We start from the raw sequence: 57,671 nt of genomic DNA, 5'->3' as shown, positions 1-57,671 counted from the left end.
CATGCAACCTCATATATCCAGTTTTCAAAGAACACTTCATGCTCTTATGGTAACATGCGTTCGGTCAATTAGCACGTCTAAAGACGTACTTGACCGAAAGCCAATTCATCTCCACCTTACCGCTGGGATTTCACCCTTCACACGCTTGAAGATGGAGACTTCTTGGCTAAAAACGTTAAAAAGTTGTAGTGCGACTCTGGAAGCTAACAAATTAGGAACTTCAAATAATTAATTGTACATCAAGGACTCCGCCTATAACCCCTATGAATTGTCTGTAAATTTCGAATAATTCATGTTGTAATAGATGCCAAAGATATATATGTAGTATTAACACCTATTTTTGTTGTAATAATATCTCATAGTGAACCATCCATTTTACCGATTTTTTAGAATAAAGAATACAAACTCTTTTCCCCATACAAAATTCGCAAAACTCAATGCAGTTCCCTATAGGTAAGGAAGGAGGTAGAAATATTGACCAATCATGATAGATGGTTTATTCAAATTCGAAAAGGCCTCGCTGAACTCGCTGTTATGATTCTAATGAAAGACAGTGCTGTGTATGGATACCAACTTACGAAAGCATTAAAAACCAATCCCATGTTTGAGCTTTCGGATGGGTCTATTTATCCACTTTTAAAAAGATTAGAAGCTAACCAACTAGTAGATACGTATTGGGATAACCCAGATACGGGCTTACGCAGAAAGTACTATCAACTATCTAAAAAAGGCGCGCAAGTTTTATCGGAACGATTAAACTTGTTTCAAGAATCGATGGATTTGTTATGGAAATTACAGAAGGAGGTTACGAATGATGAAGATCAAAAGCACTGATACTTATTTAAGAAAATTAGAAGAAGAGCTGATAGAATTACCGAAAGAGGAACGAAAAGCTATCGTAGCTGAAATTGAGGATCATTTCTCCAATGCCATCATGGAAGAAACAATGCAAGGTAATAGCAAAGAAGATGCCGAGCGCCTTGTACTTCAAACTTTCCATTCTCCTGATGTTTTAGCTGAATCCTATGTAACGCCTTCTAGCACGAGCAATTTCGATCAACTTACTATATCTGTTTTTATTATTGGCTTATGGAGTGCGGCAAGTGGGACTTTACTTGCACAATTACTAGATATTTATGATCTTGGCAGGTTAACTGCAGGTATGCTTGGGGTAGCTATTTCTATTATTCATCTATTCTGTAAAAAAGAGTGGCGAAAATTAGAAGTGCAAACATTACGTGCTTTCAAGTATGTCATCCCTTTCGTTTTGTTCCCTGCCTCCCTTTTCTTATTTTGGCTTCAAGGGGAGATTAACGTCTATACAATCACCTATTTAATTAGTTTTTGGATATTTATTGGACTATGTTATAGCTTATTTCAATGGTTTTATAAACGGGTGATGAGTTAATTGTTTCATGAAAAGCTGGTTATAAGGTAGCATACTGTAATCATTGGAAGATAGCAAAATATGAATGGAGGGAAGAAAGAGCAAACGCATTACGTTTAGTATTTTTTAGTATGCCTCATTTAACTACGATGTCATCCTATAGACCTAACGTGAATTCAAGTCAAAAAACTATCCCATAAACCTTTTGGATCTATGGGATAAAGTAGTAAACTTCTTTAATTCTTCTCTAGCTTTTCCAATCGCTTCTCTATACTCTCTGTTTTTTGCAACTGCGTAACCATACGCTTAATTAACTGAATTTCCGCTTGAGCTGTCATAATATGATCTTGTGCATGGATCATGAAAAAGCTTGGTGTCGCACTTTCACTTTGCCCTTGAATCAATTCCGTTTGATATTTATGTCCTTGAACAAATTCTTCATGCGCTTCTTCCAGTTTCTTTTCTGCTTCCGTAAAATCATATTCTTCTGCCGCATCTAATGCTTCATAAGCTGCACCGCGGGCATTGCCGCCGTGCAGTATGAGCTGCATCATAATCTCTTCTCCGTTCATTTCTAACACTCCTCTTAGTTGCCTACTGCTGCTGGTTCTTCCTCTTTTTCCTGCATAGTTAATTGTTTTTCATATTTCTTAAAGAATGGATAATAAATCACCGTAGCAATAATGGCGTTCATAATTTGCACTAATCCCGCTAACCATGAACCACCTGTGGCAATAAATCCGCCAAGGAAAATAGGTACTGTAAATGGTGGTTGAATAATAACCGGTGGCAAGATGCCAGTTGCAAATAAAATGTAGTTCACAGTAACAATAATTGCTGGTCCTAAAACAAATGGGATGATTAAAATTGGGTTCAACACGATTGGCACTCCAAAAATAACTGGCTCGTTAATATTAAACAGCGATGGGATAATAGCTGTTTTCCCTACTTGTTTTAATTGCGCTGAAGTTGAGAACAGCATAAAAATAACCAGTCCGAGCGTAGCACCAGACCCCCCAATATGTGTAAACATATGGAAGAATGGCTCTGTAACGATACCAGATGCTTCTGTACCTGCTTTCACAGCATCCGCATTCTCCGCTAGCTGCGTCATCCAAAATGGATACGCAACAGAAGAAACAACGTTCATCCCATGAATACCAATGGACCATAAAATAAGCATTAAAAGTATCATACCAAGTGCTGCCCAATACGAATTCGATGCACTAACTAATGGACTGAATAAATCCAGTACTAATTGCGGTAGTGTTACTTCATAATTCGCCCAAACGATCCAAGCGATAATCCAAACGAGCGGTAAAATAATCATAAATGGAATTAGTGCTCGGAATGTTCGCATCACATATGGCGGTACTCCCGCTGGCATTTCAAACGTAAAGCCTTTCTTAATTAAAAATCGCATGAGTTCTGTCGTAACAATCCCTAAAATGATGGCAACGAATAATCCTTGTCCACCTAAATAATTTAAAATATCGCCAAAAGGAACTTTCGTAATGTCCGTTACAGGAAAAGCAGTCATGAAAAAGGCCAACATAGAAAGTATCCCTGCCATCACCGCATCCATATCATGTCTCGTTGCTAAACTATAGCCAATACCAAATGATACCGTTAAAGCCATTAAACCAAATGTTAAATTAAATGGAAATAACAGTTCGGCTTGAATCGGTGACACTGCTCTTTCCCATGCTTGAATAGGTCCCCAATCGATAGCTGATGGTGGATTGGCAATAATTAAGAAAATAGCTCCTGTTATAATAACCGGTAAAGCAAAAATAACAAAAGCATCACGAATTGCTTGTAAATATTTGTTTTGCGCGATTTTACCTAAAGGTTCCATTAAATGATTTTCTAACCATTCAATCATTGTTCACGCCTCCTATTTATTCATCAATTTTAAAACTTGATCCAATACTTTATCGCCATCCATTAATGCGAAGGCACGTTGATCCACTAGGTCAACTGGGATGTCATATTGCTCTGCTGTTTTGGTCACTTCTTTCCTCAAATGGCGAACTTGTGGTTCGAGTAAAGCTACATTATAATTACTCGCTTTTTGCTTAAATTCACCTGTCCCTCCTGCGTCAACCGTTACAGACAGACCTCGATTCTCTGCTGCCTCTTGCACTTTTTTCGCTAATTGACTGGAAGTTGCTCCCCAACTACATAAAATAATTAATTTGATTTCTTGATTGTTTTCCATTTTCCATTTCTCCCATCTATTATTTCGTTTTGTTTTTCGCATGACTTAAAATGTTCTTCGCCATGCTATCCACTCTTTTATAGTGGCGCATAAGCCAATAAGAAAACCATGAAGCTAAACAAATGACGATTGAAAAAGCGATACCAAATCCTAAAATGAGATTTGCAGATTCTTGATTCGTCCATAGTGCATATATGCCGTACCCAACCCATATTGCTGTAAATAAAACGGCATACATCGTTAAAAACTTCTTCACTATCCTCCCTCCTCTCTGATTTGTGTCCTCTCACTTTCTATATATGCAAAAATCATGCCAACACAAACAAACCCTTTCAAATCAAGGGTTTCAGTCATTTTAAAAAATGTGTGCAAGATTTCTGCACACATTAACGCGACAATTTTTGTAATGCATTGCGAATCGGTTCATAAATTGGGAGATGGTATTTTGCTTCTAACTTGGTAAACAGTGGCTCCCAAATTTCCTTTTCTCCTTCTGCTACTGTAAACTGCCGATCAATTGGTACAGAAGCAAGCAACTGCTCCATATTATTTTGCAATTTTGCACCTACTAAACGATCCATTAAGCTACCAAGATGCATCCACATCCCTAACTTCCTATTTACATCCCAATGATAGTAGGTTGCAATAGGTTCCATATAATCATTTAAAATTGCTACTAATGATTGCGGATTAATAAATGTGACAATTTCCGCAAGCCCTTTAGACACAAGTGGAAAGACTTCATTCTGCTTTATTTCTCCTTCTCGTAATTTCGGAGATTTTCGCGTCACTTCTAATAATTTAGTCATTCTCGCAATGCCTTCTTCTTGTAAAAGCTCCCAAGCAGGAATATAAGGCACTCCTTCTATCGTAACAGGAACTGTTCCAATAATAGCGACAATATCATAATGTTGTTTTAACTCCTCCAACATGGAGGCATCTTTTGTAGTCGGATCAATGCGCACAGAACGAATGAGAACATCCTCATCTACTTCTGCTAATTGATCCTCAATCCACGATTCTAGTAATTGCGCAGCCCCTTCTCCTGTAAAACAAACGGTAGTAATCATACGCTTTTTTTCTACTGGGGAATAATTTGTTTTCTCTTTCACAAAAATAGTCATTGCTTTTTTCGTAGCTTGATACATTTCTTCTAAACGCACATTGGAAATAAGTGACTTTCTCCCCGCTTCTAGTACCATTGGTAAATTAACACTCGATAAGGTTTTTACTTCCACATCCAAATCATGCTTTATCGCATCTCCCATCGTTATTAAAGAGCCAATATCTACAAGTAAGAGCGCACCTTTTATATGTGTCATCGTACTTATCTTTTGCTTTACCTGCTGGTATATTTCTGTAGCTGAAACATGTAATGGCATATCAATCGCTTGAATGACTTCATTTCCTAATAACGTATTTGTCACTTCGGCCATGGAAGAAGCAGTAGCTTCCCCGTGTGTAACTAAAATAACCGCGATCGATTGCTCAGCGTGAAGCACATTGCTTTCGTTAGCCGTTAAAAAGTGAGCCAATAAGGCAATTTCTTCTTCTGGTAATGCTAATCCTATCGTTGTATGTAAATGGGTAGCTAACTGTTGCGCCGCTTCTCGGTATACTGGGTTAGGGTGCACAACAATGGGGAGTTCTTCCCTTGCTTCATGTTGATGGTTGCGATAATTTTGTAAATGCAAACCAATCACGTACAATTGATTATTATTAAACTGGACAGGCAAATCAGATAGTCGATTTTTAGCATCTAATAAAGCATGAAACAAATCCTCATCAATTAATTGTTGCCACCCTTGCTGCACAAAGTCAGGCTGACGATATTTCTTTGATAAATCAGCAATATATTTTTGAATGGTTGTATGAATTGATTGATGATCCGCTTGTTTAGCTATTTTTTGATAAATATTAGGGAGATGCTCACTAATCGCTTTTTCCCTTTCAATGGTAGAAGTTACTTCCCGTTGTTCTAAAGAAGAAGAGCTACCGAAGCTGGCAATATTATCTGGTAAATCTGCTATTTGAATTGTTACTTTTTCCTTCTGTTTATTTAAGTAACGTAAATAAGCGTGTGCACAAGCAATTTGAATGTCACTTTTTAATTGACCTATATTTCCCGGACAAGGATATAAGAGCAGCGCTTCACGGCTTTGATCTGTTATAGCTAAACTCGTATCCATTTTGTTCGCTTCTTGGCGCAAGAAATAATTAACAAGCTCTTCTCTTTCCTCCCAAGTTCTCTCTTTTAACGACGGTAATGTCAATTTAATCGAAAACCGCCGAACTAAAGCAGGAAGTAATGCCTTATGCGGATCTTCGGTGGTCGCTCCGATAATCGTAATCGTAGCATACCGATCTTTCGTCGCTTCTCCTAGCACACGATAAACACCTTTATCCATTAAATAAAACAACATCTCTTGACCAGAAGGAGGCAAGCGGTGAATTTCATCTAAAAAAAGGATACCTCCATCAGCTTTCTCTACAAGACCAGTTCGATCTTCATTCGCGCCCGTGAATGCGCCTTCTTTCACCCCGAAAATTTGTCCTACTAATAACTCTGCGTTTTGTGCGTAATCTGCACAGTTAAATGTTACAAATGGGACATCCCCTTGATCGCTCATCCGTTTTCTAGCTAATTTGCATAAAGTTTCTGCAAGATACGTTTTCCCCGTACCTGTTTCCCCCGTAAGTAAAATCGGGATATTTCGCGAAGGATATAATAAAGCTGCCATCCCTTGTTCTAAAATAGGACGCAAACTTTTGCCAATACCATCTGCATCGTTTAAGCCTGTCTCTTCCGCGTGCATATTTGCGATATATTTCACTGGTTTTCCTGGTACTTTTACGGCATCCTTTTGCTTTACTAACTCATTTAAGTAGCGACTCGCCGTAGAACGATCAATATGCAAAAGTCCGCTGACATCTTTCGCTGTTACTCCTTCCCGTTTGCCTGATTCTGTACGTAGCACCGCTTTTACTTCGTTTATTTTACTCATTATCGAAACCTCATTTACATTTATCTTTACACTCTTTTATTGTAACAGCTTACACAAATAATTACATAGATATCCTTTGCCCTTAGAAGCTGTAAGGCATTTTACAGTAGCCAAGAAACAAAATTCACAATGAATGCATGAAAACGTACTGCTATGAATTAAAATAAGTTACAAAATAGAAAACATGTGAGTTTTTTCGCAATAGATGACTCCACTCCTTAGAAAACGTTGTCTATTTTTAGACAACGAACCCCTTGGTCTTTCAACATTAAAAAATGTAGAAGGAGGCATGACTATTTATCAAAAATCAAATGTGACCGCTGCGGAAAAGGAGACAAGTATAAGAATCCTTTCTGTAGTTATCCTGTGGTGATTTAATCTATTGGAACGGAGCGTTTATCATGTACTAGATGCATGATAAACGAGGCTGCACGACTTGAAAAATGAGACTCATTAGCTTTTAAAAAATTACTACTAGGACATTTTAGGTAGTAATCATACTATTGATATTGCTATAATAATTGGGTGATAAGGAATCGTTTTTATAAATAATTTTGTCATATTTTCAGATGTTTTGACAACCTTTGTGGAAAGTATTGCAATTTAACAAATAAATGAGCATACTTATTTTTGTGTGTTTCCGACATAACACCTAAAAATTTTCAAATTAGAAAGGAAGATTTGTAACCATGAAAGTGATTGACCCAGATCCATCTAGATTGGCTGCAAGTATTCATGACAAAAAGCAAGAAATGATTACACTAGGTTTAAAGTACGGCTTAACTGATCGAAGAACTGTAAAATGCAGTCAACAGCTTGACAAGCTATTAAACTTACACAATAGTTTAAGACCTTTTTATGTAGCTAGCTTTACATTTCTTTATTTTCTAGCTTAATGCATACAATGAATGAATAATCACTCATTGTATTGGCGAAGTTATCTATGAATGGATGATTCCATTAATTGTGAAACAAAAAGGTGTCACTATTGTTTCTTTACCCTATATAGATGAGGCAGATAAACATTACTTCTTCTTTAAAAATCACATGTATCATTTACCATCGTTTATCTGCCTTAACCGTTTTTAGAATCTTCCCACACTAAAACAGACTCTACTGTTAACACAGTAAAGCCTGCTCTCAATTATTCTCCTAACACCGTTTTCGCAATATTTTTATCTAATGCTTCAAAGTCATCATATGAAATGGTTTCATACAGTTCTTTTCTCGTTTGCATATCTGTAACACCATTTTTTTGTGTACCTTCTTCTTTAATTAGCTTGAAGATTCGTTCATATGCTTTAGCTGCTACACGTAAAGAAGTTACTGGATAAATCACCATTTTAAAGCCCATACGTTGAAATTCTTCAGCAGTGATATAAGGTGTTTTTCCAAATTCAGTCATATTTGCTAAAAGTGGTGCATTGACTTTCTGCGCAAACACTTGGAACTCTTCATCCGTTTGTAACGCTTCGGGAAAAATCGCTTCTGCTCCAGCGGCTACGTATGCATTCGCTCGTTCAATGGCAGCGTCTAACCCTTCATTAGCTCGAGCATCGGTCCGAGCAACGACTACTAGCGAAGGAGCTACTTTTTTAATTGCTTGTATCTTTTGTTCCATCTCTTCTTTTGTGACAAGCTGTTTCCCGTTCAAATGACCGCATTTCTTTGGTAGCTGCTGATCTTCTATTTGCACTGCAGCAACATTCGCTTCAAACATCTCCTGAGCTGTCCGAGCTACATTTAACACACCGCCAAAACCAGTGTCAATATCTACTAAAGCTGGTAAGTTCGTAGCCCGAACTAAGTCTCTAGCCCTTTCAGCTACTTCCGTTGATGTTACCATTCCTAAATCTGGTAAGCCTTTACTAGCCGTATACGCTCCCCCAGATAGATACAGCGCATGGAAACCTGTTTGTTTAGCAACGAGCGCTGCCATCGCATCATGGGCTCCAGGAATTTGTAAAATCTCCTCTGCGTACATGAGCGCTTTGAATTGTTCTGCTAACTCTTTTTGTGTTTTCGGTTCATCGACAATCCATGCCATCTTTTGATGTCCTCCTCGTTACTTCGCAAATAATTCCATAAATTCGTTTACATCCATCTCCGCTAACTTACCATAATCATAACTAACAGATTCAATTTCCTGCAACTGTTTGCTAGCAAATTGTGTCGCCAAATTAGCTGCGTACTTGTCTAGTATCTTTGGAATTGCTTCTTCTCTGCGAAAACGATGCCCTAATGGATATTCACGTTCAATTGCTGCTGTTTGCGTACCATCTTTGAAATGAACTTGAACGGCATTTGCAATGGAACGTTTATTTGGATCTAAATAATCCTCTGTGTATGCTTTATTTTCTGTAACAACCATTTTATCACGCAACATATCCACTCTTGGATCAGCAGCAACATCATCCTCATAATCTTCTGCCACAATATTTCCTTTTAATAAACCGATAGCTGTTATATATTGCAAACAGTGATCACGGTCAGCTGGATTATACAACGGTCCTTTTTTATCAATAATGCGAATTGCTGACTCATGGGTAGAAATCGTAATGTGATCAATTTCATCTAAGCGTTCCTTTATCTCAGGATGAAGCTCAATCGCCGCTTCTGCTGCTGTTTGGGCATGGAATTCAGCAGGATAAGATACTTTAAAAAGTACATTTTCCATGACATAACTATCTAAAGGCTGTTTTAATACAAGCTCTTGTTTATTAAATAACACATCTTGAAAGCCCCAACCTGGAGCACTTAACGCCGTTGCGTAACCCATTTCCCCTTTTAAAGCCATTAACGCTAATCGGACAGCTCGGCTCGTTGCATCACCAGCAGCCCAAGACTTACGAGAGCCCGTATTCGGTGCATGACGATACGTACGTAAACTAGAATTATCAATCCAAGCATTGGATAATGCATGAATAATCTCTTCTTTCGTACCACCAAGCATTTTCGTTACGACAGCGGTAGAGGCGATTTTCACAAATAAAACATGATCAAGTCCGACACGATTCAAGCTGTTCTCTAAAGCAAGAATTCCTTGAATTTCATGTGCCTTAATTGTCATTTCTAATACATCTTTCACCTTAAGCGGCTCTTTTCCGTTCGCTATATTCTGGCGGCTAATAAAATCAGCCACTGCTAAAATAGCTCCAAGATTATCAGATGGATGCCCCCACTCTGCAGCAAGCCATGTATCATTATAATCGAGCCAACGAATCATCGCACCAATATTAAACGCTCCTTGCACAGGGTCTAATGTATGGGAAGTGCCAGGAACGCGCACGCCATTTGGTACTACTGTCCCGGGTACAATCGGCCCAAGATGTTTCGTACATTCTGGGTAATTAAGAGCTAATATCCCACAACCTAATGTATCGATTAACACATAATGTGCGGTAGAAAAAGCTTCTTCACTAGTAACTTCTTTATTTAACACATAATCTGCTATGTCTTCTAATAGTTGATCTGTCTTTCTTTCATCTTTCACTTGTACCATGCATGATCGCTCCTTCAATCTAGATTAATAACTTTCTCCAATGTAATGAACACGCGGACGGAATATGCGATTGTTGTTATGCTGTTCTATGACGTGTGCAGCTAATCCCGCTGTACGTGCGCTAAAGAAAATCGGCGTATAAAGACCGATTGGAATGCCAAGCATCCAATATACAGGTGCTGCATAATAATCGAGATTAGGATATAAACCTTTTTCCTCTCGCATTACTTTTTCTCCAGCTTCACACATTTCTAATAATGTGTAGTCTCCTTTTTTCTCACATAGTTGCTTTAAAGCGTCTTTCAACACTAACGCTCTTGGATCCATCTTCTTCATGTACACTCTGTGCCCAAAACCCATTACTTTTTCTTTATTGGCAAGCTTTCTTTGAATTAATTCTTCAAAAGCAGCGGCAGTTTTCACTTCATTTAGCATATACATTACCGCTTCATTCGCACCACCATGTAAATTTCCTTTTAAGGAGGCAACTCCCCCTGTCAAGGCTCCATAAAGGTCGGAATTTGTCGAAGCGATAACTCTAGCAGTAAATGTTGAATTTGGCATTTCGTGCTCACTATAAAGTAGTAATGTACGATCAAATATTTCCGCTTCAAACGCTGTTGGTTTCTCCCCTGTAATCATGTATAAAAAATTTGCACTGTACGAAAGTGTTGGATCCGGTTTGACAACCTCTTGCCCATGAATGAGACGAAAGCTATTTACCGTAATAGCTGGCAACTTGCCTAATAGCTCATACGCTCTACTTTTATTCGCTTCTAAAGAACGATTATCTATATCTCCATCATATCCAGAAAGCGCTGACAATCCTGTCCGCAATCCATCCATCGGGTGTGTTTGCTTTGGCAATAGAGATAAAATTTGCATCACTTGATCTGGTATATCGTAATTAGAGGTTAACTTCTTTTCAAGAGCCGTTTTTTCAGAGGCAGTTGGTAAGTTACCATCTAACAAAAGATGCACAACATCAATATAGTCATTATTTTGCGACAAATCGATTAATTCATGCCCGCGAATAATGATTTTTTCTTGTTCTGTGTCAAGAAATGATATAGCCGTCTCTGCTGCAATAACGCCATCTAAACCAGGAACAAACTGCTGCTTCGTACTCATAAACATCCTCCTCTAGGTTTTTCGATAATTTCCTTTATTTTCTCTATTTATATTATAGAATTGAATTGAAGATTAGGAAAATATATAATATTAATTACTAGACATAAAATTTTTCAATATCAGAATGCAAGAAAACGGGGTGTTTTTTATGAGAACGGAAGATTGGGAAATGTTAGCGGAATTATATCGGACGGAAAATATTACACAAGCTGCGCAACGGCTGTTTCTATCTCAACCGACGTTAACGTCTCGTATAAAAAAAATGGAAATGTATTATGATGTCCAGCTTATCATACGTAAACAGAGGGGCATTACGTTTACACCAGAAGGAGAACAATTGGCTCTCCACGCACAAAAAATGTTATATGAACAAAGAAGGATTGAAGAGCAGCTTCATAATATGAAAGATCAGTTTGCTGGCACGATTCGAGTCGGCGTATCAAATTTTTTCGCATTGAATAAAATGCCGAAATTGTTACGCTTATTTAAGCAAAATTACCCAGATGTGGAATTTCAAGTAGTCACAGGGTGGAGTAGCGAAATGCACCGCCTTATTTTAAATCATGATGTACATATTGGTTTCATCAAAGGGGATTATATTTGGAATGAAAATAAACATTTACTATATGAAGAAGAGATTTGTATTGCTTCTCCGTGGGATTTCCAATGGGAGGATCTTCCTCAATTACCTCGGATTGATTACCATACAGATGAGAAAATGAGGAGTATTGTCGATCAATGGTGGTATAGCACCTATAAACAAAATCCAAATATAAATATTCAAGTCAATCAAGTGGAAACATGTAAAGAAATGGTCATTCATGGACTTGGTTATGCCGTTATAGCCAATCTTGTCGTTCGTCCACACACCGATTTATTCATTAGACCCATTCATTTACCGTCGGGTGAATCCGTGACCAGAAAAACTTGGATGTACTATCATGAAGAAACGTTAAAGCTCAACATTGTAAAAGCATTCGTCCAGTTTATTGAAACGCTTGATGTAAAAGCATTATAGAAACTAAAAACACAAAGAACATGATGTAAAATGATAACGTGTGAAAACTTTAAAAACATCTTAGATACAAAGCGGATTTTGCGTGCAAAACCCAACACAGCGATGAGACACTATATAAGCCCTAAAAATTCTGTACTTTTTTATAGTGTGAAATAAAAAGTAATCTACTTCCTACTTGACCGGCAGGGCGGATTACTTTTTTGTGTTGGAATTGGTTAATCGTTACAAATGATCGTGTCTCTTTCATAGAATACGATATTAAAGCCTTTACATATACAGAGCACGTTTGATAGTATACTTGTATACAAGTATACTATCAAACGCGTATAAGGAGGATGAAAATGAATGCGCTTTATCCAGAGCAATGGTTACATAACTTGTCAACAGGAGAGAAAATAGCTGCCGAAGTTCGCATGCAAATTATTTCCAAAACAATTGGAAGCGATACCATAATATCCGAAAATAAGCTTGCTAAACAATATGATACGAGCCGGTCCCCTGTACGAGAAGCTCTAAAAATTCTCGCTTCTGAAGGCTTCATCCAACTTGAAAAGATGGGGACTGTAATCTTAGACTTTTCAGACAAAGATATTGAAGAGCTTTATGATATAAGAAAAATAATGGAACAATTTGTGCTTGAACGCATCATTCAGTTAGATACGGATGCTCTCGAACAACAGTTAATTAAAATTATCGACATGATGTCTATTGCAGTTAAATTTAAAGATGCTGAGAGTTTAACTGTTCAAGATTTGGATTTCCATGAAACAATCATTCGATCTATCAATCATAAGAGAATATTACTCATGTGGTCAAAAATGCGTCCAACTATGGAAAGCTTTATTTTATTGTCAATGAGACGAAGGTTTAAAGACGCCCCAAAGGATGCTGATAGAATTGTGCAAAATCATAAACTCATGCTGAAATCGATTCAAGATAAGGATAAAGTTTCTATTTCCAAAGCAGTTGAAAACAATTTTAACACGCACCATATGCTTGAAAAAGAAAGAAAACATCATCATTAATCTCCTGCAAACTTGAAGATACCTATACTAAACTAGAAAGAAGGAGAAATCTATGCCATTATTTATTGTCGCTTTAGGAATTATCGTACTACTGATACTGATTATGAAATGGAATATACATACCTTTATCTCTTTAATTATCGTTGCTTTTTTGATTGCCTTATCTCTAGGAATGCCTCTTAAAAACATTGTTGCATCTATTGAAAGCGGGATGGGAGGAACGCTAGGAAGTATCGCATTTGTCTTTGGATTAGGCGCCATACTTGGTAAGTTAATAGCCAATGCAGGAGGTGCCCAACGGATTGCTATTACACTGATTGAAAAATTTGGCGAAAAACAAATTCAATGGGCAGTCGTCATTGCTTCTTTCATTCTTGGTATAGCATTATTTTTTGAAGTAGGATTAGTATTACTTATTCCGATTGTGTATCAAATTGCCAAGCAAACAAAGGTTTCTTTCTTATCCCTTGGTCTACCAATGGTGGCAGCATTGTCTGTCACACATGGTTTTTTACCACCACATCCGGGGCCAACCGTCATTGCACAAGAATATAATGCAAATATAGGCATGGTTTTACTTTATGGAATCATTGTTGCTATACCAACTACATTCATTTCCGGACCGTTTTTTGCTAGATTTGCAAAAAAATGGGCTCCTACTGCTTTTGATAAATTAGAAAGCGGTAGCCTAGCAGAAATTGGAGAAGCGAAGCAATTTAAATTAGAAGAAACACCAGGGTTTGGTATTAGCGCATTTACAGCTTTATTTCCAGTTTTATTAATGATGTTATCTACCATAATCTCTTTATTCCAAGGCGATAAATCAGGTTTTATATTTAATTTTTTCACAATGGTTGGTTCACCGACGACCGTGATGCTTTTGTCTGTCTTATTAGCCATCTATACGATGGGATTAGCACGTAATATTCCCATGAAAGAGCTAATGAGCGCTGCAGAAAGTTCTATACGCTCTATTGCGATGATGCTATTAATTATTGGCGCAGGTGGAGCTTTAAAACAAGTTTTAATTGATGGTGGCGTTGGGGATTATGTTGCTATTTTATTTGACGGTAGTTCCATCTCGCCGATTATTTTAGCTTGGTTAATTGCAGCAGTCTTAAGAATTGCTCAGGGGTCAGCTACCGTCGCTGCATTAACGACAGCAGGGCTAGTTATTCCTTTAATGGCAGGGTCAGATGTTAATTTGGCACTAATGGTATTAGCTACAGGAGCTGGTAGTCTTATCGCATCCCATGTCAATGATACTGGCTTTTGGATTATTAAAGAGTCCTTTGGTTTAACAATAAAAGAAACATTTTTAACGTGGACGATGTTAGAAACAGTTATTTCTGTAAGTGGTCTTGCTTTTATCTTACTATTAAACATTTTCGTGTAATAGTTTATTGTTAACGCTTTATAAATTGAAAAACTACGGTCATCGCGTCTTGATAGCGATAAAACGCCTTCATCTACTTATACTTACCCATCATGTAAATGAAGCGATCTCTTAGGTGGACAATATCGTCTTTTTCAACCAGAATAAAAGTGGAAGTTCTCTAAATTAAAGGAGGGAGTTGGATTGCACATCTTAATTGGTGAAAATAGGTTGGAGTTAACCATTGGAGATATAACGAAAGAAAAAACAGAGGCAATCGTTAATGCAGCAAATGGCTCGCTGATGGGTGGCGGTGGTGTTGATGGAGCAATTCATCAAGCAGCAGGACCAGAATTATTGCAAGCTTGTCGTACAATCCGTAAACAACAGCTAAAAGGCGAGCCTTTAGGAACTGGAGAAGCTGTCATAACTGCTGGGTATCATTTACCTGCAAGCTATGTAATCCATACGGTAGGACCCATTTGGGATGACCATCATCCAAACCAAGACAAGCAGTTAGCAAGCTGCTACCTGCATGCACTTAAACTTGCTCAAGAACATCATCTATCAAGCATTGCATTTCCATCTATTTCTACTGGTGTATATCGTTTTCCTATTAAATTAGCAGCAGAAATAGCTATAAGAACAGTTACGAACTATTTGCAGACAGCAACATTTGGTCAAGTTAAAATCGTGCTCTTTTCCGAAGCTGACTTTCGTGTTTATCAATCTGCTTTGAAACATATAACCGATTCCCTTTAGCAATTCGAGCAAAAGTTAAGGATGAACAAAGGTGCAAGCGCCGTTTAGTAACGTAGCGAGTGGAACGAATTAACGGAGATAATGAAATCCTGCCACTAAAACAGAGGTATGCCGACATCGAGTTGAAGCCCGTTTTTAGTCGGCCTTCCTCTTTTTACGAACGAACCGATGATAACCTAGCTTAAGGCGATTTCGTGATTCCACCTAGTTGCTGGGCGATGGAGCCGGACGTGACTTTTTTCTAATTTTTCTAAACACCAAATAGTCTTTTCCCCCATTCTTTGAGTTTTGGGATAAAACCCTCTAAAATTATTTACTCTCCTTCCTTTTCTCTATGCCTCATCCATTATAGAAACAAAGTTTTATAATCTATATGCTCCAGCCATTATTTTCTGTATAAGAAAATTTGCTTTTGGCATGATAAGAGAAAAAGTGCAATGAATGGAGCATGTAAACATGACAAACCAACCTAAAACATGGAGTATTATTAGCATTGCCTCCATACCGCTTGTAATGACACTAGGAAACTCAATGCTTATCCCTGTACTACCAATTTTTGAAAAAGAAGTAGGGATTACCTCCTTTCAATCAAGTATGGTCATAACAAGCTACTCGATAGCTGCCATTTTTCTTATTCCAGTAGCAGGCTATTTATCGGATCGCTACAGTAGAAAAATCGTTATTTTAATCAGTTTAATTTTCGCTTTTATTGGTGGTTTAATTGCCGGTTTTGCCTCGTGGAAACTAACAGAACCTTTCACATGGATTATTATTGGTCGTATTCTCCAAGGCATAGGAGCAGCCGGGGCCTTCCCTATTGTACTGCCTTTAGTAGGAGATTTATTTAAAGGCGATGATGAGAAAACAAGCGCTTGCTTAGGTATTGTTGAAACATCGAACACGCTCGGAAAAGTACTAAGCCCTATACTCGGCGCACTATTTGCCGCTTTTTTATGGTATATACCTTTTTTCTCTATTTCTGTTTTTAGTATTATTTCTACTGTGCTCATTTATTTTTTTATCAAAGTACCAAAACAAGCAGACGAAGTAGAACCTCTGCGAAAATTTATCCAGAGAACAAAAAACACCTTTAAAACAGAAGGTAAATGGCTATATACCGTGTTTTTAATTGGAATTCATTTCATGCTTATCCTATTCGGTGTTTTGTTTTTTCTCTCTGATATCTTCGAAAAACAGCATCAACTATTTGGAGTGACAAAAGGGTTTGTATTAGCTATTCCGTTGTTTGGACTTTGCCTCGCATCGTTTATTACTGGGCGGAAAATAAAGGGGGACTTAGCGACGATGAAACGTGTGTTATTAGTTAGTTTGCCTATTGTCGCAGTAACTGTCGTGTTCATTGGCTTTTCAAGTAATAACTTGTATCTATTGTTAAGCGTTTCTTCCATTTTAGGAATTGCTATTGGCGCTGTACTGCCTACATTAGACGCACTGATTACCCAAGGAATTGATAAAGAAGAGCGAGGAACGATTACGGCCTTCTATAGTTCTTCACGTTTTATCGGTGTCGCTTTAGGTCCCCCAGTTATATCTTTAGCAATGCGCCACTATATTCATTTCAGTTATATAACCATGGGGATCGTTAGTTTTTTGTTGGTTTTTTTTGTATGGTTTTTTATACGTGGAGAAGAAGCTATTATTGCAGAAAGCGGATAAAAAGAATCTTTAATCAGTTGGAGATAATTGGGAGTCTTGATTAAAAGAGACGCTTCTCCCTCCCCCATACATATTTTTTTCCTATAAACAAATAATAAAAACAGCTTAAATGATAAGGAGTATTCTATGACAGTTAAAGAGGGTTTAGAACAATCAGATGCAGCAGCAGAAAAATTAATTGAAATTAATCGAATAATTACAGATGCCGTGTTCCAAGCTTTTCTATTCTCATGGCAGTGGTGGTTAGGCATTATTTTATTTGTCGTTCCCTGGATACTTTGGGTTATATTTAGAACGAAACATAGTACAGGACGTTTGTTAGGTTGCGCCTTTCTAACCATTGCGCTATCTTTACTAATTGATTTAGTCTCATTATCTTACGGATTATGGTCTTATCCTATGAAATTTTCACCTATCTCACCGATTCTTTTTCTCCCTTATCATTTAGCTTTAGCTCCTGTTGCTGTTATGTTTGTGTTGCAAATCAAACCAAAAGCAAATGCCCTTATAAAAGGGAGTATTTTTGCAGCTATTGCGGCTTTTGGTGGAATGAACCTTTTCAACGCATTAGAATTTTACAATCCAAAAAACTGGTCCACATTTTATGACTTTTTTATCTTTCTATTTTTATTTTTTGCCTCTTATTGGTTATTCCATATTCAAGGCTACGAAAAAATTGCTGCAAGAAAACATACGTAGACTCTTTTAATTTTTCTTGTTACGTAAAGGATAGTACACGCTCAAGGTATACATATGCTGTTCTTTCATTACCAGCGGATTTTCTATAGTTACAAAAGAGGATGCCACCGTTTTACTTATACGATAAACCGTGAAATAGGAACAAAGGCTCGGGGCGCCCGTTTTGCAACGTAGCGAGTGGAACGAAGCAACGAAAGTTTTAGGGATCATGCTCCTGCAACAGAAGTATGCCGGGTAGGGCGGCAAGACCGTCTTTAGTCGGCCTTCCTATTTAGAACGAACTGATGATGACTTAGCTTAGGGCAATGGAGTGAAGTCGCCTAGTTGCTGGGCGCTGGAGCCGGGCGTGGCTAAATAACTTAGTTCATTTATCTACAGCTGCAAATTTTAATATTTCCATAAATTTGCTAGACCATGAAAAAAGGAAAGGCAAAAAATCACCTTTCCTCTCTTTATGAAAACCATTTCTTTTTATTGTTTGGATAGTAATTCGCTTTGTTTCACTTCAAGACGTCTACGGTGCAAAATAGGCTCGGTGTATCCATTAGGCTGTTCTTTTCCTTTAAATATAAGGTCACAAGCTGCTTGAAAGGCAATCGAACGATCGAAATCTTGAGCCATCGGATGATAATTTTTATCGCCTTCGTTTTGCTTATCCACCATTTTTGCCATTCTTTTTAAGGAATCCATCATTTGTTCTTCTGTGCAAACACCATGATACAACCAATTAGTTAACATTTGGCTGGAAATTCGTAACGTTGCTCGATCCTCCATTAAACCAATATGATGAATATCAGGAACTTTCGAGCATCCTACGCCTTGGTCTACCCAACGAACGACATAGCCAAGCAATGTTTGACAGCTATTATCTAACTCATTTTGTATTTCCTCATGCGACCAATTTGGTTGCTTAGCAATTGGCACTTGCAACATATCAGTCTGATAACTTTGCTTCTCTTTGGCAAGCTGATCTTGAACTGCTTTTACGTCCACTTCATGATAATGCAATGCATGTAATGTCGCTGCTGTTGGCGACGGTACCCAAGCCGTGTTCCCACCTGCTGTAAGGTGACTAATTTTTTGTTTAAGCATATCAGCCATTAAATCTGGCATCGCCCACATTCCTTTACCAATTTGCGCCTTCCCTCGTAACCCTGCTTGCAGCCCTGTTTGCACATTATTTTTTTCGTATGCCTGTAACCAAGCCGATGGCTTCATTTCCCCTTTACGAATCATTGGACCGGCTTCCATAGATGTATGAATTTCATCACCTGTTCGATCTAAAAATCCCGTATTAATAAATACGACGCGTTCTTTTACTTGATAAATACAGTTTTTTAAATTTAATGATGTTCTTCGTTCTTCATCCATAACCCCGATTTTAATCGTATATCGCTCTAAATCTAACATATCTTCAATTCGATGAAACAATTCATTCGCAAATGCAACTTCTTTTGAGCCATGCATTTTTGGTTTTACAATATAAATTGAACCTGCTGGTGAATTTCGATAACGCCCGCTTCCTAATAAATCGTGTTTTGCCATAAGTGAAGTGAACACGCCATCCATGATCCCCTCGGGGATTTCTTCTCCGTTTTTCGTGAGAATCACATTCGTTGTCATTAAGTGCCCTACATTTCGCACAAACATCAGCACTCGTCCAGACAATGTAATCGCTTCTCCATTTGGACCTTTATACGTACGATCCGCATGCAACGTTCTGGTGATTTCTTTTTCATTTTTGGTGAATGTGGCGGATAAGTTACCTTTATTTAATCCTAACCAATTTCGGTAAACAAGCGTTTTATCTTCTGCATCCACAGCAGCTACAGAATCCTCACAGTCCATAATTGTCGTTGTCGCTGCTTCTAATACAATATCTTTCACCCCAGCAACATCTGTTTTACCTATTGGATGCGACGGATCTATTTGTACTTCAACGTGTAAGCCGTTATGAACGAAAAGAATAGCTGTTGGCGATGCTACATCACCTTGATAACCAACAAACTGCGCCGTATGTTTTAATGCCGTTGTTGCACTATTTTCTAAGCTAATATGCAAATTCCCTTCCCTTACAAAATACCGAGTCACTTCTGCATGAGACCCTGTTTGCAGTGGAAAATGATCGTTTAAAAACTTTTTCCCAAATTCGATTACCCGTTGACCGCGAATGGGATTATACGACGCCCCCTTTTCCGCGCCATCTTCTTCAGAGATCACATCTGAACCGTACAATGCGTCGTAAAGCGACCCCCATCTCGCATTGGCAGCATTTAGCGCATAACGTTCATTATCAATAGGGACAACTAATTGCGGCCCTGCTTGCTTTGTAATCGTATCATCCACATTTTCGGTTGTAATCGTAAAATCATCCACTTCTGGCTCTAGATAGCCAATCTCCTTTAAAAATGACGTATACGCTTCTTGATCTTCAAAATCATTTGTTTGAAGCCAGTCATTTATTCTTTGTTGCATTTTCTCTCTTTCAACCAATAATGCTTTGTTCTTAGGTGTCAAATCGGTAACGAGTTCATCAAAATCTTGCCAAAACTTCTCTTGATTCAATCCCGTATCTGGTAATGCTTCCTTGTTAACAAATTCATAAAGTTCTGTAGCAATTTGCAGATTTCCTTTCGTTATATACGCTGTCAATGTTATCCCCCTCTGTAATGCTTTATTTACTCTATTGTAATGTTAAAAATCATAAAATTGAAATATCCGTTTTGCATAAGTGTTATTCCTTTTAGCTATTGATTTTAGTATAATAATGAAAAACAGGAATTTAACAAACGGAAGGTCGGATTATATGGACATTCGTCAAGTTGAGTATTTCATTGCTGTAGCCAATAAACAAAATTTCACCAAAGCTGCCTCCGCGCTTCACATCTCCCAGCCTTCCTTAAGTAAAGCAATTAAAAATTTAGAAAATCAGCTCGGTGTTACTTTATTTTATCGAGGTGGAAAAAAGATTGAACTGACAGATGCGGGCGCTGCGTTTTTAGGGAACGCCAAACAATTTATCGAAGCTTATGAAAATCTAACAACGGAAATGTATGACGTGGTGCAATTAAAAAAAGGACAAATAAAAATTGGCATCCCTCCCATTATTGGCGCTACTTTTTTTTCTAAATTAATTAGTCAATACAAAGCAGCGCACCCCTCCTTTCATATTGAACTAAACGAAGTGGGTAGTAATTTAATTCAACATGGGGTAAAAGAAGGAGAGTTAGATGTTGGCCTCATTTGTAATCTACCAGTAGAAAAACACCACTTTTCTACCATAAACCTGTTAAAAGACCCTTTAATGGTCGTTGTCCAAAACAATCACCCTCTTGCTTCTAAAAAATCTGTTGCATTGCCAGATTTACAGGATGAACCATTTATTTTATATCAGCAAGATTTCTCTTTACATGACCGGATTATAGAAGCCTGCCAACAATACGATTTTATGCCAAATGCCGTCTGTAAAAGTTCGCAGCGAGACTTCATGATCGAAATGGTGGAAGCAAACTTAGGCATCGCTCTTTTCCCTAGTAAAATTTGTAAACAACTGCTCCATCACGATGTTCAAGCTATTCCTTTCAAACAACCAAGGCTTCATCTGGAGTTGGCACTTATTTGGAAAAAAGATAAATATTTGCCGTATGCCGTACGTGAGTTTGTCACTATGGCAAAAGATTTCACAAATTAAGTTCATTTAGAAAAACTTGGCTTACTGCCAATCCATTTAGAGGTAGACTTAGTTTTTCTTATACTATAATCAATAGTAATTCTATGCTTTCCTATAGTGGAACAAAGGCGTAAGTGCCCATTTAGCAACGTAGCGACCGGAAAGCATCAACGGTGATAAAGGTATCATACCACTAAAACAAGGGTATGCCGACGTCGAGCGGCAAGCCCTTGTTTAGTCTGCCTTCATTCTTCTTAGCCAAGAACCAATGATGACTTATCATAGGGTAATTCGTGCTGGATTTGCTTAAACTGTAGCAACTCGTGGATAATTGTGAACTTCAGCAACTTTTCATGAAATTCAAGCAATTTTTAATAAACTTCAGCAACTTTTCATGAAATTCAAGCAATTTTTAATAAACTCCAGCAACTTTTCAACTTGTCCAACGAATAACCTACTTTTTGTCGTCATAGCCTAGTTGTAGTGAGTATCCATCATAAAGGGAGGCTGAAAAATGAACGCACAAACACCATCATTTACAAGTGCTTTTGACCCTTACGTATACCAAACTTTACAGTCAATAACAGGTGCCACGCTCATTGTACAAACAACACAAGGAACAGTGACAGGTAGCTTAAAAACAGTAATGCCTGACCATATCGTTTTAGAATCGGGCGGATCTTCATTCTATATTCGTATTCAACAGATTGTTTGGGTGATTCCGAAAAGCTAAAGAAGGAGGCTTATCATGTTTAAACGTGAAAACCGCATGTTAATTGAACTGCCTGTTCCTGAACACGGCGACCCTAATGCTGCAGCAGCGGTTCAAGAATTATTAGGTGGGAAATTTGGCGAAATGTCTACATTAAATAATTATATGTTTCAATCGTTCAATTTCCGCCAAAAAGATAAGCTTAAACCATTTTACGATCTTGTAGCAAGTATAACAGCTGAAGAATTCGGCCATGTCGAACTTGTTACGAACACAATTAATCTCCTCTCAAAAGGAAACACCTTTTACACTGGAAACCCAGATGTCACCCCGTTACGCGAAGGAAAAGACAGCCGCAATACGTATCAATTTATCGCCACTGCTCAAACAGCACTTGTAGGTGACTCCATGGGTCGAGCATGGACAGGAGATAATGTCTTTAGTAGCGGCAATCTTGTCTTAGATTTACTACACAATTTCTTTCTTGAAGTCGGCGCTCGTACACATAAAATGCGCGTTTACGAAATGACAGAACATGAAACAGCACGAGAAATGATTGGTTACTTATTAGTTCGTGGAGGTACACATGTGCTAGCCTATGCGAAAGCCTTAGAAATCGCAACAGGGGTTGACGTTAAAAAGCTTATCCCAATTCCTGATTTATCGAACACGAAGTTTGATCATGCTCGAAAATTTGAAGAACAAGGGTTAGCAAATGTTTTATACACGTGGAATGATGTGGGAGATTATAACGATATCCGACAAATTTGGAAAGGAGACAATCCAGAGAATGGAGAGAAGCTAATCGTCAAGGAAGGAATACCAAAAGGAGGCCCTATCCCTAATTTAGAAGATCTTCCTGAACAATTTGCACCTGGCATTGATAAAGATGATTATCAAAAAATTGCTAAACGGTTAATGGAAAACATGTAAGTATGATGAACTCCGTAGTGTTTACGGAGTTCATCATACAATATTTATGTAGAACTTACATCTATTTCATGCGAGCATGAGCGGATTTCAAGCGCGGGGCTTGCGGAATTACGACGAGCATGAGCGGATTTCAGTGCGAGAGAGCGTAATTGTGACGAACATGAGCGATTTCAACGCGGGGCGAGCGGAATTACGATGAACATGAGCGATTTCAACGCGGGGCGTGCGGAATTACGACGAACATGAGCGATTTCAACGCGGAGCGTGCGGATTTGCGACGAGCATGAGCGGTTTCAAGCACGGGGCGTGCGGATTTGCGACGAACATGAGCGATTTCTGCGCGGGAGAGAGCGGATTGTGACGAGCATGAGCGATTTTATGCGCGGGGCGTGCGGAATTACGACGAGCAGGAGCGATTTCAACGCAGGAGAGAGCGGATTGTGACGAGCATGAGCGCATTCCGGACAGGAGCGTGCGTATTTCATGCGAACATGAGCGATTTCCAGCGCGGGAGAGAGCGTAATTGCGACGAGCATAACCTTTTTATTTTTATTCTACGAGCAAATACATTGGCTACGCAAGTTCATTCCTCCAATTATACATCTTTCATAATCTTTTGGTGAATGATTACCACGATGAGAACCTTCCGCAAAAACTATATTATTCTGGCTACGTTTCGAGCACAAAAAAGATTCACCACAGTTGGAAGAAGCCGAACCCTTAAATTGTGGAGACAAAATCCCCTTGACTTTTATGGAACTTCATTGTATTCTAAAATTCAATCTTTTAAAATTTAATAAAAATTTTCTTATCCAGAGAGGTGGAGGGACTGGCCCTTTGATACCTCGGCAACAGACCGCATGCGGTACTGTGCCAATTCCAGAAGCATAGCGCTTGAAGATAAGAAGAAGATCCTTTTCAACATATTAGGAAACCTCTTCTTATTTCAAGGAGAGGTTTTTTGCATCCTCTCCTTGTAACCATTTTTAAGGAGATGATAAAGTGTTACAACAAACACGTGAAACTAGCATGGTGCAACTAGGAAACCGAAGTGATCTTCGTACTGGAGCAGTTAATCCACCTATTTATTTATCAACTGCATTCAAACATGATGGCATTGGACAGTCAACCGGGTATGATTACAGTCGCACGAAAAATCCAACTCGATCCCTGTTAGAAGAAGGTGTTGCGAAGTTAGAATCTGGTAAGCAAGCTTTTGCTTGTAGTTCAGGCATGGCAGCTATACAGCTTGTTCTTTCCCTTTTTCAAGCTGGTGATGAAATCATTGCTTCAGAAGATATTTATGGTGGGACGTATCGTTTGTTGGAACAGTACACAAGAGCATACCATTTTAACATCTGTTATGATCCCTTTACCAATTTCAAAGAAACGGAAACAAATATAACGAATAAAACAAAAGCAATATTTATTGAAACACCGACAAATCCATTAATGCAGGAAATAGATATTACCTCTATTGCTCATCTAACTAAAAAACATGATCTATTGCTTATTGTTGACAACACATTCCTTACACCCTATTTGCAACGCCCTTTAGAACTTGGCGCTGATATTGTTATTCATAGTGCAACAAAGTATATTGGTGGGCACAATGACGTATTAGCTGGTTTAGTAGTTACCGACGATGAACCGATCTGTGAACAACTTGCTATAATGCATAATACATCTGGGGCAGTACTCTCTCCATTTGACAGTTGGCTGTTAATTAGAGGATTAAAAACGCTATCCTTGCGTATGGAAAAGCACGAAACAAATGCCCAAGAGTTAGCCGATTTTTTAAACAACCATCAAGCAGTAAAAGAGGTGCTTTATCCTGGTAAAGGTGGTATGTTATCTTTTCGTTTACATGATAACAAGTGTGTAGATCCTTTTTTACAGCAATTACAACTGATTACCTTCGCTGAAAGTCTAGGTGGTGTGGAAAGTTTTATCACGTATCCAGCAACACAAACGCATGCGGATATTCCCATTAATAAACGTACTAAGCGTGGCATTGATGACTGTTTATTACGCTTTTCTGTCGGAATAGAGCATGTGAATGATTTAAAACATGATTTGCAGAACGCATTACAGGCATTTTAAATTTGGGCTTGCCGGGACTTTATAACAAAAGTTTTATTTAATTCATAGTAAATAGGGTGCTAGCTCTCACCCAAAGCTAACCATAACTATTTTTTCGAAATAGGTTGACATTGAATTTTTTTCCGTTTATAGTATAACTTACATTCAGAATAATAATAATTTACAAACTTCAATTTAATGGTTTCTTTAACCGTCAACTGTAAATCTTTATTATTCCACAACTTTATAGGATTTATCTTATCCAGAGAGGTGGAGGGACTGGCCCTTTGATACCTCAGCAACAGGCATCTTTTGCACTGTGCTAATTCCAGAAGCGTAACGCTTGAAGATAAGAAGAGTCGCCATTTGGAATCTATCCTCTTCTTATTCATAAGAAGGGGGTTTTTATGTTCCAATAATTCGCGATGGAAGCTCACATAGGTGAAGCAGCTAAAAAAACGATTTTTTAATGAAAGGGGGGGTAATTTTACCATGAAGTAAATATCGAAGTGGTGGCTCTTGCTATATACTTTGTACCACATTTTTTACGAAGCAAAGGTTTCAAAATAAAAGGAGGAGTTTAACATGAAACGCAGCTTACAACAAAGATTACAGGAAGGTACGGTTATTGTTGGGGAAGGTTATTTATTTGAATTAGAGCGCAGAGGATATTTACAAGCAGGTTCTTTTGTACCAGAAGTCGCATTAGATAATCCGCAAGCTCTGAAACAAGCTTATCGCGATTTTAAGAATGCAGGCTCAGACGTCGTACTCGCATTTACTTACAACGGAAACCGAGAGAAGATGCGAATCATTGGTAAGGAAGAATTGCTCGAGCCGTTAAACAGGAACGCCATTCAGCTAGCAAAAGAAGTCGCCAAAGAACATCCTGTAGAAGAAGCACTCGTTGCTGGAAATATTTCTAACACGAATATTTTCGATCCGAATGACCCAGCTTCCAAAGAGCAAGTAAGGAGTATTTTCGCCGAGATGGTGCAATGGTGTAAAGAAGAAGGTGTTGATTTCGTAAACGGAGAAACATTTTATTATTATGAAGAAGCTCTAATCGCTTTAGAAGAAATTACGAAACAAGATCTTCCTGCCGTCATCACTTTTGGTCTTATGGGCGAAAACATTCTAAGGGACGGGTATACCGTGGAGGAAGCTTGCCAATTACTATCTGAAAAAGGAGCGCTCGTCGTCGGAATGAATTGCTTCCGTGGCCCTGATACCATCCAGCCCTTTGTAGCTAAAATAAGAGATGCAGTCAAAGGTTATATTGGGGCATTACCAATACCTTATCGAACAACAGAGGCACACCCAACCTTTTTCAATTTGCCGGATGGAGGCTGCAGTTGCCATTTACCTACAGAAACGACGTTCCCAACGGCACTTGATCCACTTTACCACAACCGCTACGAATTAGCAGCTTGGGCGAAAAAAGCAAAAGACATCGGTGTGAACTATATTGGTCTATGCTGTGGCGCATCGCCTGCAATGTTACGTGCTGTTGCAGAAGCTGTCGGTAAAGAAACGGTTAATTCCAAATACTCGCCAAATATGGAAAAGCACTTTTTATTTGGTACTGACAAAACGTTGAAAAAACATAATCTAGAATACCGCTCCAAGGCTTAGAGGGTTGTTGGATAAGCATTTTTAAAAATATCATCCGCTGACAAGTTTTGATTTAGAGAGGAACTCCCATCAGAGCAATGACGGGGAGTTCCTTTAAATATAATTTGAACATCTTTCTACATTTTACATTCTTTATATCGCTTTTCATTTAAAAAGATTTGATTAAAGTTCACACTAATATCCCTCATACTACCTCCAATTTGAAGGAAAACGTTTACTAATTCCCAACCTTGTTTTTCGTATTCATTTAATTTATCTTCAAATTCCTCTCGATCAGCTGAATCGATCCCTAATGTCCAAGTTTCTACAGCGTATCCCCAGGCACCCACGTCGCATCTTCCATATGTACTATACCTTTTCTAACAGCAATTATTTTTTTCATTGCATACTAAAAAAGTACATGTCTATACTAACGAATTTATTTCCGGTTTACAACGCACAGGAAAACTACTTTTTACTAACAGGCAGGATAATGGAAATAAAAGTCGAAATCATGTGTAAAGGCAATCTAGTGAGGACACTTTACACTTTTAATTGGAGGACTAGCGGGATGAAAATTTTAGAAGACATCCCTTGTTGCCAGGGCTTATGGCGACAGCCTTTTTTTCCTATCCTGTAAGCCAAAAAATTGTAGGGAGGATGTTATCATGAACATTTATAATACAGCGCCATATTTCATAAATAATTATCAACCAAATGTATCATTTTTACATACATATCATGCTACCTATCCGCTACAATTTAAGGAATATTTTTTATATCATTGTAAGAACCCGGAACAAAAAAGAAAAACAGCCCTGCAAAAGTACTCAAGTCATATGAATACAATGAAAATAGCCAATCAAAACATAGAAAAACATCTGTACACGATCACGTCTGCGTATGAACAAAAATATCCTATTATTTTTAACAATAACGTACATATTATTGTTGGATTATACGGTTCTAATGCATTTACCCATCGTCAACCTATACCAGATGTCACCTTTTGCTTAGAGAAATTATCACCAGTTGATGAACACTTAAAAGTTATTATTGCCCATGAATTCGGTCATGTACTACATCATATGTTATCAGAGCAAAGAGAGGTAGACTGGGTGACTATACCGTGGTTCCATCCATATACAACTTTATTTCAAGAAGGAAGTGCAACCTATTTATCGAAGCAACTAGAAATTTCCAAGAATCAAGGCGCTTATTTCACATATGATGATACTGGAGAAAGGTGGTTAGCTTTTTCAAAACAACATAAGCGAGAAATCATTCGCGCCTTTTTGTCAGATATGCAAACATGTCATGAAGACCGAATATATCGAGAATGGTTTTCGATATATGGTGGAACTCAATTTGGTTACTCTCGTTTAGGATATTTTATTGGCTATGAACTCCTTCACTTTTTAATGAGAAAATATCCTGAACTAAAAGCAATTACTATTTGGAGAAACGCCAATTATATCGGGATAATCCATAGTATTCTCCTCGAAATGAGCAACTAGCTTATGCCAGTGAATGATGAGACGAAAATAAGATAGAACATAACCATTTACCTATGCGATGATTATTAATGATTGTTCCATACAGCTTTCAGTCTAACACCTTTGAATACATGCAGATTTTAAAAAGCTTTTATCTGTTTGTTTTCTTTTTATTTTTCCTTTTAACCAGAAGCAAGCTGAACAATGCGCTTGATGATAGCATCAACTTCTTCATTATTTTTCATTGTAAAGAGATAATCTGCTTCATCTGCTGTAGGGGCAGCTGTATCCTCATAAATAGAAAGAGCGTTTTGACGAGCAAGTACTTCTGCAAAATCTTTTGCACTTCTTAATATATTCGTACTTCGCTGAGTGCTTTTTATTCGCTTTTGCAGTACCTCATCTGGAATATGAAAATGAACTACTATACGAATAAATTGCCCCTTAGGAAACAGTTGTTCAAGCAAGTATTTCCTTCCTGCCTTACTTCGGTTTGAGTTACATATAATAAGATGAAAATTTGTATTCTCTTTTGTGTAGTCAACAATTAATTGCGATATTGCATATTTAAGCTTATTTAGCCCTATTGTTGGTTGAAGTTTCGGATAATATGTATGAATAAATGCTGCGTGGTTATCCTGATCCATAATAAGCGAATTGCTCAACTGTTTTTCTAACTCCTTAGCAAATGTTGATTTTCCACTATGCGTTTTACCGACAGTTATGACTACTAATCTTCTCATCGCTAGCTCCCTCTTCTACATCTGGTAGACGATTCGTTTTTATATTACGTTCTGGCATTTCCATGTTCTTCATTCTGCCCATCTATCAAAAATATTTGCGATCTTAATCTTATTTAATAGGTATGATATTTATCCAAAAAATCCCGCATTGTTTCTACGATTGGAAATTAAATCTTTTATAAAGGCTCATGAATGAGACGAAATAAAATGCTTTCATTTTATCCTTCAACAAGAATTGCCTACTTTCCTCTTTGGTGTGCAGTATACTTCACTACACTTATTTAATTCCCCTTCCCATAAGCTTATGCTGTTGTCTATTCTGGATAACCACTTTACATATTAAAATAGGTAGATAGCCAATTACTCCTCCAAGTGTATTTAACAGCAAATCATCGACATCAAAGCTACCAAATTTGAAAATCAGTTGTACGAACTCGAACGTAAAGCTTAAGCATAATGTTGCAAGGACAATGTTAGTTAACTTGTGAAATTTCCGCCAAATAAATGGTAAGAGGAAACCAAAAGGCGCAAAACCTATAATATTACCAACCAAGTTTTCAACCCTTATAGAAAAATTAATATCTGTAGAAAATAGATAGAAAAATATCGTTTGAAAAGGAATTAAATTATGCTCATTCCAAGTAGGACCTTCATAACGAAATGCAAAGTGAGCTAGAATTTCATGCAAAGAAAGGTACTTAAACAAGACAAGTTTTGATAATATGACTACGTACACACATAATACTAGAAATAAACCTATTTTTATAATGGCTTTCATCATCTACAACTCACTATTCTTTATATTATAATTCTTTTTCTATACGTCGTATGGCAGTTATTTCATTCTTTATGCGCCGGAAAAATAGGAAACAAAAAAATCCTATGCTACTCCCAATCGTTCCTAAGATAATGTCATCCACATCAAATTGACCAACGCATAACAATAATTGCAAGCTTTCAATCACCAAGATAATGATCGTTACAGTTATAGAAACTTTTAATAGGGAATGGCACTTCGAGAATAATAGCGGCAGAAAGATTCCTAACGGCAAAAAAACAAGGGCATTCCCAATCGTGTTTTCAATAATAATGGATACGTTATATGAATCTGCATTCATGATGTATTGTAACGTCGTTTTAAAGGGCAAAAAATTAGCATTTAAATGAATGTACTCGATATCGAATACGCCTGTAAAATTTTCCGGAATAGCCACATGTGGGTTGAAAAAGTCACCACTTTTAGCTATAGTCGCTGTCAAAATCATGCGCTCCAAAAAGAATTTTAAAAATAGAATAAGGACATATAATCCGAAAAAAATGCCTGTCGTTATTTTGCATATTTTATGAAAAGGAGAAATAGATGTCTGTAAGCCTCTTGCTAATTGCTTTTGTTCGCCAAACGTTTCTAACGCTTTATTTATGGCTACTTCATTTGAATACCCATCTTCCTTATATTCTTGTATCAACAAATACAAATGATCTTTTATTTCATCTATCATGTCCTTTTTTTCTTCTTCCCCACAGTGTAACTCACTTACAATTTTGTGAATGTAGGCTTCGATTGTTGACTCCAACCTAATCCCTCCGAACATACTTTAATTAAATGGCTAATTTGATTCCATTCTTGCAATTTTTTACCTAGCTCGTTTTTTCCCTGCTGGGTAATTTGATAATACTTCCGTCTGCCTCCACTTTCCGAATCTCCCCAATAAGATTGAAGCCAACCTTTTTTCTCAAGTCGCTTTAAAGCAGGGTACAAGGTTCCTTCACTCATGTTATACAATTCATTACTATTTTTTTTCAACGCCTTAACCATCTCATAGCCGTACATATCACGATTCTGGAGGAGAGACAATAGCAGGATATCAATACTTCCTTTCATAATTTCTTTATCCATTTCAGCACCTTCTTTTTTTATCTTATTATTCAAATATAATGTAACACATAATACATCGTAACACAAGGTATGTAGGTAAAGATTTACATTCTTAGGTGATGGGCATTAAAACAGCGAGGAATTCCCTACAAGCCTTTCATTACTTTATATTGATATTTTACTCATTTATTATTTTTCAAGGGGACATTTATATTCCAATATGGAAGGATAAATTAGTATTGTTGGTAGATAGTGCGGTATCATTTCACCCATGCCAACTCTTCTTCCACTAATTATGAAGTTAACAAATCGAGGTTTTAGGTGCTGTTATCTATCACTAAGGCCTTTCCACTTTGCATCTCCCAAAAGTGGCTAGTCTTACAGCACCTTATATCCAAAATAAACCGTAAAATTTTATGCCTTCTTCTTAGCGGAACAAAGGCTCGGGGCGCCCAGTTAGCAACGTAGCGAGTGGAACAAATCAACGAAAGTTTTAGGAAGCCTGCTCCTGCAACAGGAGTATGCCGGCGCCCTCCGGCAAGCCCTTCTTTAGTCGGCCTTCCTATTTAGAACGAACCGATGACGACTTAGCTTAGGACAATGGAGTGAAGTCGCCTAGTTGCTGGGCGCTGGAGCCGGACGTGGCTAAATAACTTAATTAGTTAGTTTATCCACAGCTGCAAAATTTTATAAATTCCTAGCCAACAAGAAAGATTGAAGGCAGCCGCTATCTTATGACATTACCTTCAAATAAAAGGATTTTCTTTTTCTGTTCTTAAGCCAGGGTGCCAGGTGAGCATGTTGGCAAAAGCAACATTTGCAATCCTATCGTCTGTACGTAAATGAGCTATATCTAGGAAAAAATCTGAATCAGGAGGTAGTTGGTCTGCTTCCTTTTTTAATAATCTACTGTACCCAATTAACCTTCGTGTCTCAATAATTTTCTTGTCTTTTTTAGGCCTATTTGTTTCTTGTACATCCAAAAGTACTGCTAAACCTTGTTCCATTTTCTCTACCATTTGCTGACTATTATCCTCAGGTTGGATCACTTTTACCTTTACATATAGATCCGTATTAACTCCTAAAGCTTTTGCCCACATTTCTAACCATTTATCACGTTTAATATAGTATCTTCCTTGAAAATAACTTTTCATCGTTGGCAGCAACACATGAATTTTAGGATGGTACCTATCATTTTGTTTAACTATATCCAGCATACGAAAATAACCTAATGTAGCTTGCTTTACACTTTTATACTTAAACAATCGATTAAATCCAATGAGCAAATTATCTAAGGATTGGTTAATATGCTCTTCTGTCACATTTTCTAAACCTACATCTAGTAGTAACCAATTAACTGGTTTCTGTTCATTCACTTTCGTAATAATGTAATGATTCGTATACGCTAGTTCTAATGACCTTTTCCATGAAGAAGGCATCCTGAAACATCCCTTTCATCCATCTGAATTCCTTTAATTAACAAAATATAATCATCGAAATCATCCAATGAAGCTTGTTATCATTCAAAATGTTCCATTTTATTGATCGATGATATAGAAACATCTTCCCTAGAACCTGTTTAGATTTTTGGGAAGATGTTTGTATGTTGTTCTTTTATCTATATATGCAGTGATTGTATTAGCCGACAAACTTCCTTTATACAACAGAAGTAGGCTTGAAATGCATTAAGCTAATTTTACCAAGCTGTATTTTTTCTTCCCTTTACGAATAATGATAAACTTTCCATCGAATGCGTTTTCTGCAGTTACATCTGTATTAACATCCGTTATTCGTTCTCCATTCATGGAAATAGCTCCATTGTTAATATCTTCTCTCGCTTGGCGTTTAGATGGTTCGATACCTAACTCAACTAACCAGTCGACAATATTTTTTGTTTCTTTGGAAGCGTGAAAAGTAGGCATGTCTTTAAATCCTTGTTCAATTTCATCTGCTGTTAATGATTTAACATTTCCACTAAAAAGTGCTTCCGTAATTTTCATTGCTTGCGTTAATGCTTTTTCACCATGAACAAACTTTGTCATTTCTTTTGCTAACACTTTTTGCGCTTCACGTTTATGTGGTTCTGTTTTCACTTTATCCTCTAATTCATCAATTTCCTCTTTCCCTAAAAACGTAAAGAATTTCAAGTATTTTATGACGTCTTTATCATCTGCGTTAATCCAAAACTGGTAAAATTCGTATGGTGTCGTTTTTTCTGCGTCTAACCAAATTGCTCCACCAGCTGTTTTGCCAAACTTTGTTCCATCTGCTTTTAATAAAAGTGGAATGGTTAGACCAAAGACTTTCGCGTCCTGACCTTCTTTTTTACGTATAAGGTCTAATCCACTTGTAATATTTCCCCATTGATCGCTACCACCAATTTGTAATTGTACATTTTCTTCTTTAAATAGGTGATGAAAGTCCATAGATTGTAAAATTTGGTAAGAGAACTCCGTGAACGATATCCCACTATCTAATCGGCTAGCGACAATATCTTTTGCCAACATATTATTCACACTAAAGTTTTTACCGTAATCTCGTAAGAAATCTAATATGCTTAAGTTATGTGTCCAATCGTAGTTGTTTACGATCCTAAGTTCACTATCACCATCAAAGAATAATTTCTTCATTTGCTTCGTTAGCTTATCAACATTATCTTGTACCTTCTCTAACGTTTGTAATTGCCGTTCTGTTTGGCGTCCACTAGGATCACCAATGGTTCCTGTTGCTCCTCCAATTAAAATAACCGGTTGATGACCGTGTAATTGAAACCGTTTCATCATAATAAATGGAATTAAATGACCAATATGCATACTGTCACCAGTTGGATCAACACCGCAATATAAAGAAATCTTTTTCTCTTCAATTAAATCTTTTAATCCTTCCGCATCTGTTTGTTGATTTATAGCTCCACGCCATTCTAACTCATCAATAAGATTCATGCTTTTCCACTCCTTTAGTTGTAGTTTCTTAATATAAGCTTAAAAAATAAAAAACGCCCTATGCCTCATAAAGACATAGGGACGATTCTAACCGTGTTACCACCCAAATTGCATCAATAGTAATACACGTAACTATTGATACCTCTCTCAGCAATGATATCGTTTGCTAATCCGCTTAGAGTTAAGCTAAGATACTCCAAAGTGTAATTCACAAGATTGTTTGTACTAGGTCACATCACCCCTAGCTTTCTAAATAACAGTGACAAGCTTGCTACTAGGCTCCTTCATCGTATGCATCGTATAAGATTAAAAACATTATAGTGAATAAAAAATTATTTGTCAACGTTTTTGTTTCATACGTACACGAGACCTCGCTATTGTCTACATTTGATCAGAAGAATTGGACGTAACTCCAAACCTTGCCGATTATCGTTTTCCTCCTACTTTTACGTGTAAACGCTTATACTTCCCTAAAAAAATAGCAATGAATATAACCCTTTAAAATTAAAAGTCATCATTTGTTCATACGTTCACAAGTAAGTATATCATCATAACTCATTCTAAGCATAATATAAATAATTATCTTTGTCTATAAAATGGTACGGTAATTATTTATATTTTCGTTTCATGTGGCAACCATTTAACGCTAATTCTATTAAGTCTCTATACTTTTCTTCATCCGACTGAAAAGAATATCATACATATTATTCCCATGATATAATGAACGCTTTGTACGAGAGATAGTTGCTGTACTTGCCCCTGTTTCATCCTCAATTTGACAATATGTGTGATCATTATAAAGCATTTTTGCTACTCTAAATCGTTGAAGCATTGCCTTTATTTCATTGACTGTACATAAATCATCAAAAAAACAATAACATTCTTCTATTGTTTGAAGTTCTAAAAACGCACAAAAAAAATCATCTAATTCTTCTCCACGTATTTCATCTATAAGCATATTTTTTTACCTCCGTTTATATCTTTCCCAATATCATTAACACGTCAAAGGATTAAAGAAAAACTTTTAACAAAACTTAGCTATCGTCAAGCCTTTATGACGGTAGCCATCGTTTCGCTTATACTATAAACGATTAAAAACTTATTCTTTTCTATAGTGCAAAAAAACCGGCTTATCGTCACTCTTTATGGCGAAAAAAACGCCTTCGTTTCACTTATAAAGCTTAGAAATTTATTCTTTCCTATGGCGTAAACCTTTTCACGCTTTCAACCTATTGATTAAAAGCAACAGTTTAGCAGCTTAGAAAAACTCGGCTTGCCGCCAAATTTCATAGCGGATGAATTAATTTTTCTTATACTATAATCCTTAAAATTTTATGCTTTCCTATAGTGTTAGAAAAACATTTCAAAATGACTAATAGTTCACTACATATCATTCTTCATGGCTACCTATAATAACGCCAAAGAGATTTCCCAGTTTAAATAGGTATGATTAGAGTCAATTATGATGATATAATAAAAGAAAACGACATTTAATTATAACACCATTTAGGGTATTTGGATTTATTTTAAGCACTAAAATACACTGGTAATTTTTTCTATATTTTATTCCCATTCAACCCTTTACGAATTAATTTATTCTTCTTGCCCTCTTAAGGCACTCTTGGCTTGGCAAAAGCCTTTGTTTTGCTTCTACTATAAAACCTTTGCCATTCTATCATACAAGAAAAGCGTAAATGGGGCTTATGATATTATAGGTTAAGTATGGAGCAAAATATAAATCTTGTAACAATTCTGCTCCATAGCTTTTCAAGAGAGAGAAGGTAATCCTTTCTCTTTTTCAAAAAAACCAAATAATACATTTATAATTGGAGCAACTATGCAAAAGATAGCAAATGGTGCATATTCTAGTGTAGAAACCCCCAATGTTCCAGTAATAAACACACCACTTACTCCCCATGGAATTAGTGAATTAACTACTGCCCCAGCATCTGCCAAAATAGCTGAGAGTTTTTTGGGATCAAGGTTTATTGCCTCCACTTGCGAATTAAATGCTTTACCTGGCAAAATAATGGATAAATACTGTTCTCCAAGAACGATATTTATACCTATAGCACTTAATCCAGCCATTAAAATTAATTTTCCTTTTGTACTAACAAGACCTTGAACTTTTGATATTAACGTTTCAACAATTTTTAATTCTACTAACAATCCTCCTAACGTCAAAGCAAGGATAATTAGCGAAACAGACCACATCATACTTTGCATACCACCCCTGGTAAGCAAAACATCTACCGTTTCTGTTCCTGTATTCGAAACAAATCCATCCTGCATAAGGCTAGCGATTTTAGAAAAACTGGTATGTGGATAATATATATATTGAATAACAACGGTAACCGCAATACTCATTAGAAGTGTTGGAATAGCAGGTATCTTTTTCCACGCACACAAAAATAAAATAAGCGCTGGTATTAGTGACACCATAGAAATATTGAAATTAGAATATAATGTATCTACTAATTCATTAATATTACTTTCCGTTGCTCCCGCTTTTGTTTGTCCAATTATAATAAAAAAGATAAGTGAAATAACAAAAGCAGGAACAATTTTTCGCAACATATTTTTAATATGTTCAAATAAATCCACTTCGGCTATAGCAGAAGCCAAATTGGCTGTATCAGATAAAGGAGATATATTATTCCCGACATAAGCTCCTGACACTATAGCGCCAGCAGTCATTGCCATATTAAATTCCATCATTTGTCCCATACCTAAAAACGCAATACCTATAGTTGAAATGGTTGTAAACGAACTACCTACTAAAATACCAACAAGTGCACAAATAACAAACACAGAAGGTAAGAAAAATTTCGCTGATAAAATTCCTAACCCATAAACCATAATAGTTGGAATGGTTCCTGCTGAAATCCAAACACTTATTAAAACACCAATAAGCATAAAGATAATGATGGGGATCAGACCAGGTATAATTCCATTTTCAATTCCCTTATGAACAACTTCCCATGAAGCACCTTTCATCTTAGCAAAAAGGATAACAATTCCTACTGCGAATAAAATCGGAATTTGCGGAGGCAAATCCAAGCCTATTATACTAATACCTATAACCAATAATAATACTACTAATAGAAAGATACTTTCTTTTAATGTTATATCTCTTTTCATATGATAAACTCCTTACGACCTTAAGATCTGAGAATTACTCCTTTTAATCATTTAATTAGTACTAGCACAATCCTGTTTTCTTTTACATTTAAAGACATTGGCACGTTGATTGATTAAAGTAAAAAGCATTGAATTTACCCCATGAGTAATACCCTACACTATCGGAAGCTATCTAGTTCACATAAACAGGATAGAACTTAGTTTCTAGTTAAGTCTTCCGAAATTTGCAGTTTTACTTATAATGTAAACTCTAAAATTGCACACTTTCCTATTGCGAACGATAGATGCCATGTTCATAGAACATGGCCTAACAAAAGAGGATGATAATGTAACGTATCAGTCCATAGACATTTGCCTCCAACGCCGAATCTGCTTTAGCTGATGGAAGCACTGGTATCTCTTACTTAAACAGCGTTTTTTCAACTTAAGAGGCAACTGTTCTACAGCGTGATATATGCAGGAGATAGTTTAGTAAGCAAGACGAAATTCTTTCCCCTTCTAAATCCTCCAGTAAAATCATAGAACTACTCAGATAGACCTGCTCTATTATAGGCTCCATGCCAAACTGGTCCAATGAAAGTATTAAAGGCAAATCCAGCCTTAATTCCTTCGGTCGTAAATGTTTTTGCTTTTGCTACCGATTCTTTTACAGAGAAGCCTTTTGCCAATCCTGCTGTGATAGCAGCTGCAAATGTACATCCAGCACCGTGATTATAATTCGTATTAATTTTCTCTACTTCATAAAAAGTGAAAGCAGACCCATCATAAAGTAAATCAATTGCTTTATTGCCATCTAAACTTTTTCCGCCTTTAATAACAACATATTCTGGGCCAATGTTTATCAGCTTTTTCGCTGCTTCTTTCATATCAGCAACTGTACGGATTGTAGACATACCAGATAGTTGAGCAGCTTCAAATAAATTAGGCGTTATGATCGTTGCTTTCGGTAAAAGATAATCGCGAATAGCAACCCCATTTTCCGGGTGCAAAGGCTCATCTTCTCCTTTACAAACCATTACCGGATCAATGACAACATTCTTCATTTCATATTGATCAATCATTTCACTTACCAGCTTTATCATACTTGTAGAGCCTAACATCCCCGTTTTCATAGCATGTAGCGGACTACCAGAGAAGATTGTTTCCAATTGTTCCCGAACTGTCGTCTCATCAACGGGATACACCCGATGGTTCCAATTATTTTTCGGATCCATCGTGACGATATTCGTGATAGCAGTACAGCCAAAAGTTCCGTATTCTTGAAATGTTTTCAGGTCGGCTTGCAAACCTGCACCACCACTTGAATCAGAACCTGCAATCGTTAATACTTTTTTAATTGTCATTTTTTCACTTCCTTAACAGCTTTCTGCATATCGTATTTTGTAACTTTTCATAGAGATTTTCGATATGCCGAACGCGTTACATGTAATTGTTAAACAATTCACAAATAGACCCATATATTTGCAAATAGCAAGGTTTATTAACAATACTTAGAACAACCTATTTAGAAAAACTTGGCTTGTCACCAAACTTTTCTTATACTATAAACGTAAAGGTATTAAAATTATATATCATGGTTGTCAAAGATCGTAAGCACTATTATTATTTCCCATTATTGAGATTACCTTGTTTACAGAAGGTAGTCTAGTACTTGTCATTTACTTTAAAGGTAAACATTTACATTTTTAGCTATCATCAATAATCATTGAAGAAATTTACCGCCAAATCTTTATGGCGGAAAACACTTTCGATGTTCTTATACTATAAACCTTACAACTTTATACTTGATTATAGTGTAAGAGAAGATTTCCAAATCAATTGGAGCCGAGGGATGATTAATAGCAAGATAAAATCATCCCCTCTAGCCTCCCACAACCTATTTACTATTTATAAACTGATTCTTTAATAGAAGTTCATTCATTTACAACAGCATAAATTTTTTCAAGTTTTTCTTGAATTGCTTGCTCTATCTTGCTAGCATATTCCTCAAACACATCTTTGTCATATGCATACGGTGATAAAGCACAAGCACGAAGTATCGTAACCTTCCCTTCACGATCCCACTCTTCTTCGCTGAATCCTAAACTTTTAACATATGACAATGGACTGTTTCCATAGTCTGGAATCGCAAAATCTGTATGTGAAGTAATGAACTCGTTATTGTATAGTCCACCTTTAACATAAGAAGCCTGTTCATAAAAATCATGATTAAGTTGATTCATTTTTTCTAAGTCTGTATTTCCTTCTTCATTAAATACATAGTCAACCATGTTAAAGTCAGGTTTTGTTAATGGATAAACATGAATGGTTTTATCGCCAACTTTGAATTGTTTTCCTTGTAAGAAATGATAGAAACGATAAGCACCTTCAATACTTGCACCAATTAATTTACCATACCCCGTTACATTTAATGGTAGCACCTGATGGGCTGTCCATACTGCAGCCGCAGTAGCACCTGCTTTCGATCCTTCTAGCATATAAGCACCAAGTAAAGCTGGAATATCGGCACCTTTTTCAAATACATAAGTGGCAAAGTAAGAAATTACGTCACGCATTCTCGTATCTTTAACAACAATACCACCAGCAGAATAAGGAATATACCCCATTTTATGTGGATCAATGGTAATGGTTTCCGCTTCACTCATCGCTTTGAAAGAATGATAAATATCTTCGGTAAGCCATTCGTTTTTCTCTGTGAAAACGTTATATTTTTCATGTACTTCTGCCATTTTCGCGTAATCTATAAAGTTATTATCTTCATCCAAGAATATCGCACGGGCATAGCCACCATAAGCAGCGTCTACATGAATATAGAAATAAATGCCTTCTTTAGCTAATTTTTCTCGCAATGCTACCATTTTATCAATACGATCGACTTGTCCTTCTTCGGTTGTTCCAATTACCCCAACCACACCAAGAACTGGAATTTCTTCAGCTGCCAATTCACGGATTTTTGCTTCTAATTTATCAATATCCATTCGATAATGATCATCCACATCAATCGCTTCAACACAGTCAAGACCTACACCGATAATATCAGCAGCTTTCAACCAAGAATAATGTTTAGTTTGAGGAATTAACCATTTACCTAGTTTTTGCAAGTTTTTCCCACTGCGTGCAGAATGCTCTTTCACTTCGTCTATTTTTTCAGGAATTTGATCTAAAATATCTAGAATTTCTTCTGTAGACATGTTTAACAATTCCCATTCTGTTTTACCTGCTACAAATTCAGGAGCAACTTCTTTAATAGCTAAAGGAAGAGATTTCATATTTCTTGCGTACCAAAGCCCTTCAAGGTTGGCAATAGAACCATCAGCACAAATATGTCCCCAGCTTTCTCCTTTTTTATATCCCATAAGAGCAGCAAACTCATGACCAACCTCTTCTTCCATTTGTGAAGTACCTGGGGATGATTCATATGCTACGTTATTTCCATTCCATAACATCGCAGTTGTATAAGCAATAATAGATGGCATTAATGTTTCTGAATTCATATGTCCCCAAAAACGGCCCGCTGTATGCCACGGAAGGGAGTTCGTACGAAGCTTAGAAGATAAAACATTCAGTACACTACGTACATGATCAGCAGTTTCTTGGAAACTTTTTGAACTTTTATCTTGTGGCGTAATTACTGGTAAGTCTTGTGGCTGATAGTTTTGACGCCATCCCACATGTTCATCAATCATTTTTAATAATAGTTCTTTAAATAAGTCTACGTTCTCCCCTTTACTTCCTAAAAATAAAGCTTTTAAATTGTGGTCTTGTAATTCAGTTTTCATTTTCTAATCCTCCAATTATCGTCACGAAATCAACTATTTTCTCTTTAGCTACATTTTTTATGATTGGTTGTTGTTTCTTTCTTCCATTCTGGTTTTTTACATTTGTGAATAATAAGTGCTATACCAACCATTATTACTGTAGCCGCTACTTGATAAATAATGTAACCTGTGTACTGACTAGGTTGTAAAATAGATGGTGGTATAAGACTGACAGTAAGCGTAATTACTACACTAATTAAAGACAGCATGGAAACAAACCACATTAATCCATTACCTTTATTGCCTAATTTAAATGGTCGCACAACTTCTGGCATTTTATAGCGTAAGCGAATTGCTGAAATAGCAATTAATGCATACACGATACAATATAAAATAGTAGTAGTAATTGTAATAATTAAAAAGGCACTATTTACATCAGGAACAACTACATACAAGAAAGATACGAGAGAAATAACAATTGCTTGAATTAATACAAAGGTTATTGGAATGTCTTTTTCCGTTCTTTTTTGAAAGAATCTAGGCAAGTTACCTTCATCGGCAATTTTTATCATCGCTTTACTTGGGCCAAGTACCCATGCACTTAACTGTACTAACACCCCAATTAAAATCATCAATGAAATGATATTCACGAAAATAGATGGAATACCCAAGTTCTCAGAGAAAATCTTGTATGGTTGTGTAATATTAGCTAACTCCAATTCACCTACTGGTACTGCGTTGGAAACTGTTAACCCAGCGACAATATTAAAGAAAACCAACAAAACAACAGATGCTATAACCGCAATTGGATAATTACGTTTAGGGTTTTGGATATTATTTGCATGCACAGAGGAGATTTCTACACCTGCAAAAATAAAGATAATTCCAGATAAATAAGTTAAGCTACCTAAGTCTTTAAAATTCGGAACAAGGTCACTCGGTTTAAAATCCCCTAAATAACTATTTGGCTGAATACCATTCTTAATCATATAGATAACACCTAGACCAACTAGGAGAACAAATGGGATATAAACACCGATAATGGCTCCCCAGTTACCAGCTATTTTTACCATGTCAAATTTCAGATTTAGTAACGTCACACTCCAGTAGGAGATTAAAATAACTGCAAAAATAAAGTAATTGTTTGAAGATAGCTCTGGTGTATTAACAACATATCCAAATAACACACCTACTGTAGACGCAACCATGACCATACCAAAAAACATTTGAACCCATAGTAACCATGAGGTAACAAATCCCCATTTCTCACCTAATGCGTTCTTCACCCAAACTGTAGGCCCGCCTTCCTCCGGCCAACCTGTAGAAAGTTCCGCCGACATCAAGGCGATCGGCAATGCGAATAGAACTGCCGCAATTAACATATAAAAAATTTGTGTCCACCCAGTTATAGAAAGTGTTGGCACACTACGTACCGTACCAAAAAAAGCCATCGTAATACCGATTAGCCCAAAAAGTGTTAGGCTTTTTGTTTTAGCCATAAATTTTCCTTCTTTCCTATTTCAACTTGTTACTTAAAGATGCATCTCATTTTCATATGACTGTATACCTAGGAAGTTCATATCAAAATGAAAGAATTTCTACTTAGAGAACGGATGAACAAAATCATTCCCCGTTATCTCTGACTAACAACTACACATGGAAACAGCAAATGTTTGATGTTTCACATATAATTCAAAACGTGAATTAAAGTTCAGTCATCATGCCTCTCCAATACGCATTTTTTATCGTACGTAAAAAAGATATCTCATCGATTGCTGTTTAGTGAAAGCACTCACAAGTTAACTTGCAATCCTAAGTTTACGCCTGTTTTTTTGTTTTGTCAATACATAATTTAACGTTGATTTAAAAGGGTTTATTTAACATTTATAAAATCTTGTTATTTAACGGGGTGACGCATTGTTTAGTTTATTAATAAATCGATGAATGCTTTTATCGATAAAAGCGTTAAATTGTTTTTGCTAAAGTACATAAGGTGTAGTAGCCTTCATTTGAGGGTTTTTTTATCGTCTAAATGGAATATCAGTAGATTAAAAACTTGGCTTAGCGCCAAGTTTAAGGGAGAAAGTTTGTATTTTTTGTAGGTAAAACTCGCCTGCAAGTGCTTTTTTCAAATTAGATGGTGACTTCTCTATTGTAGCCATGGCTAAAATTGCATACTATCACTAGTTATTAGGAAAAGTTGGCTATCGCTGTAGCTTGCTTGTACTATAAATCTTCTATTTTTAGAAATACTTTGCTTATCATGAAAATATTTCTAGAGAAAAACGCTGTCGTATTTCTTATCCTATAATCTTTAAAACTCTATACTTTCCTATAATGTAAAAAAACTCCAATCAGCGAAGGGTACCCAGATTCCCTTACTGATTGGAGAGTTACTTATAACTGTTGTAACACCTGCTTGATTTCTGTTTCCCCTGTTACAACTTGAAATTCTTTACCAATGGTTGTTTCATCTTCTAAACAGCCAAAAATAACGCTTGCCACATCTTCACGAGGTATTTCTCCTCGCTCCACTTTCGTTGCTGCCTGCACTTTCCCCGTTCCTGAATCATTCGTTAATAATCCAGGATGGACAATTGTATAATCTAAATCGGTGCTTCTGAGCCACTCATCTGCATAATGCTTAGCAACGACATATGGGGCAAAAGAAGCTGATGATTGTTGGATAGCTTCCCTGCTCGTGTCAAATGAGCTTACCATCACAAAACGCTTTACCCCAGCTACTTTCGTTGCTTCCATCGTTTTGACTGCACCATCTAAATCCACCATTAATGTTTTGTCTTTTCCAGTTTTAGGTCCTGAACCAGCTGTAAACACGACAGCGTCAACACCGTCAGCCGCTTTCGTAATCGCTGCTACCTCATCTTCAAGATCCACAATGACTGTCTCTGCACCTAATTCGTTAAAATAGCTCGCTTGCTCTTGTTTACGAATCATCGCTCTTGCTGTGTGTTTCCCACTAGCTTGAATTTGTTTCACCAGATGTTTACCAATTTGTCCGTTTGCTCCTACAACAAGAATTTTCAAAATAACCATCCTTTCATCCTTATTGTTTCTTCTATTTCTATCGTAAATAGAATTTTTATCTCTGTCCACCATTCTGATTCGGAGTGGCTTTATGACTATTTTGAAAAAATTGCAACGAATATTGGTGCATCGTTTAGTAAAGATAAATGGCGTACGCTTGTAAACAAAAGCAGAAAAAGAGGGGAAGATGAAACGGAGCAATGAGCAAGAACTAAGTTACAACGAGGGATGAAGTCGTATATATTTGACAAGAAGGGGTATGATGGCGTGGAAGTAGAAGTTGATTTGGCAAATAAAGAATCCCCTTTCATTTGCAGGGGATGCCAATACTTCTAAAGAAGCATTAGAAAAGGGAAGTGCACGGACTATTTCAATTTAATGGAGCCTCTCATGACTAAAACACGAATGAGGTGGTTTGGCTTTCAAATATGTCGGTTCGTTAACTTTGCAAAATCCATGCTTTCATCGCAACTCATTTATTTACAATGAGATTGATAAAACGCTTGAAAAATTGATAAAATATGCGGAGGCAGCGGCCTGTAACACGACCTCCGTACAACGTCATTTCTATTGCACTTGCCTATGATTCTCTTCTTTAATTTCTGTCTCCAAGTCAGCTTGATATTCTAAAATATCCCCTGGCTGACAATCTAACGCTTTACAGATGGCTTCTAACGTAGAAAAACGAACTGCTTTCGCCTTGCCATTTTTTAAAATAGATAAGTTCGCCATCGTGATACCTACTTTTTCCGAAAGCTCCGTTACACTCATTTTTCTTTTTGCTAACATTACATCAATGTGAACTATAATTGCCATGTACTCACCTCAAATCGTCAACTCATTTTCTGACTGAATCTTCATTGCATTTTTCAAAAGTTCTTGTAAAACCGCGGCGAACAACATGATAACGATGGCAGAAAAAAGAATCGCCAATCCTACAATTGCAATACTAGGATGAAGCGCACTTTGCGTTAGAAGATAAATCATTCCACTTATATAACATAGACTGATGACAATCGCGCTGTACTTAATACGCGCTAATGACCGCACCGCAAACGTTGAAAAAGCAAGCTGCTTCTCCATATAATTCAATAAATTAAGCGCTTGATATAACGCATAGAAAAAAGGGATTGTTGTCGCATACAAGCCTATTAAAATAGGATATTGTAAATAAGAAAACTCCGGAAACATCTCTGCTGAACTGCTTGCTAACGGAGGCAAGGCGAAAATACATAAGCCTAATACCACGATGCCAATTACAAAAATAGCAATCTTCAAGATTTGTACTGCTACACGTCTCATAGGAACACCTCACTTTTTATCGTTATCTCTATTATAATTCTTTATTTATTGAATATCAATAAATAATTATTACATACCATATATAATGCATTACTTGAATGAAAGAAAAAATAAGTATACGTAATATATGTAAGCTTTTAGAAATACAAGTAGTAGCACATCTTAGAAACGTTTGGCTTATCATCAAATCTTACTATATAGACGTTAATCCATTCCCACAACCTAAGTCTAATACTCGCATACCGCTTTTTAATGGAACAACTTGCATTAGTTCATCAAGTATTTTCATACTATTTGGATCCATCATGTTTTCATTAAAAGCAATTTATCATATTTCGCAGATTTTATATATTTCATTTTCATTCAACTTCTATAGGATGGCTTGGCATTGCTTTGTTAAGTTGTTCTGCGAGTGCACAAGTTGATTCTATTATAGACAAAGGCTTGTTGCCGAAGTGTCTAAGCTTTTCCCGAGAAATAACGCTCGTTTAGCGTATATCACTTTTCCGCATAAACGAAATAGGTAACAAACAACCAGACCCCCTAAATTGGGGCATCTGGTTGTTTGCAATGCTCAAAGTTATCCAGCAATGTACGTACTTCATCTGTCGTTTCTGTACTCATTAATTGATTCCTTAACTCGCTCGCCCCGTGAAAGTCACGGACGTATATCTTAAAAAAGCGACGAAGCGGCTTAAATGGACGTGGCTCCAACTTTGTATACTTATCGAAAAGATCAAGATGCAATCTTAAAAGGTCAAGCAACTCTTCGCTGGTATGTTCTTTCGGCTCTTTTTCAAACGCAAATGGATTCTTAAATACACCTCGACCAATCATAATCCCATCTACACCATATTGATGGGCAAGTTCCAAACCAGTCTGACGATCAGGAATATCTCCATTAATGGTTAATAAAGTATTTGGTGCTACTTCATCACGAAGTTTCTTTATTTCTGGGATGAGCTCCCAATGGGCAGCTACTTTACTCATTTCTTTTTTCGTACGTAAGTGAATAGAAAGATTTGCGATATCTTGTTGTAAGATGTGACGTAACCAAATTCGCCACTCTTCCACTTGGGTGTAGCCAAGCCTTGTCTTCACACTTACGGGAAGTCCACCTGCTTTTGCTGCTTGAATCAGCTCTGCAGCAACTTCTGGACGTCGAATAAGCCCACATCCCTTTCCGTTCGCTGCAACATTAGGTGCAGGGCAACCCATATTCATATCAATGCCTTTAAATCCTTCTTCTGCCATACCAATACTCATTTGGCGAAAGTTTTCAGGTTTATCGCCCCATATATGGGCTACAATAGGCTGTTCATCCTCTGTGAAAGTTAGGCGTCCACGTACACTAAATTTCCCCTCGGGATGGCAATAGCTCTCCGAGTTTGTAAATTCTGTAAAGAAAACGTCTGGTCTTCCAGCTTCACTAACGACATGACGAAATACAACATCCGTCACATCTTCCATCGGTGCTAATACAAAAAACGGCTTTGGTAAATTGCGCCAAAAATTATCTGTCATATTCAAACAAATCCTTTCACTATAAAAAAACGGAGAAATCTCTCGTTTGCTATTTTAAAAAAATAAAGCTTTATCCTGTATTTTTTGAGCGAGATTGGGCATATAGCCATGATGTTGAGCTGCATTTATTGGAACATCTGGCTGAATGGATCAAAGATGTTGTCTGCAGAACTCGCAATGAGTTTTGTAGCCTAAGAGAAGTCTAACATGTTACGGGGCATTTAGGTACTGCTATTTCCTGCTAGTGGTTTTGATTGCCGAAGTGCATACCCAATCCGTGGGTGTCTTCTTCACCTACGCATTGTTAGAAGAAGTTCACGGGAATGATTTAAAAGCCTCTGATGCTATTTTCTTTCACTTAGACTTACCCAGCTTTGTAGCTCTCCATTCAGGAAGTACAATCTTCCTGTTGCTTATTTGGTAAAAGCCTGTATGTTTTTTCATACAAGTGCAATAACCCATTCGTATGCAGCAGGGGCATTTTATACTTGTAGTTATTACCCTTATACCGTGCATGATTGGTTGTAGCAAATGATAGTAAACCTTGATTATTATACACTTTTGTTGGGATAAATGGGAAGTGTAATGACGTTTATAGGTAATGAAACGTATGTCATTCTTGGGCTATTTTTTGGTGGATAAGTTGCATTTGGCTAGACCAAAAATTATTATGGTTTCCTATAATATAGGATAAATTTACGAGGTTAAAAAAGACCCTCGAATTAGAATCTTTCACTCTCATTTGCGGGTGCTAGTATCGTGAGGCTTGTGCAATTGCTTGTAGATTTTGGTTACTACTCGTAAAGAAATTTATATTTATTTTCCTCTTTTATTACATAATAATGCAGCCAGGTAACTCCTTTCACTTCCAAAATAAATTGCTATAACAGGATTTTAGTTCGTTCACAGGATATTGATTAGTCTTTATGATTTAACTTATTTTGTAAAAGAAATACACTTGCATGACTGCATGAATTGTAGCTTAGAGGCTATTGCTCAATCTTTCGCTTATAAAACCCATTTTAAATGAAAAATTTTCTATTAAAAATCACTTTTTCTCTTAACATTAAAAAACAATGGTCGATATAAATAATAGATCATCTAGGAAGATGATATAAATGCACGAACTATTAAAGCGCCATAAGCTTTTAGGATTGTGCGAATAAATTTGGATAATAACTCCTACTATTAGGAGATTATTATATATTACATACTAGCAACTCAAAAGGATAAGGACCGCTAGTATAAAAATCAAACACACGGAGGTAGAAAAATTATGATTATTAATCACAACATTGCAGCGTTAAACACACATCGTCAACTTTCTAACAACAACGGCGCTGTACAAAACTCATTGGAGAAACTTTCTTCAGGTCTTAAAATTAACAAAGCAGGAGATGACGCTGCAGGTCTAGCAATCTCTGAAAAAATGCGTGGTCAAATCCGTGGATTGGAAATGGCACAAAAAAACGCACAAGATGGTATCTCTTTAGCGCAAACTGCTGAAGGTGCAATGAATGAAACACATGCTATCCTTCAACGTATGCGTGAATTAGCCGTACAATCTTCTAACGACACGAATACAGAACAAGACCGTAAAGAATTGCAAAAAGAAGTCGAACAGTTAACAAGTGCATTAGATGACATTTCTACTGACACAGAATTCAACACACAAAAGTTGCTTGATGGTTCGTTTGATGCAACATTCCACGTAGGTGCTAACGAAGGGCAAAACCTTTCTTTAGAAATTGGAGACATGAGTTCTGAAGAATTAAAAGTTAATGAAATCGATATTACTGAGCAAGAATCAGCTAACAATGCAATTGAAACAATTCAAACAGCAATTGACAACGTATCTTCTGAACGTTCTAAAATTGGTGCGGTACAAAACCGTTTGCAACATACCATTAACAATCTAGGTACGTCTGCTGAAAACTTAACCGCAGCTGAATCACGAATCCGTGATGTGGATATGGCGAAAGAAATGATGAACTTTACGAAGGACAACATTCTTACACAAGCTGCTCAATCTATGCTTGCGCAAGCTAACCAACAACCACAAGGCGTACTTCAACTACTTCGTTAATTCGTACAGAAAAATATATAAATATAACCTCACTTCTTATAAGTGGGGTTATATTTTTTCCTTGTCTATATTTTTGACTTCCTAATCATACTATTTTTTAATTCCCTAGTTGTCTTATACAGTATTCAAAACGAAAAATATAAGATATTCACTAAGAATCATTATTTTCAGTTACTAATCTTGAAGCAGCTTCTTTACATAATTTGTAATACTTCCTTAGGTATAGAAAAACAGTTCCTTGTACGCGATTGCTTTAATAATCTTTGATGCCTGGAAATTTGAACATTGATTTCAGTATTTATTAAAGTAAACAACTTCTGTATACCAGTCATTATTGGTATACATTTTATCACTTATATTTATGGCAAGCATTCTTTATACATCTTTAAGTAGACCTACCAAGGCAATTGATATTGTCCATATAACCTTTTTATTTCGATAGAATATTAAATTATGTATATGAAAGACAGAAACAAGTGAACGAGATGTTTTTTTAACTTTACTTCCAAAAGACTAATGCAATTTATATTTTTCTATTAAAAATTACTTTTTAGCTTAACATTAAAAAACAATGGTCGATATAAATAATAGATCATCTAGGAAGATGATATAAATGCACGAACTATTAAAGCGCCATAAGCTTTTAGGATTGTGCGAATAAATTTGGATAATAACTCCTACTATTAGGAGATTATTATATATTACATACTAGCAACTCAAAAGGATAAGGACCGCTAGTATAAAAATCAAACACACGGAGGTAGAAAAATTATGATTATTAATCACAACATTGCAGCGTTGAACACACATCGTCAACTTTCTAACAACAACGGCGCTGTACAAAACTCATTGGAGAAGCTTTCTTCTGGTCTTAAAATTAACAAAGCAGGAGATGACGCTGCAGGGCTAGCAATCTCTGAAAAAATGCGTGGTCAAATCCGTGGATTGGAAATGGCACAAAAAAACGCACAAGATGGTATCTCTTTAGCGCAAACTGCTGAAGGTGCAATGAATGAAACACATGCTATCCTTCAACGTATGCGTGAATTAGCTGTTCAATCTTCTAACGACACGAACACAGAACAAGACCGTAAAGAATTGCAAAAAGAAGTGGATCAGTTAAAAAGTGCATTAGATGACATTTCTACAGACACAGAATTCAACACACAAAAGTTGCTTGATGGTTCATTTGAGGCAACATTCCACGTAGGTGCTAACGAAGGGCAAAACCTTTCTTTAGAAATTGGAGATATGTCTTCAAGTTCTGAATCGTTAAATGTTAATGAAATCGATATTACTGAGCAAGGTTCAGCAGACGAAGCAATTACTACTATTCAAGAAGCAATTGACAACGTATCTGCTGAGCGTTCGAAAATTGGTGCAGTACAAAACCGTTTGCAACATACCATTAACAATCTAGGTACGTCTGCTGAAAACTTAACCGCAGCTGAATCACGTATCCGTGATGTGGATATGGCGAAAGAAATGATGAACTTTACGAAGGACAACATTCTTACACAAGCTGCTCAATCTATGCTTGCACAAGCTAACCAACAACCACAAGGCGTACTTCAATTACTTCGTTAATTCGTACAGAAAAATATATAAATATAACCTCACTTTTTAAAAGTGGGGTTATATTTTTTCTTTGTCTATATTTTTGACTGCAGAATCATATTTTAAAATCATATAAAACATAAAAAATCAACTAAATATATGTAGTCCAAAACGGATGATTCAGTGCCACAGTTGCTTCAACAGACATCATTTGGGAATTATTATTAGGACACCATCTAATAGAATTAGACGAGATAACAGCTACTGGAACTACATTCTGCCCCAATAGCTGTTCTTGTTTTGTATAATTAAACCCAAACTTCCGTCCAGATTCACTAACGATGCTGCGAGATAGCAGAAAGATAAGGGCAATGCGTCAAAAGTTCAGCCAGGATTTTTATAAATATTCTAAAAATCAAAAAAACCCAAAAGCTTCCCTGCCATGAAAAATACGGTGATGATAAGAAAAACCCGAATCCATTTATCACCCTTATATATGGCGATATGACTTCCAGCCCAGGCCCCAAAGGCATTTCCAACCGCCAAGGACAAACCAAGATACCAATTAATTTGCCCATGAATAATGAATACAAAAAGAGAAACCAAAATGTAAATTCCACCGACAAAAACCTTAATACTGTTTGATTTAACAAGACTAATTCCAAAAATGGCTGTTAAACCAGCAATTATAAAAAAACCAGCTCCCGCTTGAATAAATCCACCGTAAATCCCCACAAAAAAGAAAGTAGTGATACCCAACACTTTACGAGCGATAGAATAGTCTCCATTGCCAATCGCTGAAATTTTCTTTTCCGGTTTCCAGATAATAAATATAACTGTAATTACCATTATAACAGCAAGTATCTTGTTAAATAATTGATCAGATATAGAGACGGCAAGGTTGGCCCCTATTACTGACCCTATAATAGCTGGAATGCTTAGCAAGAAACCAAGTTTTTTGTCAAAGTATCCTTTTCGATAAAAATTCGTTGTCGCAGCAATACTTTGGACCACTATAGCAACCCGATTAGTTCCGTTGGCAACTGCGGATGGTAAACCAAGAAAAATTAAAACAGGTAGGGTTAAAAGAGATCCCCCTGCGGCCATTGTATTAATAAAACCTGCTATAAAACCTGTAATTAGGATTAGAAAAATATCTGTAAAAGACATAATAAACATCCCTTAATTTGCTTTGGTAAAATAGAAACAACAATATAAGAACTTCAGTTTGCCTAATCAAAATAGACAGACAGATGAAAAACATAAACATTTACAATCTTAAACCAATTCGCGGTCCTGAATAAACCGATTGGGGATAAATCAAGGGACCATTAGCAGCCTCTATTGAATGTGCACACCACCCAACCGATCTGCTAACCGCAAAAGTTGCAGTTAACAAATTGTTATCAAAACCAACAGCATTTAGCAACGCAGCTGCATAAAATTCAACATTGGTTATAAATTGTTTATTAGGTTTATATTCTTTAAGCAATTGTAGTGTCATTTCCTCAACATGAGTGGCCAAATCCAACTTGCTGTCGTTTCCAGATAGTTTGATTGCAATATTTTTTAATGGTAAAACTCGCGGATCCCGGTACTTATACACTCGGTGGCCAAACCCCATGATTCTTTTTCCAGCTTCGATTTTCTCTCGTAACCACCGTTCCGTGTTTTCCTTTGAGCCAATCTCTTGTAGATTCATAGAAATTTGTGATAAAGCACCACCGTGCAACGGTCCTTTCAATGCAGAGATAGCCGCAGATACTGATGAGACAATGTCTGCCCGGGTTGATGTAATCACTCTAGCTGTAAAAGTCGAAGGATTCATTCCATGCTCCAATGTTGAAATCAGATAAGCCTCTAGTGCTTGAACTTGTTCTAATTTGGGCTCAGTGCCCTTTATCATGTATAGATAATTAGCAGTGTGACCTAAATGATTACTTGGTTCGACAGGTTTTCTTTTACAAACACGATTGTATCTGTAAGCTATTATTGAAGGTATTTTAGTACATATTGATAACGACTGTTCTACCGTTGGAGGAAAACTGAATTCCCCTAAGGTTGAAATTGCCGTTCGAAGTACACTAAGCATATCAACATCTGTAGGAATAGTATTGATGATTTCTTTTACAGGTTCCGGCAACGAACGATAAAGTGCCATTTTATTTTTAAAGCTAGATAATTCTTCTACAGAGGGAAGATGCCCCATCAATAAAAGGTGGACAACCTCTTCAAATACATGGTTTTTCGCTAACTTTCCTACCTCGTGTCCTCTGTACTCAAGCAAACCTTCGTCACCATCTATAAAACATAATTTTGTCTTTGCTACAGCAACATCTGCGAGATCAGTAGACATGATCATACTATTTTCTCTCTCTTTGGGGTCATTCTACCATATGAGGCATTATAAACCTCTTTTCCAAGCAACTCTCTCCCAAGTACAGACTTCATAACCTCCGTTGAACCATCAGCAATTAAAAACGCTCTCACGTCACGAAGACGTTGTTCAAGACCATAGTCTTTAATATATCCCCGAGCACCGTGTATCTGTAAAGCATCATCTATTACCTTGTAAGCTGATGTTGTTCCAAACCATTTTGCCATGTATGCCTCTTTTGCATTTGGTTTACCCTTATCCAAATAGACTAAGGACTTATAAGCAAGTAATCGTGCTGCTTCAAGTGTTGTTTCTCCTTCAGAAATTTTATGCATTACCGAGTGAAATCGTCCAATTGGTCCACCAAATGCTTGTCGACTCTTAGCAAAATCTATAGCCTGCTCTAGTGCCATTTGAGCACTACCAATGGAAATTAACGCAACTAAATTTCTCACAAAATTAAAATGTTGATTAACAATTGCAAACCCCTGTCCTTCTTCACCCAGTAAGTTTTCAGTAGGTACGACTACGTCATCTAGTTCAAAACCGCCATAAGAGAACCCTTTTAGCCCTAGTGCATCGTATTCATACTTTTTAATGTTTGGATCGTTCATTTCTACGATAAAGGCCGATAACCCTTTGGCACCTAATTCCTGATCTGTTTTTGCAAATACCACAAATACCTTTGCTTCCCTTATTCTATTGACCCACTCTTTTTCTCCTGAAATAATGTAACTGGATCCAACTCTTTTAGCTGTGGTTTGAAACGCACCTACATCTGAACCACCAGTAGGTTCAGTCAAACCTGCTCCGATTAAAATCTCACCCCTCATGAGTGGGGGAAGATATTTTTCTTTTTGTTCTTTGGTTCCATAGTTCGCAATTAATCTGCCATGACCTGCTCCGAAAAGCTCTCTTGTATTTAATCCGAAGCGTCCACACACTTCGTAAATATGTCCCATAGTCAAATCAGATACCCCGTGACCACCATCTTCTTTCGATACATCTAATCCTATTAGGTTTTCCTGTCCAGCAAGCTCGCGAATATGCCATGGCAAACGTTCAGATTCACTTTTCATTGCGTTTTCCAGATCATTTTTTACAAGAAATTGTTGAATTCTTGTAATCCAATCATTTTGTTCTGTGTTTGGTTCGAAATCCATTTTGCTTCCTCCTAAGTGTATAATATCGTATTTTTCTGTTAATTGTTCTGGAGTCGAATTTAGCAACAATTGAAGCCTATCCATGCTTTGCATAAAATCTGCTATTTCCTGCAACAACAATACTCGCTTTGTTAATCCCAATAATCTGCTTCCTCTTTTTTGCCTAATAATCCAGGGAACTATTTGGTGATTCTCAATATTTAATTGCCCAATTAGCCTTTTCAAATGAATTCACAATTCAATTGTTTCACTAAGTTTCTTATATTCTCTTGAATCACTGTCAGCTTACCTTTCATTTCTTGCCAATCATTAGGATCAATATTTGTATTAATTCATTGTTTCCGCTTGAATCAGAATCTATTGGTGTGTCACTTAACTGCATCTCTAAATTTTCTAAGACCAATTTCTACAAAAAAGATTGGTCATTGGTAAATAAATCACTTTCTTCCTCAGACAATCTCGCCCTCAAACGACGAACATCTCTCAGATTGACTCACCCCCTTTTTCTTTAATATAGACACAGCGCTAAAAACCTTTAGGAAGAAGAAAATATCTCCTATTTACTATTCATCATAATACCTTTAGACTTATAATAAAAATGATTAAATAAGATTGAATCGATCATTTTAAATGATAAGGGGAGTCTAGGATGGACATAAAGGAATTAGTTATCTTTAAAACTTTAGCTCATGAAGGAAATATCACAAGGGCCGCTGAACAATTAAATTATGTTCAATCTAATGTCACAGGGAGAGTAAAAAAATTAGAATCAGAACTGCAAACCGTACTGTTTTACAGACATCCGCGGGGTGTCTCGTTAACCTCAAAAGGAAAATTGCTTTTAGCGTATACAGACAAAATTTTAAACTTAATGGAAGAAACGAAAAAAGCTATTCAAGATTCTGAAACCCCTCATGGCCCACTATCTATAGGTGCAAATGAGACAACGGCATCTGTTAGATTACCTGCTGTTTTGGTTTCTTACAATGAGAACTACCCTGAAGTAGAATTGTCCCTAAACATTGGTGAAACAGAAGATCTTATCAGTGATGTTCTTGATTACAAACTAGATGGAGCGTTTGTGGTAGGACCCGTTAAACATCCTGACATTATTCAGACACCAATACTGAAGGAAGAACTCGTTGTTATAACAGACAATCTGCAAGCCCCATTCACTTTTTTAACAGATTTAAAAAAACGGACATTGCTAACACGCCCCCATTGCATTCACAGAAAACGTCTAGAACAATGGCTTCATGATGAGGGCATTTTCCCCTTAAAAATTATGGAGTTCGGAACATTAGAAGCAATCATCGGATGCGTAAAAGCCGGATTAGGGGTTTCTATAACTACAAAGTCACTTGTCAGCCACCATAAAATGGATGACAAGCTCTGTTACCACGAGATTCCCGAGAAATACTCCACTGTAAAAACAGTGTTTATACGAAGAAAAGATGCCTTTATCACAAGTGCCTATAGCAGGTTTATAGAAATGATACACCAAAGTTTCTGAGGGCAATACTTAAAAAAATTTTTCATTTAAATCCTCTATCGTTGAGATTCGTTCCCACATATCTCACCGCAAAGGAAAAAATCATGGCTTCATAGTTCAATTCTTCTGGCGCACCTCGTCGTGATTTCTTCGTTACTCTGCGATCTATCTTATCCAAATCTATCGCAGAAAAAATGGCTTCATATTTTGGATAGGTTCCATATCGTATAATTCTTGGATGCCAAATAGCTTCATTTGTCATATCATGGGCATAAGCAGCACTCCTGCTATCTTTTTATGGTTTTGTTTTTATGACCATTATATAAGATTTGGGGAGGTGCTTCCTTTTTTATCATTTTAACCCCTTGTGAGATAAGGGGTGATTATTATGAAATTCATTTACTTATATTGTCATATAATATCTACAAATTAGATAAGCAAAAACCAAAGAAACGATAAACAGAATCGAACCTAAAGCCCTTAGAGCATCCTTACTTTTTTTCTTTATGTATCCATAAAGCAGGAAGTACCAACTAAGAAGCAATATGATGGAAATTCCAAGTACTGGAAGCAATGTTGATAAAAATAAACTAAAAACGATACATATCCCCGATAGGAATAAACTGATAAATGCCCAATCTTTTGTTGGACGAATTAACTGTATCTTATTTGGATTCATACTTAGCATACGCCATATGTAGTCACAAAGCCACAACACACTAAATATAAAAGGAATAATTAAAGTATATAAGTCAATCCCTCCTACAAATCCCGCACCAAATATTGTGAAAAAGGATAAGACAGAGAGGATAATAAGTGCTATGAAATAAGCCATATGAATAAGTGCTACTTTCACAATAATCACCAGCCCCTTTAGAATTATAAATAGTCAAACCACACAAATACTAATAGTTGTCAAAAAACAACTTTCCATTTATTGCACCAGCACCGATATGTGGAATAGATACGAATGGATCTATAAGCGCAACACCTGGCATTCCATATTTTTCAATATCTTTCCCTTGATTTTTTTGACCGCTTATGAATAAAGCCTTCTTTCTTTAATTTACGTTTTTGAGTTTAACGAGAACTTTATAAGGTATTATAACAAACATGATTGAAACCTAACTTCCACCACCTATACTAAATATTGCTGATAAGATTGGAGTAAGACCGAATAAACTGCCTGCTGCAGTTGCACCGGGAGATTCTACAGATAGAATAAATGATAACGCAAACATACCCAAATACTGTAAAAACACATTGTTAGGACTTGAGTATTTCAACGTTTTAACCTTGTCACAAATGCCCTCCTTTTCATCTTCACTAATTTTTTTCAACATATAGCAATAAATTCAAGATGCTCTGTTACTGTCACCCTTTCAACTCCTCTCATATGATAAAACTCCAGCCAATGAAATCATATTACTTGTAAGAGTAGTTGGAAGGTTAGCCATAACTGCATAAGGATACGAGTTAACAATCTCCCCATCCTTTTTATCAACCAAATGTCCTGGCTGAGCATACACTACTACAGGGATTTTTGAATCTCTGTCTTTTAATGCTTGAATATATGCTCTTATTGTTTCTTCTTGCTTATCCTTCTCTTTTTTTTCGTATCTATAAATAAGAATATCAACTTCTTTGTTGTCTAATTTTTGTTCAAATTCATCGAAATTATCTAATGTAATTAATTGAGCTTCACCTACTATTTCACGTATTCTCATTAATTCGAGTCTTTCCATCTCGTCTTTTCTTTCCTCTGGGCTTAAAACCAAGACTCTGCTTTTTCGAAGAGCGTGTTGATTCTCCATAAATCTTTCTAACTCTCTGTATTTTTCCTCAAAGTCTTCCATTTTAGGATCAATTAAACTTTTAATTTTACTTTTTGCTTCATCTTCAATTTCTTTAATTGAAGACTTTATCGTTAAATTAGCATTCTCCTTGACTTCTGTTTTTGTTTGACCAAAAATCCAGTAAAGTACTATTGTTCCCCCTGTTACCAACACACCTAATGCCACCAAAAACAAGCTGACTAAATTAATAAAACTTTCTCGATTACTATTTGCAAAGTCTTTGTAATTAGCATACTCCTGTTTTAGAAAATCAATTGTACTATCAGTATTACCTTTTTCTGTTTTAGGACTGCCTTCCTGTAGAGTTTGTATCTGTTTGTTAAGTACAACAAGTTTTCCTTCCAATCGTTCTTGCTTTTCACCTATTGAATTATTAATATGCAACAAAAAGAAAAAATTGAAGGGGCTGTTGCACAATCAAGTAATTGATTGTGTAACAGCTTTTTTGTGTATACACAAAAAAACAGACCACAAAGGGCCTGTTCTCATGTATTATT

At 36.7% G+C, this 57,671-nt stretch carries 49 protein-coding genes, 1 pseudogene, 2 riboswitches and 1 other annotated feature; of the genes and pseudogenes, 18 read left to right on the top strand and 32 right to left on the bottom strand.

Features of this window, described 5'->3' with window-relative positions; all coding sequences use genetic code 11:
* Positions 1-474 precede the first annotated feature (474 nt).
* Positions 475-834, top strand: coding sequence for a PadR family transcriptional regulator (locus BUB45_RS17455; RefSeq protein WP_244527762.1), 360 nt, complete (start codon positions 475-477; stop codon positions 832-834).
* A complete protein-coding gene (locus tag BUB45_RS17450; protein ID WP_073012847.1) occupies positions 812-1,408 on the top strand; it encodes an HAAS signaling domain-containing protein in 597 nt (198 codons plus the stop codon). Before BUB45_RS17455 ends, BUB45_RS17450 begins: the two co-directional genes overlap by 23 nt.
* A 215-nt stretch (positions 1,409-1,623) precedes the next feature.
* On the opposite strand, the gene BUB45_RS17445 is transcribed toward BUB45_RS17450, so the two are convergent.
* The 5 genes from BUB45_RS17445 to BUB45_RS17425 all read right to left on the bottom strand — a co-directional run bounded on the left by BUB45_RS17445 (position 1,624) and on the right by BUB45_RS17425 (position 6,613).
* A complete protein-coding gene (locus BUB45_RS17445) occupies positions 1,624-1,959 on the bottom strand; it encodes a PTS sugar transporter subunit IIA (RefSeq protein WP_073012845.1) in 336 nt (111 codons plus the stop codon).
* 14 nt (positions 1,960-1,973) lie between these two features.
* The gene (locus tag BUB45_RS17440; RefSeq protein ID WP_073012843.1) at positions 1,974-3,272 is read right to left on the bottom strand and encodes a PTS sugar transporter subunit IIC; all 1,299 of its coding nucleotides are present in this window, start codon (positions 3,270-3,272) and stop codon (positions 1,974-1,976) included.
* Positions 3,273-3,284: 12 nt separating this feature from the next.
* Positions 3,285-3,608 carry a PTS sugar transporter subunit IIB gene (locus tag BUB45_RS17435; RefSeq protein WP_073012841.1) on the bottom strand — a complete coding sequence of 108 codons (324 nt, stop codon included), beginning with the start codon at positions 3,606-3,608 and terminating at the stop codon, positions 3,285-3,287.
* A gap of 19 nt (positions 3,609-3,627) precedes the next feature.
* Complete coding sequence (locus BUB45_RS17430) at positions 3,628-3,864, bottom strand: hypothetical protein (RefSeq protein ID WP_073012839.1); 237 nt, start codon at positions 3,862-3,864, stop codon at positions 3,628-3,630.
* A gap of 130 nt (positions 3,865-3,994) precedes the next feature.
* Positions 3,995-6,613, bottom strand: a complete 2,619-nt coding sequence (locus tag BUB45_RS17425) for a sigma 54-interacting transcriptional regulator (protein ID WP_073012837.1) — start codon at positions 6,611-6,613, stop codon at positions 3,995-3,997.
* A 689-nt stretch (positions 6,614-7,302) separates the two neighbouring features.
* Here BUB45_RS17425 and BUB45_RS17420 point away from each other — a divergent pair.
* A complete protein-coding gene (locus BUB45_RS17420; protein WP_073012835.1) occupies positions 7,303-7,509 on the top strand; it encodes an aspartyl-phosphate phosphatase Spo0E family protein in 207 nt (68 codons plus the stop codon).
* A gap of 248 nt (positions 7,510-7,757) precedes the next feature.
* Here BUB45_RS17420 and prpB read toward each other — a convergent pair whose 3' ends face one another.
* From prpB to mmgD, 3 genes are read right to left on the bottom strand one after another with little or no spacing between them, the layout of a single operon-like run.
* The gene (gene prpB, locus BUB45_RS17415) at positions 7,758-8,660 is read right to left on the bottom strand and encodes a methylisocitrate lyase (RefSeq protein WP_073012833.1); all 903 of its coding nucleotides are present in this window, start codon (positions 8,658-8,660) and stop codon (positions 7,758-7,760) included.
* An 18-nt stretch (positions 8,661-8,678) separates the two neighbouring features.
* On the bottom strand, positions 8,679-10,115 hold the full coding sequence (locus BUB45_RS17410) for a bifunctional 2-methylcitrate dehydratase/aconitate hydratase (protein WP_073012830.1): 1,437 nt from the start codon (positions 10,113-10,115) through the stop codon (positions 8,679-8,681).
* Positions 10,116-10,139: 24 nt separating this feature from the next.
* Positions 10,140-11,246, bottom strand: a complete 1,107-nt coding sequence (mmgD, locus tag BUB45_RS17405; RefSeq protein ID WP_073012828.1) for a citrate synthase — start codon at positions 11,244-11,246, stop codon at positions 10,140-10,142.
* A 148-nt stretch (positions 11,247-11,394) separates the two neighbouring features.
* On the opposite strand from mmgD, the gene BUB45_RS17400 reads away from it, so the two are divergent.
* The 6 genes from BUB45_RS17400 to BUB45_RS17375 all read left to right on the top strand — a co-directional run bounded on the left by BUB45_RS17400 (position 11,395) and on the right by BUB45_RS17375 (position 17,802).
* Positions 11,395-12,264 (top strand): LysR family transcriptional regulator, encoded by an 870-nt coding sequence (locus BUB45_RS17400; protein ID WP_073012825.1) that lies wholly within the window; start codon positions 11,395-11,397, stop codon positions 12,262-12,264.
* A gap of 341 nt (positions 12,265-12,605) precedes the next feature.
* A complete protein-coding gene (locus BUB45_RS17395) occupies positions 12,606-13,289 on the top strand; it encodes a GntR family transcriptional regulator (RefSeq protein WP_073012823.1) in 684 nt (227 codons plus the stop codon).
* 52 nt (positions 13,290-13,341) lie between these two features.
* Positions 13,342-14,685, top strand: coding sequence for a gluconate:H+ symporter (locus BUB45_RS17390; protein WP_073012820.1), 1,344 nt, complete (start codon positions 13,342-13,344; stop codon positions 14,683-14,685).
* A gap of 183 nt (positions 14,686-14,868) precedes the next feature.
* Positions 14,869-15,426 (top strand): O-acetyl-ADP-ribose deacetylase, encoded by a 558-nt coding sequence (locus tag BUB45_RS17385; protein WP_073012817.1) that lies wholly within the window; start codon positions 14,869-14,871, stop codon positions 15,424-15,426.
* Positions 15,427-15,882: 456 nt separating this feature from the next.
* Positions 15,883-17,103 carry an MFS transporter gene (locus BUB45_RS17380; RefSeq protein WP_073012814.1) on the top strand — a complete coding sequence of 407 codons (1,221 nt, stop codon included), beginning with the start codon at positions 15,883-15,885 and terminating at the stop codon, positions 17,101-17,103.
* A 126-nt stretch (positions 17,104-17,229) separates the two neighbouring features.
* The gene (locus BUB45_RS17375; protein WP_073012811.1) at positions 17,230-17,802 is read left to right on the top strand and encodes a CBO0543 family protein; all 573 of its coding nucleotides are present in this window, start codon (positions 17,230-17,232) and stop codon (positions 17,800-17,802) included.
* Positions 17,803-18,273: 471 nt separating this feature from the next.
* On the opposite strand, the gene BUB45_RS17370 is transcribed toward BUB45_RS17375, so the two are convergent.
* Positions 18,274-20,454, bottom strand: a complete 2,181-nt coding sequence (locus BUB45_RS17370) for a malate synthase G (RefSeq protein ID WP_139300200.1) — start codon at positions 20,452-20,454, stop codon at positions 18,274-18,276.
* 154 nt (positions 20,455-20,608) lie between these two features.
* Between BUB45_RS17370 and BUB45_RS17365 the strand changes: the two genes are divergently transcribed.
* The 5 genes from BUB45_RS17365 to BUB45_RS17345 all read left to right on the top strand — a co-directional run bounded on the left by BUB45_RS17365 (position 20,609) and on the right by BUB45_RS17345 (position 26,834).
* Complete coding sequence (locus BUB45_RS17365) at positions 20,609-21,493, top strand: LysR family transcriptional regulator (protein WP_073012806.1); 885 nt, start codon at positions 20,609-20,611, stop codon at positions 21,491-21,493.
* Between the two features lie 493 nt (positions 21,494-21,986).
* Positions 21,987-22,205 (top strand): YuzF family protein, encoded by a 219-nt coding sequence (locus BUB45_RS17360; protein ID WP_073012803.1) that lies wholly within the window; start codon positions 21,987-21,989, stop codon positions 22,203-22,205.
* A gap of 15 nt (positions 22,206-22,220) precedes the next feature.
* Positions 22,221-23,117 (top strand): manganese catalase family protein, encoded by an 897-nt coding sequence (locus tag BUB45_RS17355; protein ID WP_073012800.1) that lies wholly within the window; start codon positions 22,221-22,223, stop codon positions 23,115-23,117.
* A gap of 805 nt (positions 23,118-23,922) precedes the next feature.
* Positions 23,923-24,024, top strand: a riboswitch (SAM riboswitch).
* A 95-nt stretch (positions 24,025-24,119) separates the two neighbouring features.
* Positions 24,120-25,220, top strand: coding sequence for a methionine biosynthesis PLP-dependent protein (locus BUB45_RS17350; RefSeq protein WP_073012797.1), 1,101 nt, complete (start codon positions 24,120-24,122; stop codon positions 25,218-25,220).
* Between the two features lie 234 nt (positions 25,221-25,454).
* Positions 25,455-25,555: riboswitch (SAM riboswitch) on the top strand.
* A gap of 229 nt (positions 25,556-25,784) precedes the next feature.
* Positions 25,785-26,834, top strand: coding sequence for a homocysteine S-methyltransferase family protein (locus BUB45_RS17345; protein WP_073012795.1), 1,050 nt, complete (start codon positions 25,785-25,787; stop codon positions 26,832-26,834).
* Positions 26,835-26,950: 116 nt separating this feature from the next.
* On the opposite strand, the gene BUB45_RS17340 is transcribed toward BUB45_RS17345, so the two are convergent.
* Positions 26,951-27,163, bottom strand: a complete 213-nt coding sequence (locus tag BUB45_RS17340) for a hypothetical protein (protein ID WP_073012792.1) — start codon at positions 27,161-27,163, stop codon at positions 26,951-26,953.
* 318 nt (positions 27,164-27,481) lie between these two features.
* On the opposite strand from BUB45_RS17340, the gene BUB45_RS17335 reads away from it, so the two are divergent.
* A complete protein-coding gene (locus tag BUB45_RS17335) occupies positions 27,482-28,330 on the top strand; it encodes a DUF5700 domain-containing putative Zn-dependent protease (protein WP_073012788.1) in 849 nt (282 codons plus the stop codon).
* A gap of 161 nt (positions 28,331-28,491) precedes the next feature.
* Here BUB45_RS17335 and BUB45_RS17330 read toward each other — a convergent pair whose 3' ends face one another.
* The 15 genes from BUB45_RS17330 to BUB45_RS17260 form a co-directional block, all read right to left on the bottom strand.
* On the bottom strand, positions 28,492-29,052 hold the full coding sequence (locus BUB45_RS17330; protein WP_073012785.1) for an ATP-binding protein: 561 nt from the start codon (positions 29,050-29,052) through the stop codon (positions 28,492-28,494).
* A gap of 277 nt (positions 29,053-29,329) precedes the next feature.
* Positions 29,330-29,833, bottom strand: a complete 504-nt coding sequence (locus tag BUB45_RS17325; RefSeq protein WP_244527761.1) for a VanZ family protein — start codon at positions 29,831-29,833, stop codon at positions 29,330-29,332.
* A 22-nt stretch (positions 29,834-29,855) separates the two neighbouring features.
* Positions 29,856-30,626: a VanZ family protein gene (locus BUB45_RS17320; protein ID WP_073012782.1), complete on the bottom strand. Its 771-nt coding sequence runs from the start codon at positions 30,624-30,626 to the stop codon at positions 29,856-29,858.
* Positions 30,587-30,949, bottom strand: a complete 363-nt coding sequence (locus tag BUB45_RS17315; RefSeq protein WP_073012779.1) for a PadR family transcriptional regulator — start codon at positions 30,947-30,949, stop codon at positions 30,587-30,589. The genes BUB45_RS17320 and BUB45_RS17315 overlap by 40 nt, the downstream gene beginning before the upstream one ends.
* A 725-nt stretch (positions 30,950-31,674) precedes the next feature.
* The gene (locus BUB45_RS17310) at positions 31,675-32,367 is read right to left on the bottom strand and encodes a protein rep (protein WP_073012776.1); all 693 of its coding nucleotides are present in this window, start codon (positions 32,365-32,367) and stop codon (positions 31,675-31,677) included.
* Between the two features lie 246 nt (positions 32,368-32,613).
* Complete coding sequence (gene tyrS, locus BUB45_RS17305) at positions 32,614-33,870, bottom strand: tyrosine--tRNA ligase (RefSeq protein WP_073012772.1); 1,257 nt, start codon at positions 33,868-33,870, stop codon at positions 32,614-32,616.
* A 74-nt stretch (positions 33,871-33,944) separates the two neighbouring features.
* Positions 33,945-34,167 (bottom strand) — a binding site (T-box leader).
* A gap of 358 nt (positions 34,168-34,525) precedes the next feature.
* Positions 34,526-34,828 carry a YerC/YecD family TrpR-related protein gene (locus BUB45_RS17300; RefSeq protein ID WP_073012769.1) on the bottom strand — a complete coding sequence of 101 codons (303 nt, stop codon included), beginning with the start codon at positions 34,826-34,828 and terminating at the stop codon, positions 34,526-34,528.
* An 809-nt stretch (positions 34,829-35,637) separates the two neighbouring features.
* Positions 35,638-37,011 (bottom strand): Na+/H+ antiporter NhaC, encoded by a 1,374-nt coding sequence (gene nhaC / locus BUB45_RS17295; protein ID WP_073012766.1) that lies wholly within the window; start codon positions 37,009-37,011, stop codon positions 35,638-35,640.
* A 524-nt stretch (positions 37,012-37,535) separates the two neighbouring features.
* Positions 37,536-38,354 carry a pyridoxine/pyridoxal/pyridoxamine kinase gene (gene pdxK / locus BUB45_RS17290; RefSeq protein ID WP_073012746.1) on the bottom strand — a complete coding sequence of 273 codons (819 nt, stop codon included), beginning with the start codon at positions 38,352-38,354 and terminating at the stop codon, positions 37,536-37,538.
* Between the two features lie 570 nt (positions 38,355-38,924).
* Positions 38,925-40,790, bottom strand: a complete 1,866-nt coding sequence (gene tdc, locus BUB45_RS17285) for a tyrosine decarboxylase (protein WP_073012743.1) — start codon at positions 40,788-40,790, stop codon at positions 38,925-38,927.
* A 44-nt stretch (positions 40,791-40,834) separates the two neighbouring features.
* Positions 40,835-42,268 (bottom strand): tyrosine-tyramine antiporter, encoded by a 1,434-nt coding sequence (gene tyrP, locus BUB45_RS17280; protein ID WP_073012740.1) that lies wholly within the window; start codon positions 42,266-42,268, stop codon positions 40,835-40,837.
* Positions 42,269-43,166: 898 nt separating this feature from the next.
* Positions 43,167-43,826, bottom strand: a complete 660-nt coding sequence (locus tag BUB45_RS17275) for an SDR family oxidoreductase (protein WP_073012737.1) — start codon at positions 43,824-43,826, stop codon at positions 43,167-43,169.
* Between the two features lie 558 nt (positions 43,827-44,384).
* Positions 44,385-44,633 carry a helix-turn-helix domain-containing protein gene (locus BUB45_RS17270; protein ID WP_073012734.1) on the bottom strand — a complete coding sequence of 83 codons (249 nt, stop codon included), beginning with the start codon at positions 44,631-44,633 and terminating at the stop codon, positions 44,385-44,387.
* Between the two features lie 9 nt (positions 44,634-44,642).
* A complete protein-coding gene (locus BUB45_RS17265; RefSeq protein WP_073012731.1) occupies positions 44,643-45,119 on the bottom strand; it encodes a DUF2975 domain-containing protein in 477 nt (158 codons plus the stop codon).
* Between the two features lie 543 nt (positions 45,120-45,662).
* Positions 45,663-46,643, bottom strand: coding sequence for a tRNA dihydrouridine synthase (locus BUB45_RS17260; RefSeq protein WP_073012728.1), 981 nt, complete (start codon positions 46,641-46,643; stop codon positions 45,663-45,665).
* Positions 46,644-47,919: 1,276 nt separating this feature from the next.
* Here BUB45_RS17260 and BUB45_RS17255 point away from each other — a divergent pair.
* Together BUB45_RS17255 and hag are read left to right on the top strand one after the other, a co-directional pair.
* Positions 47,920-48,729 (top strand): flagellin N-terminal helical domain-containing protein, encoded by an 810-nt coding sequence (locus BUB45_RS17255; protein WP_073012725.1) that lies wholly within the window; start codon positions 47,920-47,922, stop codon positions 48,727-48,729.
* Between the two features lie 771 nt (positions 48,730-49,500).
* The gene (gene hag / locus BUB45_RS17250) at positions 49,501-50,316 is read left to right on the top strand and encodes a flagellin Hag (protein WP_073012723.1); all 816 of its coding nucleotides are present in this window, start codon (positions 49,501-49,503) and stop codon (positions 50,314-50,316) included.
* A 378-nt stretch (positions 50,317-50,694) separates the two neighbouring features.
* Here the strand turns inward: hag and BUB45_RS17245 are convergent, their stop codons facing one another.
* From BUB45_RS17245 to BUB45_RS17235, 3 genes are all read right to left on the bottom strand, one after another.
* Complete coding sequence (locus BUB45_RS17245; protein WP_073012720.1) at positions 50,695-51,456, bottom strand: sulfite exporter TauE/SafE family protein; 762 nt, start codon at positions 51,454-51,456, stop codon at positions 50,695-50,697.
* Between the two features lie 100 nt (positions 51,457-51,556).
* Positions 51,557-52,642: a citrate/2-methylcitrate synthase gene (locus BUB45_RS17240; protein WP_425303973.1), complete on the bottom strand. Its 1,086-nt coding sequence runs from the start codon at positions 52,640-52,642 to the stop codon at positions 51,557-51,559.
* A 2-nt stretch (positions 52,643-52,644) separates the two neighbouring features.
* Complete coding sequence (locus tag BUB45_RS17235; RefSeq protein ID WP_073012714.1) at positions 52,645-53,967, bottom strand: acyl-CoA dehydrogenase family protein; 1,323 nt, start codon at positions 53,965-53,967, stop codon at positions 52,645-52,647.
* 508 nt (positions 53,968-54,475) lie between these two features.
* Between BUB45_RS17235 and BUB45_RS17230 the strand changes: the two genes are divergently transcribed.
* Positions 54,476-55,339, top strand: a complete 864-nt coding sequence (locus tag BUB45_RS17230) for a LysR family transcriptional regulator (protein WP_073012712.1) — start codon at positions 54,476-54,478, stop codon at positions 55,337-55,339.
* A gap of 27 nt (positions 55,340-55,366) precedes the next feature.
* On the opposite strand, the pseudogene BUB45_RS20275 reads toward BUB45_RS17230, so the two are convergent.
* From BUB45_RS20275 to BUB45_RS17210, 4 genes and pseudogenes are all read right to left on the bottom strand, one after another.
* Positions 55,367-55,573 (bottom strand): annotated as a pseudogene (locus tag BUB45_RS20275) (IS5/IS1182 family transposase); the annotation flags it as partial.
* Between the two features lie 148 nt (positions 55,574-55,721).
* Positions 55,722-56,174 carry a hypothetical protein gene (locus tag BUB45_RS17220; RefSeq protein ID WP_073012708.1) on the bottom strand — a complete coding sequence of 151 codons (453 nt, stop codon included), beginning with the start codon at positions 56,172-56,174 and terminating at the stop codon, positions 55,722-55,724.
* A 268-nt stretch (positions 56,175-56,442) separates the two neighbouring features.
* Positions 56,443-56,604, bottom strand: coding sequence for a hypothetical protein (locus BUB45_RS19995; protein ID WP_170861781.1), 162 nt, complete (start codon positions 56,602-56,604; stop codon positions 56,443-56,445).
* Between the two features lie 96 nt (positions 56,605-56,700).
* Positions 56,701-57,558 carry a hypothetical protein gene (locus BUB45_RS17210; RefSeq protein WP_212590792.1) on the bottom strand — a complete coding sequence of 286 codons (858 nt, stop codon included), beginning with the start codon at positions 57,556-57,558 and terminating at the stop codon, positions 56,701-56,703.
* Positions 57,559-57,671: the final 113 nt, after the last annotated feature.

It is taken from the genome of Virgibacillus chiguensis, assembly GCF_900129865.1.
Taxonomy (GTDB): Bacteria; Bacillota; Bacilli; order Bacillales; family Amphibacillaceae; genus Virgibacillus; species Virgibacillus chiguensis.
Note: the sequence above shows the minus strand (reverse complement) of the source record. Positions and strands in the feature narration are given on the sequence as shown.

Bases quoted from the DNA above. Each gene is read 5' to 3' on its own strand.
- BUB45_RS17450 (WP_073012847.1), top strand. From the start codon at position 812: ATGATGAAGATCAAAAGCACTGATACTTATTTAAGAAAATTAGAAGAA.
- BUB45_RS17445 (WP_073012845.1), bottom strand. From the start codon at position 1,959: ATGAACGGAGAAGAGATTATGATGCAGCTCATACTGCACGGCGGCAAT.
- BUB45_RS17440 (WP_073012843.1), bottom strand. From the start codon at position 3,272: ATGATTGAATGGTTAGAAAATCATTTAATGGAACCTTTAGGTAAAATC.
- BUB45_RS17435 (WP_073012841.1), bottom strand. From the start codon at position 3,608: ATGGAAAACAATCAAGAAATCAAATTAATTATTTTATGTAGTTGGGGA.
- BUB45_RS17425 (WP_073012837.1), bottom strand. From the start codon at position 6,613: ATGAGTAAAATAAACGAAGTAAAAGCGGTGCTACGTACAGAATCAGGC.
- BUB45_RS17420 (WP_073012835.1), top strand. From the start codon at position 7,303: ATGAAAGTGATTGACCCAGATCCATCTAGATTGGCTGCAAGTATTCAT.
- prpB (WP_073012833.1), bottom strand. From the start codon at position 8,660: ATGGCATGGATTGTCGATGAACCGAAAACACAAAAAGAGTTAGCAGAA.
- BUB45_RS17410 (WP_073012830.1), bottom strand. From the start codon at position 10,115: ATGGTACAAGTGAAAGATGAAAGAAAGACAGATCAACTATTAGAAGAC.
- mmgD (WP_073012828.1), bottom strand. From the start codon at position 11,246: ATGAGTACGAAGCAGCAGTTTGTTCCTGGTTTAGATGGCGTTATTGCA.
- BUB45_RS17400 (WP_073012825.1), top strand. From the start codon at position 11,395: ATGAGAACGGAAGATTGGGAAATGTTAGCGGAATTATATCGGACGGAA.
- BUB45_RS17395 (WP_073012823.1), top strand. From the start codon at position 12,606: ATGAATGCGCTTTATCCAGAGCAATGGTTACATAACTTGTCAACAGGA.
- BUB45_RS17390 (WP_073012820.1), top strand. From the start codon at position 13,342: ATGCCATTATTTATTGTCGCTTTAGGAATTATCGTACTACTGATACTG.
- BUB45_RS17380 (WP_073012814.1), top strand. From the start codon at position 15,883: ATGACAAACCAACCTAAAACATGGAGTATTATTAGCATTGCCTCCATA.
- BUB45_RS17375 (WP_073012811.1), top strand. From the start codon at position 17,230: ATGACAGTTAAAGAGGGTTTAGAACAATCAGATGCAGCAGCAGAAAAA.
- BUB45_RS17365 (WP_073012806.1), top strand. From the start codon at position 20,609: ATGGACATTCGTCAAGTTGAGTATTTCATTGCTGTAGCCAATAAACAA.
- BUB45_RS17360 (WP_073012803.1), top strand. From the start codon at position 21,987: ATGAACGCACAAACACCATCATTTACAAGTGCTTTTGACCCTTACGTA.
- BUB45_RS17355 (WP_073012800.1), top strand. From the start codon at position 22,221: ATGTTTAAACGTGAAAACCGCATGTTAATTGAACTGCCTGTTCCTGAA.
- BUB45_RS17345 (WP_073012795.1), top strand. From the start codon at position 25,785: ATGAAACGCAGCTTACAACAAAGATTACAGGAAGGTACGGTTATTGTT.
- BUB45_RS17335 (WP_073012788.1), top strand. From the start codon at position 27,482: ATGAACATTTATAATACAGCGCCATATTTCATAAATAATTATCAACCA.
- BUB45_RS17330 (WP_073012785.1), bottom strand. From the start codon at position 29,052: ATGAGAAGATTAGTAGTCATAACTGTCGGTAAAACGCATAGTGGAAAA.
- BUB45_RS17325 (WP_244527761.1), bottom strand. From the start codon at position 29,833: ATGATGAAAGCCATTATAAAAATAGGTTTATTTCTAGTATTATGTGTG.
- BUB45_RS17315 (WP_073012779.1), bottom strand. From the start codon at position 30,949: ATGGATAAAGAAATTATGAAAGGAAGTATTGATATCCTGCTATTGTCT.
- BUB45_RS17310 (WP_073012776.1), bottom strand. From the start codon at position 32,367: ATGCCTTCTTCATGGAAAAGGTCATTAGAACTAGCGTATACGAATCAT.
- tyrS (WP_073012772.1), bottom strand. From the start codon at position 33,870: ATGAATCTTATTGATGAGTTAGAATGGCGTGGAGCTATAAATCAACAA.
- BUB45_RS17300 (WP_073012769.1), bottom strand. From the start codon at position 34,828: ATGCTTATAGATGAAATACGTGGAGAAGAATTAGATGATTTTTTTTGT.
- nhaC (WP_073012766.1), bottom strand. From the start codon at position 37,011: ATGAAAAGAGATATAACATTAAAAGAAAGTATCTTTCTATTAGTAGTA.
- pdxK (WP_073012746.1), bottom strand. From the start codon at position 38,354: ATGACAATTAAAAAAGTATTAACGATTGCAGGTTCTGATTCAAGTGGT.
- tdc (WP_073012743.1), bottom strand. From the start codon at position 40,790: ATGAAAACTGAATTACAAGACCACAATTTAAAAGCTTTATTTTTAGGA.
- tyrP (WP_073012740.1), bottom strand. From the start codon at position 42,268: ATGGCTAAAACAAAAAGCCTAACACTTTTTGGGCTAATCGGTATTACG.
- BUB45_RS17275 (WP_073012737.1), bottom strand. From the start codon at position 43,826: ATGGTTATTTTGAAAATTCTTGTTGTAGGAGCAAACGGACAAATTGGT.
- BUB45_RS17270 (WP_073012734.1), bottom strand. From the start codon at position 44,633: ATGGCAATTATAGTTCACATTGATGTAATGTTAGCAAAAAGAAAAATG.
- BUB45_RS17265 (WP_073012731.1), bottom strand. From the start codon at position 45,119: ATGAGACGTGTAGCAGTACAAATCTTGAAGATTGCTATTTTTGTAATT.
- BUB45_RS17260 (WP_073012728.1), bottom strand. From the start codon at position 46,643: ATGACAGATAATTTTTGGCGCAATTTACCAAAGCCGTTTTTTGTATTA.
- BUB45_RS17255 (WP_073012725.1), top strand. From the start codon at position 47,920: ATGATTATTAATCACAACATTGCAGCGTTAAACACACATCGTCAACTT.
- hag (WP_073012723.1), top strand. From the start codon at position 49,501: ATGATTATTAATCACAACATTGCAGCGTTGAACACACATCGTCAACTT.
- BUB45_RS17245 (WP_073012720.1), bottom strand. From the start codon at position 51,456: ATGTCTTTTACAGATATTTTTCTAATCCTAATTACAGGTTTTATAGCA.
- BUB45_RS17240 (WP_425303973.1), bottom strand. From the start codon at position 52,642: ATGTCTACTGATCTCGCAGATGTTGCTGTAGCAAAGACAAAATTATGT.
- BUB45_RS17230 (WP_073012712.1), top strand. From the start codon at position 54,476: ATGGACATAAAGGAATTAGTTATCTTTAAAACTTTAGCTCATGAAGGA.